The 53,437-nt window shown below is 63.3% G+C and carries 66 protein-coding genes and 2 tRNA genes (1 of these 68 cut by a window edge); 36 read left to right on the top strand and 32 right to left on the bottom strand.

The annotated features are described in order from the left end of the window. The 9 genes in view from CJO11_RS12670 to CJO11_RS12710 are tightly spaced (at most 11 nt apart) and all read left to right on the top strand, a layout consistent with a single transcriptional unit that may run on beyond the window. Positions 1 to 212, top strand: partial view of a 4Fe-4S dicluster domain-containing protein gene (locus CJO11_RS12670; protein ID WP_205651079.1) — the final stretch only. Its footprint begins 550 nt before the window's first position; 212 of the gene's 762 nt are visible here — the last part of the coding sequence; its start codon lies off the left edge, out of view; it ends in the stop codon at positions 210 to 212. Between the two features lie 11 nt (positions 213 to 223). After that, positions 224 to 1,612, top strand: coding sequence for a heterodisulfide reductase-related iron-sulfur binding cluster (locus tag CJO11_RS12675; protein WP_095013033.1), 1,389 nt, complete (start codon positions 224 to 226; stop codon positions 1,610 to 1,612). Continuing rightward, positions 1,609 to 2,655: an FAD-dependent oxidoreductase gene (locus CJO11_RS12680; RefSeq protein WP_095013034.1), complete on the top strand. Its 1,047-nt coding sequence runs from the start codon at positions 1,609 to 1,611 to the stop codon at positions 2,653 to 2,655. The genes CJO11_RS12675 and CJO11_RS12680 overlap by 4 nt, the downstream gene beginning before the upstream one ends. A gap of 4 nt (positions 2,656 to 2,659) precedes the next feature. Then, positions 2,660 to 3,526, top strand: a complete 867-nt coding sequence (locus CJO11_RS12685; protein ID WP_095013035.1) for a hypothetical protein — start codon at positions 2,660 to 2,662, stop codon at positions 3,524 to 3,526. A 1-nt stretch (position 3,527) separates the two neighbouring features. Continuing rightward, on the top strand, positions 3,528 to 4,268 hold the full coding sequence (locus tag CJO11_RS12690; RefSeq protein ID WP_095013036.1) for a 4Fe-4S dicluster domain-containing protein: 741 nt from the start codon (positions 3,528 to 3,530) through the stop codon (positions 4,266 to 4,268). A 9-nt stretch (positions 4,269 to 4,277) separates the two neighbouring features. Next, entirely contained in the window at positions 4,278 to 5,216 is a 939-nt protein-coding gene (locus tag CJO11_RS12695) for a CoB--CoM heterodisulfide reductase iron-sulfur subunit B family protein (protein ID WP_095013037.1), read from the top strand. A 2-nt stretch (positions 5,217 to 5,218) separates the two neighbouring features. Next, positions 5,219 to 5,668 carry a hypothetical protein gene (locus tag CJO11_RS12700; RefSeq protein ID WP_095013038.1) on the top strand — a complete coding sequence of 150 codons (450 nt, stop codon included), beginning with the start codon at positions 5,219 to 5,221 and terminating at the stop codon, positions 5,666 to 5,668. Continuing rightward, positions 5,661 to 6,101, top strand: a complete 441-nt coding sequence (locus CJO11_RS12705; RefSeq protein WP_095013039.1) for a biotin/lipoyl attachment domain-containing protein — start codon at positions 5,661 to 5,663, stop codon at positions 6,099 to 6,101. Before CJO11_RS12700 ends, CJO11_RS12705 begins: the two co-directional genes overlap by 8 nt. Continuing rightward, positions 6,094 to 6,435, top strand: a complete 342-nt coding sequence (locus CJO11_RS12710; RefSeq protein ID WP_240504499.1) for an ArsR/SmtB family transcription factor — start codon at positions 6,094 to 6,096, stop codon at positions 6,433 to 6,435. Before CJO11_RS12705 ends, CJO11_RS12710 begins: the two co-directional genes overlap by 8 nt. A gap of 10 nt (positions 6,436 to 6,445) precedes the next feature. Here the strand turns inward: CJO11_RS12710 and CJO11_RS12715 are convergent, their stop codons facing one another. From CJO11_RS12715 to CJO11_RS12730, 4 genes are read right to left on the bottom strand one after another with little or no spacing between them, the layout of a single operon-like run. Beyond that, positions 6,446 to 6,826 carry a hypothetical protein gene (locus CJO11_RS12715; RefSeq protein ID WP_150125034.1) on the bottom strand — a complete coding sequence of 127 codons (381 nt, stop codon included), beginning with the start codon at positions 6,824 to 6,826 and terminating at the stop codon, positions 6,446 to 6,448. Then, complete coding sequence (locus tag CJO11_RS12720) at positions 6,823 to 8,097, bottom strand: TolC family protein (protein ID WP_095013041.1); 1,275 nt, start codon at positions 8,095 to 8,097, stop codon at positions 6,823 to 6,825. Before CJO11_RS12720 ends, CJO11_RS12715 begins: the two co-directional genes overlap by 4 nt. Before the next feature lie 7 nt (positions 8,098 to 8,104). Continuing rightward, positions 8,105 to 8,308, bottom strand: coding sequence for a YgaP family membrane protein (locus CJO11_RS12725; protein ID WP_095013042.1), 204 nt, complete (start codon positions 8,306 to 8,308; stop codon positions 8,105 to 8,107). Between the two features lie 16 nt (positions 8,309 to 8,324). Next, on the bottom strand, positions 8,325 to 9,605 hold the full coding sequence (locus CJO11_RS12730) for an NAD(P)/FAD-dependent oxidoreductase (protein WP_095013043.1): 1,281 nt from the start codon (positions 9,603 to 9,605) through the stop codon (positions 8,325 to 8,327). 80 nt (positions 9,606 to 9,685) lie between these two features. Here CJO11_RS12730 and CJO11_RS12735 point away from each other — a divergent pair, with 80 nt between their 5' ends. The 4 genes from CJO11_RS12735 to trxC are packed head-to-tail and all read left to right on the top strand — an operon-like array spanning position 9,686 to position 14,730. Next, positions 9,686 to 10,015, top strand: a complete 330-nt coding sequence (locus CJO11_RS12735) for a rhodanese-like domain-containing protein (protein WP_095013044.1) — start codon at positions 9,686 to 9,688, stop codon at positions 10,013 to 10,015. A 7-nt stretch (positions 10,016 to 10,022) separates the two neighbouring features. Then, positions 10,023 to 11,051, top strand: coding sequence for an efflux RND transporter periplasmic adaptor subunit (locus tag CJO11_RS12740; protein ID WP_095013045.1), 1,029 nt, complete (start codon positions 10,023 to 10,025; stop codon positions 11,049 to 11,051). Next, complete coding sequence (locus CJO11_RS12745; protein ID WP_095013046.1) at positions 11,048 to 14,293, top strand: efflux RND transporter permease subunit; 3,246 nt, start codon at positions 11,048 to 11,050, stop codon at positions 14,291 to 14,293. Before CJO11_RS12740 ends, CJO11_RS12745 begins: the two co-directional genes overlap by 4 nt. Then, positions 14,290 to 14,730, top strand: a complete 441-nt coding sequence (trxC, locus tag CJO11_RS12750) for a thioredoxin TrxC (protein WP_095013047.1) — start codon at positions 14,290 to 14,292, stop codon at positions 14,728 to 14,730. The genes CJO11_RS12745 and trxC overlap by 4 nt, the downstream gene beginning before the upstream one ends. Positions 14,731 to 14,742: 12 nt before the next feature. On the opposite strand, the gene CJO11_RS12755 is transcribed toward trxC, so the two are convergent. Together CJO11_RS12755 and CJO11_RS12760 are read right to left on the bottom strand one after the other, a co-directional pair. Continuing rightward, complete coding sequence (locus tag CJO11_RS12755) at positions 14,743 to 15,120, bottom strand: ArsR/SmtB family transcription factor (protein ID WP_095013048.1); 378 nt, start codon at positions 15,118 to 15,120, stop codon at positions 14,743 to 14,745. Beyond that, complete coding sequence (locus tag CJO11_RS12760) at positions 15,113 to 15,772, bottom strand: peroxiredoxin (RefSeq protein WP_095013049.1); 660 nt, start codon at positions 15,770 to 15,772, stop codon at positions 15,113 to 15,115. Before CJO11_RS12760 ends, CJO11_RS12755 begins: the two co-directional genes overlap by 8 nt. An 89-nt stretch (positions 15,773 to 15,861) precedes the next feature. Between CJO11_RS12760 and CJO11_RS12765 the strand changes: the two genes are divergently transcribed. Then, positions 15,862 to 16,800 (top strand): MBL fold metallo-hydrolase, encoded by a 939-nt coding sequence (locus CJO11_RS12765; protein ID WP_095013409.1) that lies wholly within the window; start codon positions 15,862 to 15,864, stop codon positions 16,798 to 16,800. Between the two features lie 83 nt (positions 16,801 to 16,883). On the opposite strand, the gene CJO11_RS12770 is transcribed toward CJO11_RS12765, so the two are convergent. From CJO11_RS12770 to CJO11_RS12785, 4 genes are all read right to left on the bottom strand, one after another. Then, positions 16,884 to 16,960, bottom strand: a tRNA-Pro gene (locus tag CJO11_RS12770). A gap of 21 nt (positions 16,961 to 16,981) precedes the next feature. Continuing rightward, positions 16,982 to 17,057, bottom strand: a tRNA-Ile gene (locus tag CJO11_RS12775). A gap of 40 nt (positions 17,058 to 17,097) precedes the next feature. After that, complete coding sequence (locus CJO11_RS12780; RefSeq protein WP_240504500.1) at positions 17,098 to 18,117, bottom strand: polysaccharide deacetylase family protein; 1,020 nt, start codon at positions 18,115 to 18,117, stop codon at positions 17,098 to 17,100. Between the two features lie 28 nt (positions 18,118 to 18,145). Next, the gene (locus CJO11_RS12785; RefSeq protein ID WP_095013050.1) at positions 18,146 to 19,828 is read right to left on the bottom strand and encodes a histidine kinase dimerization/phospho-acceptor domain-containing protein; all 1,683 of its coding nucleotides are present in this window, start codon (positions 19,826 to 19,828) and stop codon (positions 18,146 to 18,148) included. Between the two features lie 253 nt (positions 19,829 to 20,081). On the opposite strand from CJO11_RS12785, the gene CJO11_RS12790 reads away from it, so the two are divergent. Next, positions 20,082 to 20,546, top strand: a complete 465-nt coding sequence (locus tag CJO11_RS12790; RefSeq protein WP_095013051.1) for an Lrp/AsnC family transcriptional regulator — start codon at positions 20,082 to 20,084, stop codon at positions 20,544 to 20,546. A gap of 39 nt (positions 20,547 to 20,585) precedes the next feature. Here CJO11_RS12790 and CJO11_RS12795 read toward each other — a convergent pair whose 3' ends face one another. The 4 genes from CJO11_RS12795 to CJO11_RS12810 form a co-directional block, all read right to left on the bottom strand. Next, entirely contained in the window at positions 20,586 to 20,831 is a 246-nt protein-coding gene (locus CJO11_RS12795) for a hypothetical protein (protein ID WP_169829200.1), read from the bottom strand. A 74-nt stretch (positions 20,832 to 20,905) separates the two neighbouring features. Beyond that, positions 20,906 to 22,252 (bottom strand): acetyl-CoA carboxylase biotin carboxylase subunit, encoded by a 1,347-nt coding sequence (accC, locus tag CJO11_RS12800; RefSeq protein ID WP_095013053.1) that lies wholly within the window; start codon positions 22,250 to 22,252, stop codon positions 20,906 to 20,908. A gap of 16 nt (positions 22,253 to 22,268) precedes the next feature. Beyond that, positions 22,269 to 22,766 carry an acetyl-CoA carboxylase biotin carboxyl carrier protein gene (accB, locus tag CJO11_RS12805; RefSeq protein WP_095013054.1) on the bottom strand — a complete coding sequence of 166 codons (498 nt, stop codon included), beginning with the start codon at positions 22,764 to 22,766 and terminating at the stop codon, positions 22,269 to 22,271. A gap of 96 nt (positions 22,767 to 22,862) precedes the next feature. Continuing rightward, positions 22,863 to 23,297: a type II 3-dehydroquinate dehydratase gene (locus tag CJO11_RS12810; RefSeq protein ID WP_095013055.1), complete on the bottom strand. Its 435-nt coding sequence runs from the start codon at positions 23,295 to 23,297 to the stop codon at positions 22,863 to 22,865. Positions 23,298 to 23,445: 148 nt separating this feature from the next. Between CJO11_RS12810 and CJO11_RS12815 the strand changes: the two genes are divergently transcribed. Further along, on the top strand, positions 23,446 to 23,730 hold the full coding sequence (locus tag CJO11_RS12815) for a GIY-YIG nuclease family protein (protein WP_095013056.1): 285 nt from the start codon (positions 23,446 to 23,448) through the stop codon (positions 23,728 to 23,730). A 143-nt stretch (positions 23,731 to 23,873) separates the two neighbouring features. Here CJO11_RS12815 and truA read toward each other — a convergent pair whose 3' ends face one another. Then, on the bottom strand, positions 23,874 to 24,614 hold the full coding sequence (truA, locus tag CJO11_RS12820) for a tRNA pseudouridine(38-40) synthase TruA (RefSeq protein ID WP_095013057.1): 741 nt from the start codon (positions 24,612 to 24,614) through the stop codon (positions 23,874 to 23,876). A gap of 82 nt (positions 24,615 to 24,696) precedes the next feature. Further along, on the bottom strand, positions 24,697 to 25,602 hold the full coding sequence (gene fmt, locus CJO11_RS12825) for a methionyl-tRNA formyltransferase (protein WP_095013058.1): 906 nt from the start codon (positions 25,600 to 25,602) through the stop codon (positions 24,697 to 24,699). Between the two features lie 63 nt (positions 25,603 to 25,665). Here fmt and recR point away from each other — a divergent pair, with 63 nt between their 5' ends. The 4 genes from recR to CJO11_RS12845 all read left to right on the top strand — a co-directional run bounded on the left by recR (position 25,666) and on the right by CJO11_RS12845 (position 29,080). After that, positions 25,666 to 26,262 carry a recombination mediator RecR gene (gene recR, locus CJO11_RS12830; protein WP_095013059.1) on the top strand — a complete coding sequence of 199 codons (597 nt, stop codon included), beginning with the start codon at positions 25,666 to 25,668 and terminating at the stop codon, positions 26,260 to 26,262. 75 nt (positions 26,263 to 26,337) lie between these two features. Next, positions 26,338 to 26,904, top strand: a complete 567-nt coding sequence (gene def / locus CJO11_RS12835; protein ID WP_095013060.1) for a peptide deformylase — start codon at positions 26,338 to 26,340, stop codon at positions 26,902 to 26,904. Positions 26,905 to 26,973: 69 nt separating this feature from the next. Continuing rightward, on the top strand, positions 26,974 to 28,308 hold the full coding sequence (locus CJO11_RS12840; protein ID WP_095013061.1) for a DNA recombination protein RmuC: 1,335 nt from the start codon (positions 26,974 to 26,976) through the stop codon (positions 28,306 to 28,308). 16 nt (positions 28,309 to 28,324) lie between these two features. Beyond that, on the top strand, positions 28,325 to 29,080 hold the full coding sequence (locus CJO11_RS12845; RefSeq protein WP_095013062.1) for a hypothetical protein: 756 nt from the start codon (positions 28,325 to 28,327) through the stop codon (positions 29,078 to 29,080). Between the two features lie 86 nt (positions 29,081 to 29,166). On the opposite strand, the gene CJO11_RS12850 is transcribed toward CJO11_RS12845, so the two are convergent. The 9 genes from CJO11_RS12850 to CJO11_RS13310 all read right to left on the bottom strand — a co-directional run bounded on the left by CJO11_RS12850 (position 29,167) and on the right by CJO11_RS13310 (position 36,024). Beyond that, on the bottom strand, positions 29,167 to 30,264 hold the full coding sequence (locus CJO11_RS12850; protein WP_150125035.1) for an NMCC_0638 family (lipo)protein: 1,098 nt from the start codon (positions 30,262 to 30,264) through the stop codon (positions 29,167 to 29,169). Between the two features lie 154 nt (positions 30,265 to 30,418). Continuing rightward, positions 30,419 to 31,240 carry a TrmH family RNA methyltransferase gene (locus tag CJO11_RS12855; RefSeq protein WP_095013064.1) on the bottom strand — a complete coding sequence of 274 codons (822 nt, stop codon included), beginning with the start codon at positions 31,238 to 31,240 and terminating at the stop codon, positions 30,419 to 30,421. Then, positions 31,240 to 31,518 (bottom strand): HPr family phosphocarrier protein, encoded by a 279-nt coding sequence (locus tag CJO11_RS12860; protein ID WP_095013065.1) that lies wholly within the window; start codon positions 31,516 to 31,518, stop codon positions 31,240 to 31,242. Before CJO11_RS12860 ends, CJO11_RS12855 begins: the two co-directional genes overlap by 1 nt. Further along, positions 31,515 to 31,946 (bottom strand): PTS sugar transporter subunit IIA, encoded by a 432-nt coding sequence (locus CJO11_RS12865; protein WP_095013066.1) that lies wholly within the window; start codon positions 31,944 to 31,946, stop codon positions 31,515 to 31,517. The genes CJO11_RS12860 and CJO11_RS12865 overlap by 4 nt, the downstream gene beginning before the upstream one ends. Positions 31,947 to 32,022: 76 nt before the next feature. Beyond that, positions 32,023 to 32,946, bottom strand: a complete 924-nt coding sequence (gene rapZ, locus CJO11_RS12870; RefSeq protein WP_095013067.1) for an RNase adapter RapZ — start codon at positions 32,944 to 32,946, stop codon at positions 32,023 to 32,025. Positions 32,947 to 32,995: 49 nt separating this feature from the next. Continuing rightward, positions 32,996 to 33,433: an HPr kinase/phosphorylase gene (locus CJO11_RS12875; RefSeq protein WP_095013068.1), complete on the bottom strand. Its 438-nt coding sequence runs from the start codon at positions 33,431 to 33,433 to the stop codon at positions 32,996 to 32,998. Beyond that, positions 33,430 to 35,010: a sensor histidine kinase gene (locus CJO11_RS12880; RefSeq protein WP_095013069.1), complete on the bottom strand. Its 1,581-nt coding sequence runs from the start codon at positions 35,008 to 35,010 to the stop codon at positions 33,430 to 33,432. Before CJO11_RS12880 ends, CJO11_RS12875 begins: the two co-directional genes overlap by 4 nt. Further along, complete coding sequence (locus CJO11_RS12885; protein WP_095013070.1) at positions 35,003 to 35,761, bottom strand: response regulator transcription factor; 759 nt, start codon at positions 35,759 to 35,761, stop codon at positions 35,003 to 35,005. Before CJO11_RS12885 ends, CJO11_RS12880 begins: the two co-directional genes overlap by 8 nt. 107 nt (positions 35,762 to 35,868) lie before the next feature. Further along, entirely contained in the window at positions 35,869 to 36,024 is a 156-nt protein-coding gene (locus CJO11_RS13310; protein ID WP_169829201.1) for a hypothetical protein, read from the bottom strand. Here CJO11_RS13310 and CJO11_RS12890 point away from each other — a divergent pair. From CJO11_RS12890 to CJO11_RS12900, 3 genes are all read left to right on the top strand, one after another. Continuing rightward, the gene (locus CJO11_RS12890) at positions 36,023 to 37,609 is read left to right on the top strand and encodes a phosphoenolpyruvate carboxykinase (RefSeq protein WP_095013071.1); all 1,587 of its coding nucleotides are present in this window, start codon (positions 36,023 to 36,025) and stop codon (positions 37,607 to 37,609) included. The two genes, CJO11_RS13310 and CJO11_RS12890, sit on opposite strands and share 2 nt — an antisense overlap. 133 nt (positions 37,610 to 37,742) lie before the next feature. Beyond that, positions 37,743 to 38,063, top strand: a complete 321-nt coding sequence (locus CJO11_RS12895) for a hypothetical protein (RefSeq protein ID WP_095013072.1) — start codon at positions 37,743 to 37,745, stop codon at positions 38,061 to 38,063. A gap of 58 nt (positions 38,064 to 38,121) precedes the next feature. Beyond that, positions 38,122 to 38,325, top strand: coding sequence for a hypothetical protein (locus CJO11_RS12900; protein WP_420823141.1), 204 nt, complete (start codon positions 38,122 to 38,124; stop codon positions 38,323 to 38,325). Between the two features lie 37 nt (positions 38,326 to 38,362). Here the strand turns inward: CJO11_RS12900 and CJO11_RS12905 are convergent, their stop codons facing one another. Then, the gene (locus tag CJO11_RS12905; protein ID WP_169829202.1) at positions 38,363 to 39,025 is read right to left on the bottom strand and encodes an energy transducer TonB; all 663 of its coding nucleotides are present in this window, start codon (positions 39,023 to 39,025) and stop codon (positions 38,363 to 38,365) included. A gap of 174 nt (positions 39,026 to 39,199) precedes the next feature. Further along, positions 39,200 to 39,856: an alpha/beta hydrolase gene (locus CJO11_RS12910; RefSeq protein ID WP_095013074.1), complete on the bottom strand. Its 657-nt coding sequence runs from the start codon at positions 39,854 to 39,856 to the stop codon at positions 39,200 to 39,202. 93 nt (positions 39,857 to 39,949) lie between these two features. Here CJO11_RS12910 and CJO11_RS12915 point away from each other — a divergent pair, with 93 nt between their 5' ends. The 5 genes from CJO11_RS12915 to CJO11_RS12935 all read left to right on the top strand — a co-directional run bounded on the left by CJO11_RS12915 (position 39,950) and on the right by CJO11_RS12935 (position 44,102). Further along, the gene (locus CJO11_RS12915; RefSeq protein WP_095013075.1) at positions 39,950 to 41,008 is read left to right on the top strand and encodes a cysteine desulfurase family protein; all 1,059 of its coding nucleotides are present in this window, start codon (positions 39,950 to 39,952) and stop codon (positions 41,006 to 41,008) included. 110 nt (positions 41,009 to 41,118) lie between these two features. Further along, positions 41,119 to 42,195: a cysteine desulfurase family protein gene (locus tag CJO11_RS12920; RefSeq protein ID WP_095013076.1), complete on the top strand. Its 1,077-nt coding sequence runs from the start codon at positions 41,119 to 41,121 to the stop codon at positions 42,193 to 42,195. Between the two features lies 1 nt (position 42,196). After that, a complete protein-coding gene (locus CJO11_RS12925; RefSeq protein WP_095013077.1) occupies positions 42,197 to 42,529 on the top strand; it encodes a 2Fe-2S iron-sulfur cluster-binding protein in 333 nt (110 codons plus the stop codon). A 45-nt stretch (positions 42,530 to 42,574) separates the two neighbouring features. Next, a complete protein-coding gene (locus CJO11_RS12930; protein WP_095013078.1) occupies positions 42,575 to 42,961 on the top strand; it encodes a hypothetical protein in 387 nt (128 codons plus the stop codon). 55 nt (positions 42,962 to 43,016) lie between these two features. Beyond that, a complete protein-coding gene (locus tag CJO11_RS12935) occupies positions 43,017 to 44,102 on the top strand; it encodes an alpha-amylase (protein ID WP_095013079.1) in 1,086 nt (361 codons plus the stop codon). Here the strand turns inward: CJO11_RS12935 and CJO11_RS12940 are convergent. After that, entirely contained in the window at positions 44,074 to 45,108 is a 1,035-nt protein-coding gene (locus tag CJO11_RS12940; protein WP_169829203.1) for an MlaA family lipoprotein, read from the bottom strand. The two genes, CJO11_RS12935 and CJO11_RS12940, sit on opposite strands and share 29 nt — an antisense overlap. A gap of 206 nt (positions 45,109 to 45,314) precedes the next feature. Between CJO11_RS12940 and parC the strand changes: the two genes are divergently transcribed. Next, positions 45,315 to 47,603, top strand: a complete 2,289-nt coding sequence (gene parC, locus CJO11_RS12945; protein WP_095013081.1) for a DNA topoisomerase IV subunit A — start codon at positions 45,315 to 45,317, stop codon at positions 47,601 to 47,603. Between the two features lie 84 nt (positions 47,604 to 47,687). On the opposite strand, the gene CJO11_RS12950 is transcribed toward parC, so the two are convergent. Next, positions 47,688 to 48,224: a hypothetical protein gene (locus CJO11_RS12950; RefSeq protein ID WP_095013082.1), complete on the bottom strand. Its 537-nt coding sequence runs from the start codon at positions 48,222 to 48,224 to the stop codon at positions 47,688 to 47,690. A 563-nt stretch (positions 48,225 to 48,787) separates the two neighbouring features. Here CJO11_RS12950 and infA point away from each other — a divergent pair. The 6 genes from infA (at position 48,788) to CJO11_RS12985 (ending at position 51,299) form a co-directional block, all read left to right on the top strand. Next, a complete protein-coding gene (gene infA / locus CJO11_RS12955; RefSeq protein WP_095013083.1) occupies positions 48,788 to 49,054 on the top strand; it encodes a translation initiation factor IF-1 in 267 nt (88 codons plus the stop codon). A gap of 253 nt (positions 49,055 to 49,307) precedes the next feature. After that, positions 49,308 to 49,532 carry a hypothetical protein gene (locus CJO11_RS12965; RefSeq protein WP_095013085.1) on the top strand — a complete coding sequence of 75 codons (225 nt, stop codon included), beginning with the start codon at positions 49,308 to 49,310 and terminating at the stop codon, positions 49,530 to 49,532. A gap of 191 nt (positions 49,533 to 49,723) precedes the next feature. Continuing rightward, positions 49,724 to 49,933: a cold-shock protein gene (locus CJO11_RS12970; RefSeq protein WP_095013086.1), complete on the top strand. Its 210-nt coding sequence runs from the start codon at positions 49,724 to 49,726 to the stop codon at positions 49,931 to 49,933. Between the two features lie 94 nt (positions 49,934 to 50,027). Next, entirely contained in the window at positions 50,028 to 50,249 is a 222-nt protein-coding gene (locus tag CJO11_RS12975; RefSeq protein WP_095013087.1) for a hypothetical protein, read from the top strand. 285 nt (positions 50,250 to 50,534) lie between these two features. Then, positions 50,535 to 50,786 carry a hypothetical protein gene (locus CJO11_RS12980; RefSeq protein ID WP_095013088.1) on the top strand — a complete coding sequence of 84 codons (252 nt, stop codon included), beginning with the start codon at positions 50,535 to 50,537 and terminating at the stop codon, positions 50,784 to 50,786. 240 nt (positions 50,787 to 51,026) lie between these two features. Further along, positions 51,027 to 51,299: an antitoxin Xre/MbcA/ParS toxin-binding domain-containing protein gene (locus CJO11_RS12985; RefSeq protein WP_095013089.1), complete on the top strand. Its 273-nt coding sequence runs from the start codon at positions 51,027 to 51,029 to the stop codon at positions 51,297 to 51,299. A 13-nt stretch (positions 51,300 to 51,312) separates the two neighbouring features. Here the strand turns inward: CJO11_RS12985 and CJO11_RS13315 are convergent, their stop codons facing one another. Further along, the gene (locus CJO11_RS13315; protein WP_169829204.1) at positions 51,313 to 51,459 is read right to left on the bottom strand and encodes a hypothetical protein; all 147 of its coding nucleotides are present in this window, start codon (positions 51,457 to 51,459) and stop codon (positions 51,313 to 51,315) included. Between the two features lie 140 nt (positions 51,460 to 51,599). On the opposite strand from CJO11_RS13315, the gene CJO11_RS12990 reads away from it, so the two are divergent. After that, on the top strand, positions 51,600 to 52,082 hold the full coding sequence (locus CJO11_RS12990; protein WP_150125036.1) for a hypothetical protein: 483 nt from the start codon (positions 51,600 to 51,602) through the stop codon (positions 52,080 to 52,082). A gap of 69 nt (positions 52,083 to 52,151) precedes the next feature. Here the strand turns inward: CJO11_RS12990 and CJO11_RS12995 are convergent, their stop codons facing one another. Continuing rightward, on the bottom strand, positions 52,152 to 52,895 hold the full coding sequence (locus CJO11_RS12995) for a hypothetical protein (RefSeq protein ID WP_095013091.1): 744 nt from the start codon (positions 52,893 to 52,895) through the stop codon (positions 52,152 to 52,154). Between the two features lie 91 nt (positions 52,896 to 52,986). Then, positions 52,987 to 53,400, bottom strand: a complete 414-nt coding sequence (locus CJO11_RS13000) for a holin family protein (RefSeq protein ID WP_095013092.1) — start codon at positions 53,398 to 53,400, stop codon at positions 52,987 to 52,989. Positions 53,401 to 53,437: the final 37 nt, after the last annotated feature.

Consider the following 53,437-nt stretch of genomic DNA (forward strand, 5'->3'; position numbering starts at 1 on the left):
TGCCCACGCTCAACACCATCAAGACGGCGTGGGAAACCAACCTCAAGACCTCGGTCGAACTCTATACCATCTGGGAAGAATCGGGCGTGCTCGACCAGCTGGAGACGATCGACGAGAACCTGTTCGACGTGATCGAAGACATCATGGACGAGAAACGGGACGAATGGGACGACTTCCTCGAAGACCAGGAAGATGAGGACGACGAGGATTAAGGAGACAGGTGATGTCCACCCCCACGGGAAATGACGGAGAGCGCTTCACCGGCCACGGGTCGGAATGGCGCGATTCGAACCTCTCCGCCGCCGATGCGGCGCAGGCGACAAGCTGGGTCGAAGCGAAGATCGACAAGCGCTCGATGCTGACCAACAAGGATCGCGTCCACGATATCCGCGACGTGATGTGGCAGCTGGAGAAAGAGGGCGAGATCAAGGTCCACCGGATCGAGGACCAGCACGCGCCGCGCATCGCCAAGACGCTGTATGGATGGGACAAGAAGATCCCTACCCGCCAGCTGTGGCATCACAAATCGTGCGGCCAGTGCGGTAACATCCCGGGCTATCCCACGGCGCTGCTGTGGATGATGAACGAGATGGACATCCCCTATCTCGACGAGACCGACCAGACCAGCTGCACCGCGTGGAACTATCACGGTTCGGGCATCGGCAACGTCGTCAGCCTCGCGGCGGTGTTCCTGCGCAATTTCCACCAGGCCTATGTCTCGGCCAAGGCGGAAGGGCTGCCCGAAGGATACTACTATCCGCTGGTCCACTGCGGCACGTCGTTCGGCAACTACAAGGAAATCCGCGAGTACCTGCTGCTGAGCGCGACCTTGCGCGAGAAGGTGACCGAGATCCTCGGCAAGCTCGACCGGCTGGTTGACGGCAAGTTGCTGATTCCCGAAGAGATCGTCCACTATTCGGAGTGGGTCCACGCGATGCGCAAGGACATCGCGGCACGGCAGGTGTTCGACGTGTCGAACGTGCGCGCAACGATCCACCCGGCGTGCCACGTCTACAAGATGATCCCGCAGGACGTGATCTACGATGACGAAGTGCTCGACGGCAATCGTGTCGCCGTTTCCACTGGCATCGTGCAGGACCTTGGTGCGCAGGTGATCGACTATTCGACGTGGTACGATTGCTGCGGCTTCGGCTTCCGCCACATCATTTCGGAGCGCGAGTTCACCCGCAGCTTCGCGATCGACCGCAAGATCAAGGTGGCGGTCGACGAGGCGCATTCCGACGTAATGATCGGCCACGACACCGGCTGCATCACCACGCTCGACAAGAACCAGTGGATCGCCAAGGCCGACGAACGCAATGCCGGTAGGGACTATTCGCTGCCGGTTATCGCAGACATCCAGTTCGCGGCGCTCGCCTGCGGCGCGCACCCCTACAAGATCGTCCAATCGCATTGGCACGCATCGCCGATGGAGCGGCTGTTCGAGAAGATGGGGATCGACTGGCAGGCCCGGAAGGCCGAGTTCGAGGACTACCTCAAGCTCGTCGAGAAGGGCCAGCAGGACAACCTTTACGATCCGCGCCGCCGCATCACCGGTGGCCCGGGCTACATTCCGCCAGAAAAACGCACAGCAATTGAGGCGCAGCCGTGAGCAAATCCATTCTCGTTGTCGGCGGCGGTCCCGCCGGCCTGGCCGCCGCGCATTCGCTGGCGATCGCCGGGCAACAAGTAACCCTGGTCGACAAGGCCGACCGGCTGGGCGGCGCGCCGATCCTCTCGGGCTATGCCAAGCTGGCCCCGAGCTTCGAGTGGGCAAAGGACGCGATCGGGCCGATGGTCGACCGCGTCGTGAATAGCCCCAACGTCAAGGTCGTGACCGAAGCGACCGTGACCGAATTTTCCGGCGAACCGGGCAATTTCACCGCCAAGCTTTCGACCGGCGACACGGTGGAAGCCGCGGCGGCGATCCTTGCCACCGGTTTCACCCACTTCGACAGCGTCAATAAGCCCGAATGGGGTTTCGGCCTCTTCCCCGATGTCGTCACCACGACCCAGGTCGAGCAGATGATCTCGAGCGGCAAGGGCATCCGCCGTCCCTCGAACGGCGAGCCGCCAAAGCGCGTCGCTATCCTGCTGTGCGTGGGTAGCCGCGATCGCCAGATCGGGCGCGAATGGTGCTCCAAGATTTGCTGCACCGTTTCGGCCAAGATGGGCATGGAAATCCGCGAGGAACTGCCGGATTGCCACGTCTACATCTACTACATGGATATCCGCACCTTCGGGCTCTACGAAGAAATCTACTGGCGCAGCCAGGAAGAACACAAGGTCAAGTACATCAAGGCGCGTATCGCCGAAGTGACCAGCGACGGTGACAAGGTGATCGTCAAGGGCGAGGACACCCTCGTCAAGCGCCCGATCACGATCCCGTTCGATATGGTGGTGCACGCGATCGGGATGGACCCGAACGTCGACAACATGCTGCTGTCGAGCGTGTTCGGGGTCGACCTCCACCATTGGGGCTTCATCAAGCGCGAGAACACCTACGGCGTGATGGGCGCGACCAACCGCGAAGGCGTGTTCGTTGCCGGCGCTGCGACGGGCCCGGAAACGATCGACGATTCGATCGCGCAGGGCACCGCAGCGGCAATGTCGGTGCTTGGCTCGCTCGCTCCGCCGGCCGTAGCGGCCGAATAGGATCGTGGCGGCGCGCGCACATCTGTCGGGCTACCATCCGGGGGAAGAAGACCTCGCGATCCGGCTCGACCTCGATGGCGAGGCGCTGTCGGGTGCGCTTTCGGGGCTGCTTGCCGCGTCGGAGCGGCACGGCGGGATCGAGAAGATCGTCGAGGCGATCAACCTCAAGGTCTCGCTGTTCGGCGACGCGCTTGAAAATGGCGGCAAGGACCTGACCCCCGAGCGGTTTATCAAGCTGCTGATGTTCCTGCCGACCGTTCGTCGCCGCGCGGCCAACTACACCGAAGGTTCGGACTTCCTCGCGCTGAAGGCGGCGGTTTGCGAGCTGCTCGAAGAAGGCGATGCCGATGCACGCATTGCACGCTTCCAGACCCATTTCCCGAGCGGCAAACGCTATCGCTGGGTCCGCGACCTGGCGTGCGAAATCCTCCACAACACCAACCGCGAACTCTACCCGCTGATGACCCGCTGGCTGTGGGACCACAAGGCGAACTCGGGCGTGCTGCGTGAGATCTGGTTTGCCGAAGACGTCGACAACATGATGATCGACGTGCCCGACACTTACGCAACCTTCCTCAAGCTGCGCGAGGAGCTGTCGGGCTACCTGACCGACAACGGCGTGTTCCGCGACGTGCCGTGCTACGTCGACCTGCTCTGCGCGCAGGTCTACGCCGGCTACATCGCTTCGCAGGGCGGTGCTTTCCTCAAGGCCGACTTCGCTTCCGAGCAGGACAGTTTCCTGTTCGTGCTGCGGCTGCTCGGGCTCGACGGCGGCAAGCCCAAGACCGCCTCCGATGACGAAGATCGCGACAGCGACGATATCGACCTGTCCGACATCATGACCACCTCGCGCCTGCTCGGGAACGCATAACATGCCCATTCACGAAAAGAGCCTGATCCGCCCGGAAAACCTCGAGACGCACGAAAACCTCGTGATCGACGGGATCGACGTTTCAGGTGACTGGTCGACCTTCATCCGCAGCCGCGTGGTGACCGACTACAACGAAGACCTGCAGGACGAAATCGCGGCGCTGCCCGGCGGGGAGTACATCCACCGTTGCTGGCAATGCGGATCGTGCACCAACAGCTGCACGGTCAACGCCGAAAACCCCGACTTCAACCCGCGTTACTGGATCTACCTGATCCGCATGGGGATGGAGAGCGAGTTGGTCCGCGACAAGGACATCATCTGGCAGTGCGTCAGCTGCAACAAGTGCACCAGCGCCTGTCCGCGCGACGTCGTGCCCGAAGGGGTGATGAAGGCGACCGCGCACTGGCTGGAAATGAAGGGTTATACCGAGAAGACGAACTCTACCGTGTTCGACGAGATCTTCACCGGCCAGGTGGTCGAGCGCGGCAAGATCGAAGACGGCGAAGTGCTGATGGAGTTCCTCAAGGAAACCAAGCAGCCGCTGATGCAGGATTGGCTGGTTCAGCTGGTCAAGCAGATGGTTGCCGGCTTCCCGGTGTTTGCGCTCCTCAAGATGGGGATGGCCACGGTGTTCAAGCCCAAGACCAGCGACTGGTCGAAAGCGCGCGACGCTATCAAGAGCCATATCGAAGAAGAAAAGGCCGATGCGCGCAAGGCGCTGGGCCTCGAACCGGCAGAGTAAGGACGGGCGATGCACGATACCCGCAAGGAACGGTACAAGAAGGTCGCCTACTACCCCGGCTGCGCGCTGGAGGGGTCGGGCCAGCCGTACGATATTTCCACCCGCGCGGTGGGCAAGAAGCTCGGCCTCGAACTGGTCGACGTGAAGGACTGGAACTGTTGCGGTGCGATGGAGGTCAAGAACATCGATCCCGAAGTGCAGACCTATCTCTCTTCGCGGGTGATGAGCCAGGCCAAGCACAAGAACAAGGCCGACGTGGTGATGGCACCGTGCAACGGCTGCTACCACAACCTCAAGAAGGCCGAACACGACATCGCGCAGAAGCCGAAGTCGAAGGAAGTGGTGGAGAAAATCTCCGCCAAGGCCGGGCACGAAGCCTACCAGCCGGGCGAGATCGAGACGATCCACGCGCTTGACTGGATCAAGTGGGGCTTTGGCGAGGAAGAGCTCAAGGCCAAGATCAAGGGCGGGCTCAAGGGCCTGAAGATCGCCAACTACTACGGCTGCATGTACACCCGGCCGCGCCACATCTTTCCGGAGAAGGGCAAGGGCGGCGACAGCGAGAGCCTGACGAAGCCGCACTACATGGACGACCTGCTGGCGGTTGCCGGGGCGGAGAACGTCGATTTCCCGCTCAAGACCGCGTGCTGCGGCGGGGCGCACACGCTGTCGGATTCGGACATGTCGACCAAGCTGGTGCTCAATATCCTCGAGGCGGCGGAAGCGGCGGGTGCGGAAGTGATTGCAACCGAATGCCCGACTTGCCACTCGGGGCTGGAGATGCACCAGATCCGTGCGCTCAAGCGGCTGTCGAAGGATACCAACGTCAAGGTGATCTACTTCACCCAGCTGCTCGGCCTCGCGATGGGGCTTTCACCGCGAAAGGTCGGGCTCAACGCCAACGTTTCGCAGTCGATCCCGCTGTTGAAAGCGAAGGGGATCGTCTGACGATGCGCAGCATCACCGAAATCGAGCAGTGGCTCAATTCGGGTGAACGCGTGCCGACAGCGCTCGGTCATGCCGAGCAGCTGCTCGTCGCGGGCGAGGAAGTGCTGGAGAACTGGATCTTGGCGCACGGCGGGAAGCCGACCCGCGACACGCGCGAAGGGTTCCGCCTGCTCGCGCTGCATCGACAGGGCGCAAAGGGCGATCCCAGTTTCAATGCCTGCCGCGAAACCTGCCGCGAACTGGCGTATCATTACAATCTCATTCGCTACGCCGAAAATGCGGACAACGATGCCACCACGATCGCGATGATGCGCCTCGTGACAAAGCATCTCGTGCTGTTTATCGGCGGAAAGCTGCAGGAAGCGGGGTTGGGGGATTTTTGCTGTTCGTCCCGCCCGCGCCGAATGACACCTGACGACACCGTCGAACCCTTGGGAGCCGATCATGCCTAACGTACGCGGATGCAACCTGCCCGACGACCTGCTCTACGATGTGGAAAACCACATCTGGATCAAGGAAGAAGGCGACGGCAACATCAAGCTCGGGATGACCGCGGTCGCGACCGCGCTGGCGGGCGAACTCGTCGCATTCACGCCCAAGAAAGTCGGTAAGGAAATCAAACCGGGCAAGTCCTGCGCGATCGTCGAAAGCGGCAAGTGGGTCGGCCCTGCGAAGACAATGGCAGGTGGTGAGATCGTGGCGGTAAACGAGGCATTGGTCGCCCAGCCGAACCTTGCCAACGCCGATCCTTACGCAAACTGGATGGTGATCCTTGCGCCGGACGACTGGGATGGCGTAAAGGGCCAGCTCACTCCCGGCAGCGAGGTTGCCGGGCCATACGAGGCAAAGATGGCCGCCGACGGTTTCGAAGGCTGCGGTGGCTGACGGACGGGACAAGTCGAAAGTGGAACTACCGCTCGAGCGGATGCAGGAGAATGCCACGCAGGCTACCGGCCTGCTCAAGTCGATGGCCAACGAGTCGCGGCTGATGATCCTGTGCCTGCTGTCACAGCAGGAAATGTCGGTCGGTGAGCTAGCGCAGCGGATCGAGCTCTCGCAGTCGGCGCTGTCGCAGCATCTCAGCATCCTGCGACGTGAGAAGCTGGTGAAGACCCGGCGCGAATCGCAGTTCGTGTGGTACTCGCTCGCCAGTGAAGAGGCCGAGCGCGTGGTCCACACGCTCTACGACATTTACTGCGCGGACTGCGAAATCGACTGACGCGCGCCTCCTAGAGGCAATGGATCAGCACCTTGATCCGCGCTTCGTGAAACACCTTCCACGCATCGAGCAGCGCAGCATCGGCTGACTCGGCTTCACTCGCCTGCGCGCGGACCGCTGCGTGCATCGCTGCGATCAGCGGCAACAATTGCTCTTTCAGCTCCCCGGTGCGCAGGTCTCCGGGTGTCCACCCGATGTAGAGTGCATCGTGCTGCAATTGGGCGAGATCGTCGCTTTCGATCGCCATGCCTTTCAGGCGTTGGACTTTGGCGAGATCTTCCTTTGCCAGGTGGCTCTGAAAATAGCTCTCCGCATTGTCGGCGATCGCTTCGAGATAGGTCTCGAGCGCGAGCGTGCGGTCCATTTCGGCCGATTGGCGATCCTGCGTCACGAGCCTGCCTTGCTGTCCATCCCGGTCACGCTACGCAGCGTGTAGGCGGCGGACAACAGGTTTCCTTCCGCACGGATGCGGGCGGTTTGTGCAGACAATGCCTCGCGCGATGCGTCGAGCAGGGCGAGCTGCGGCTTGGCCCCGGCCTTTACTTCGAACTGCGTGCTGCGCAGTGCGTTCTGGGTCGCGGCGGCGCGCTTCTCGGTGGCGACGACCATTGCCCGCGCAGCCTGCACGGCTTCGTAGCTTTGCACTGCTTGCACTTTCACGTTTTGCTCGGCGAGCCGGGCATCGGCAGCTGCGGCGCGGGCATCGGCTTCGGCCTTGGACACTTTCGCGCCAACCCGGCCACCGGTGAAGAATTTCCATTGCCCGCGCAGGCCAACACTGGCGCTGTCGGCCTTGTACCCGGGGAAGAACTGGTCGCGTACGGTCGATGCCTCGGCATAGGCGCCGATCGTCGGCATGCGGTCCGCCTTGGCCGAGCGGACCCCCGCGTCGGCCATTTCCGCTGCCTTGCGGGCCTGCGCCAGCTGTGGGTTGCTCGCGACCGCCATCTGCGCGGCCTGGTCGGACGAGGCCGGAACCGGCGGGGCAGGGGGCAAGGCATCGTCAGGGGAGACTGGCTGCCCTGCCAGCCCCTCCAGCTGCGTTTCTGCCGCCTTGAGGTTGCCGCTCGCTCCGGCGAGGCCCGCCTGTGCCTCTGCCAACCGCGCTTCGGCCTGGGCTACATCGGTCGAAGTGGCCGAGCCGACCTTGTACATCAACCTGGCGTTGCGGAGCACTTCCTGCAGCATCTCGGCCATCGCGCTGTAGCTGGCGACTTCGCGCTTCGCGGCAACGGCCTGCGTATAGGCAGCGATCACTTGCAGCCGCAGGTCTAGCATTGCGGCATCGACCCCGATGGCGGCGATCTGCTGGCCGACCTTTGCCTGGTCGATCGCCGCGTTCACGCGTCCGCCGGTATAGAGCGGTAGCTCGATCCCGACCTGTGCCGCGCGCGGCTCGACGTTGTCGGCGGGCAAGGCAAAAAAGCCCTGCGGATCGATCCGCCCCCACCCGATCTGTCCTTGCACGCTGGCGGAAGGGGCGCGTTCCGCGCGCGCCTGGGCGACGGTGGCGTCGGCAGCGTCCTCCCGCGCACGCGCGGCCTCAAGTGCCGGTGAATGCGCGATGGCGGCTGCCAGCGTCTCGTCGAGCGACTGCGCGGACGCGGGTTGCGCGAGTGCAATCGCCGAGAGCGCGGCAAGGGAAATCAGCGGTCTGTGCATCGAATTCTCAGCGGAAAGCGCAGCCTTCCTTCACGCCAAACTTTGCGAAGATCATCGCCGCCGGGCAAAACCCGGTGAAGCTTGCCTGGAGCATATTGAGCCCGGCGAAGATCGTCAGCGCGATCCACCACGGATTGACGGTAACCGACAGCACGGCACCCACGAGCACCACGATACCGGCAAAGGCGAGTACGGCACGATCGAGATTCATTTCCTGGTCTCCTTTTTCAGTTCATTTCCAGCTTCTTGATGCCCATTGCGTGCATCGCGAGCTTTTCGAAGAACGGTTCGCTCTGGCCTTTGCGCACCTTGCGCAGGAAGTACTTTTCGAAGCCGATCTTAGCCAAGTGGACCCACTTGCCTTCAGACGCCCAGTTGGTGTTGCGCGGGGGAATTTGCGGCTTGGCAATGAAGGCCACGCCGCCGTCACCGAAGTCGGCGAGGCACACCGCATTCCACGTCGCTTCGTGGGTCGTCTCCTGTCCTGCGTGGAGCTCTTTCAGGTTTTCCGCGACCGCAGTGACCATGCTTTCGATCATGAACCCGGTCTTGGGTACGCCCACCGGCAGCGGGGTCGGCCCGGTCGGCGGGATCGCGATGCACACGCCGAGCCCGAACACGTTCTGGTACTTGGGATTGCGCTGGTGCTTGTCGACGATCACGAAGCCGCGCGGGTTGACGAGTCCTTCGAGCCCCATCAGTGCGGGCACGCCGCGGAACGGCGGCATCAGCATGCACCAGCCGAAATCGAGGTCGTGGGTCTTTTTCTCACTACCGTCTTCGTTGACCTCGACCATGTGGATCGTGCCTTCATCGACGCTGGCGACCTTGGCGTTGGTGATCCACTTGATGTGGCGATCACGCATTTCGCTTTCGAGCATGCCTTTGGTGTCGCCCACCCCGTCCAGGCCGAGGTGGCCGATATAGGGTTCGGGCGTGACGAAGGTCATCGGCACCTTGTGGCGGATGCCGCGCCGCTTGAGCGCGGTGTCGAGCGTCATCGCCATCTCGTATGCCGGACCGTAGCAACTGGCACCTTGCGCCGCACCGACCACGATCGGGCGCGGATTGGCGCATAGTTCTTCGAACTTGGCGTGGGCTTGTGCGGCGCTGGCGGTCTCGCAGATCGAGACGGTGTTGCGTTCGGGGCCGAAGCCTTCGATCTCATCCCATGCGAGGTCGGGACCCGTTGCAATTACAAGATAATCGTAATCGATCGAGGTGCCGTCGCCGAGGTCCATGCGGTTCTCGTCCGGGTGGACTCGCGTCGCGCCAGAGCCATTGAAGCCGATACCCTGCTTGGCCATGATCGGGGGCAGGTTGACCCGGATCGCCTCGGGCTCGCGCCAGCCGACCGCGACCCACGGGTTCGAAGGGACGAACCAGTAGTCATCCCCCTTGTTGACCACGGTAACGCGCGCCTTCCCCTTCAGTGCAGCGCGAATTTCGTAAGCGGCGATGGTCCCCCCAAGGCCTGCTCCGAGCACGACGACGTGCGACTCAGCCATGACATCTCTCCTCGCGATTTGAAGCTTGACTGCTAAAACATATACACGATATGGGCAAGTAAATAATCGAAAGGTTCAAAATGTTCGGATTCGGAAAGTCCAAGGCCATCCGCGATATCGCCCCGGGCGTGCTCCACGACATGGTGCTCGACAAGCGGGCGGTGGTCGTGGACGTGCGCGAACCGGGCGAATACGCCGCTGGCCATATTCCCGGAGCGATCAACCTGCCGCTCTCACGGTTCGACCCTTCCCAGTTGCCCGATGCGAAGGGCAGGACCATAGTGCTCAACTGTGCGGGGGGAGTCCGCTCGGCCAAAGCCCTTAAGATGTGCCCCGACGAGGTCGCAGATGCGCACCTGCAAGGGGGGATGGGTGCGTGGAACCGCGCAGGTCTCCCGATCGAGCGATAGGTTCGCGATGCACAAGTCTTTTACCCTGATTGCACTGGCTGCCGGACTTGCGCTGGCATCGTGCGGCGGCGCGGACGAGAGAGCCACGCCAATTGGAAATGCGACCCAGCGCCCGTCGCTGGTCCTGCGCCAGCTCGATGTGCCGAACTGGACCTCGGTGAGTGCGGAAGTCTCGACTGTCGACCAGGCCAAGGCGCTGGCGCGCATTCAGGGCGTTTTGACCTCGCTTTCGGTGACCGACGGCGACTACGTCAAGAAGGGTCAGGTGATCGGCCGCATCGTCGATAGCCAGCTGGGCTACCAGGCCGGAGCCTACGGCGCGCAAGCCGCGGCCGCACAGGCACAAGCGGCGCAGGCGCAGGCGGAGCTCGAACGCTCCAAGTATCTCTACGACAACGAGGTTTATGCCAAGGCGCGGCTCGAACAGGCGCAGGCCGCTGCCAGCGCTGCGCAGGCGCAAGTCAACGCTGCGCGCCAGCAGCAAAAGGCTGTCGGTGCAGTTGCGGGGCAGGGCGCAGTGCTTGCCCCGGCGACCGGCCGGGTGCTGGCTGCAGATATTCCGGCAGGCTCCCCGGTCGCGCCGGGGATGGTGATCGCCATCGTCACTTCGGGCCCGGTCGTGTTGCGGCTCGATATTCCCGAATCGCTTGCGACCAAGATCCATCCGGGCAGCGCGGTGCGCGTGACCGGCGAGGATGGGCAAGTGCTTACCGGCGCAATTGCCAAGGTCTATCCTGCCGTCAGCGGCGGGCAGGTTCGGGCCGATGCCAATGTGGCGGGCATTGATGCGAAGCTAATCGGACGGCGGCTTGCGGCGGAGGTCGACAGCGGCGCACAGAAGGCGCTGGTCGTACCCGCCGACTACATCGCGACGCGCTTCGGGGTCGACTACGTAACCGTGAAGCCCAAGAGCGGCGAGCCCGCGACCGTGCCAGTGCAGACCGCGCCTTCGGGCGAGGCCGGCAAGGTCGAAATCCTGTCCGGGGTCGCCGCAGGCGAAACGTTGCTCAAGCCGCTCCCCGGGGACGCCGGGTGAGCGATCTGGGCATCTCCGGCCGGCTGACCCGGGCGACGATCAATTCCCCGCTGACACCGCTGTTCCTGCTCACGGCGATCCTCGTCGGGATCATCGCAACGATGACGATCCCACGCGAGGAAGAACCGCAGATTAGCGTGCCGATGGTCGACATTCGTGTCGCTGCGCCGGGCCTTTCGGCGAGCGACGCGGTCGAACTGGTGGCCAAGCCGCTGGAAACGATCGTCAAGTCGATCGACGGGGTCGAACACGTATACACCCAGGCCGAGGACAACGGCGTGATGGTCACCGCGCGGTTCAAGGTCGGCTCCGATGCCGACGATGCTTCGACCCGTGTCCAGGAGAAGATCCAGGCCAATATCGACCGGATTCCGGTCGGCATACCGCCACCGCAAGTGACCGTCCGCGGGATCAACGACGTGCCGATCGTGGTGCTCACGCTCAGCCCCAAGCCCGGCGCTCCGGGCAAGTGGAACGACCAGGCGCTCTATGAACTCGCCGAGCGGTTGAAGACCGAAGTCGCCAAAGTCGAAAATGTCGGGCTGACGTTCATTGTCGGCGGGCAGCAGCAAGCGATCCGCATCGTTCCCGATCCGGCGAAACTTGCCGCCAACCGCGTGCCGCTCGGTAGCGTGATCGAGGCGGCGAGCCAGGCCAATCGCAGCTTCCCTGTCGGCACCGTGCGGGAGAATGGGGAAGCGGCTACGGTGATGGCGGGGCAAACGCTCAAAACCGCGAAAGAAGTCGGCGACCTGCAGGTCCGCTCGATCACCGGCGCGCCGGTATACCTGAAAGACGTGGCGACAGTCGTCGAAGGGCAGACGCAGTACCAGCACCGCGTGTGGCAATGGGCGCGCGACGGCAAGGACGACGCGTGGAATTCCGCCCCGGCGGTGAGCCTCGCGATCGCCAAGCGCACCGGCTCGAACGCGGTCAACGTGTCTGATGCAGTGGTTGAGCGGATCCACGAGCTCGAAGGGCCGCTGATCCCGAGCAGCGTGAAGGTCAGCATCACCCGCAACTACGGCGAGACTGCGAACGAGAAGGCCAACGAGCTTCTGTTCCACCTCGCGCTGGCGACGATCTCGATCGTCATCCTGATCGGGTTTGCCATCGGCTGGCGCGAAGCGGGTGTGACCGCGATCGTCATCCCCACCACGATCCTGCTGACGATGTTCGCCAGCAACGTGATGGGCTTCACGATCAACCGCGTCAGCCTGTTCGCGCTGATCTTCTCGATCGGCATCCTCGTGGACGATGCGATCGTGATGATCGAGAACATCGCGCGGCACTGGGCGATGAATGATGGCCGTGACCGCAGGCAGGCGGCGATCGAAGCGGTGGCCGAAGTCGGGAACCCGACGATCATCGCTACGTTGACGGTGGTCGCCGCGCTTGTGCCGATGCTGTTCGTGTCTGGCCTGATGGGCCCCTACATGGCACCGATACCGATCAACGCCAGCGCGGCGATGGTGTTCAGCTTCTTTGTCGCGGTGATCATCGCGCCGTGGCTGATGATCCGTTTTGCGCGCACCGCGCTTTCGAGCCACGAGCACGAGGATTCGCATGGCGGCAAGATTGGCGCGCTCTACGGGCGGGTCGCTGCCAAGGTCATCCGCGACCGCAATACCGCTCGCCGGTTCCTGATCGGGGTAGGGGTGGCGACGCTTGTCGCGTGCTCGATGTTCTACTTCAAGGCGGTGACGGTGAAGCTGCTGCCGTTCGACAACAAGTCCGAAGTCCAACTCGTGGTCGACATGCCCGAAGGGACCAGCCTCGAGACGACCAGCGGCGTGCTTGAGCGCGCGGGATCGGTCACCCGTAGCTTCCCCGAGGTTGAATCGCTCGAAGCCTATGCCGGGACCAGCGCGCCGTTCAATTTTAACGGGCTGGTGCGGCACTATTTCCTGCGCGACAAGCCGTGGATGGGTGATCTGATGGTGACGCTCTATCCCAAGGGCGACCGGTCGCAGTCGAGCCACGAGATCGCGGTCGCGCTGCGCAAGAAGCTTGCCGAAGCGATCCCGCTGCCGCCGGGTGCCTCGATCAAGGTCGTCGAAACGCCGCCCGGTCCACCGGTGCTGGCGACGCTGCTGGCGGAAATCTATGGCCCCAACGAAGCGGTGCGCAGGGCGACCGCGCTGCAAGTCGAGAAGATTTTCAAGTCGATCCCGTTCATCGTCGATGTCGACAACAGTTTCGGGCAGGCGGTGCCCCAACTCAGGATCAATCCCGACCGCAGCAAGCTCGACTACTACGGCCTGTCGCAGCGGCAGGTGTATGACAGCATCGGCGCGCTGATGGGCAACCAGACGGTCGGATACGCGCCGCAAGGGATGGGCCGGATGCCGCTGCCGATCCAGATCGGGCTAGACCAGTCACAGCGTAGCTGGAGCCAGGGCTTGGGCGCGACCCCGGTGGCGGCGATGCAGGGGCCGGGCGGACCGCAACTGATCCGCCTCGACCAGGTGGTGGACGTGACCAACGCCAAGGGCGGTGAGTCGATCTATCGCCGAGACGGGCGCGGCGCGACGATGGTCATGGCTGACCTTGCCGGACGCTACGAAGCGCCGATTTACGGAATGCTCGCGGTCGACAAGGCGATCGACAATTTCGACTGGACGAAGCACGGCCTGGAAAAGCCGGAAATCAGCTTGCATGGCCAGCCGACCAACGAGCAGCACACCACGCTGCTGTGGGACGGTGAATGGGAGATCACCTGGGTCACTTTCCGCGACATGGGCGCGGCGTTCATGGTCGCGCTGCTGGCGATCTACGTGCTGGTCGTCGGCCAGTTCAAGAACTTCAAGATCCCGCTGGTGATCCTCACGCCGATCCCGCTCACACTGGTCGGGATCGTGCTCGGCCATATGCTGTTCGGGGCACCGTTCACCGCTACCAGCATGATCGGCTTCATTGCGCTTGCGGGGATTATCGTGCGCAATTCGATCCTGCTGGTCGATTTCATTCGCCACGCGCGAACGCCTGAGAAATCACTGCGCGACACGCTGCTCGAAGCCGGCATGATCCGCTTCAAGCCGATCGTGCTGACCGCGGCGGCGGCGATGATCGGCGCGGCGGTAATCCTGACGGACCCGATTTTCCAGGGGCTGGCGATCTCGCTATTGTTCGGCCTTGCCAGTTCGACCATCCTGACGGTGCTGGTGATCCCGGCGATCTACGTCGTCCTGCGCGACGATGGCCGCCCGCTGACGCTGTTCCCCGAGGAGGCGAGCGAATGAGCGCGAAAATCCTGATTTGCCCTTCGTGTGGTGCAGCAAACCGCGTGCCATCCACGCGGCTGGGCGAAGGCCCGGTTTGCGGAAAGTGCAAGGCGGCCTTGACGCCGCGCGATCCGCCGTCGGTCGGCGGAGCGGTCCTGGCGAAGATGATCGCCCGGTCGGACGTGCCGGTCGTGGTCGACTTCTGGGCTCCGTGGTGCGGGCCGTGCCGTGCGATGGCACCTGCCTATGCCGCTGCGGCCGCGCAATTGGGTGGGCAAGCGGTCTGCGTCAAATGCGATACCGAGGCCGAACAGGCGGCAGGGGCGCAGCATGCGATCCGCTCGATCCCGACGCTGGCCGTGTTTTCCGGGGGCAGGGAGGTCGCGCGGCAAGCGGGCGCGATGCCGCAAAACGTGATCGTGCAGTGGATCCGGCAGGCCCTGCCCGCCGGTTGACCGAAATCGCTTTCAGTTCCGGCTGAGGATGCGGGCGAAAGTCGCGGCGCTGCCGCTGCTCGCCGGGCGTCCCGACGGACGCTCGCGGTGGGCGTCGAACGCAGTACCGGCCAGCGCATCGAGCAGGTCGCTCGCGCCGAGCATCTGGTCGCGGTCGACCCGGTAGTAGATCTTCTTCCCGTCGCGCCGGGTAATCACCAGCGAGGCCTTGCGCAGGATTGCCAGCTGTTGCGAAAGCCCGGGCTGGGCGATCCCGGTGGCTTCCTCGATTTCGCTGACCGAGTGCGGCTCGTCCTTGATCGCACACAGGATCTGCAGGCGCACCGGGTGGGCCACCGCGCGCAGCACTTCGGCGCTGCCGTCGAAATCGCGATCGATCGGTTCAGCCATTGGCGTTTCCCGGCTTTGCTGGCTTGTAAAACCATTCGCTCGCGGTCGAACTCGCGAACAAACCATCGGTGGTCTCACCGGGCACTTGCAAAAGATTGCCGCCGGGCTGCCAGTCCGCCGGGACCAGCGCGTCGTCGCGATCGGCCAGCTGCAGCGCTTTCAGCAATCGCAGCATTTCGGGAATCGAGCGTCCGACGTTCGAAGGATAACAGATCGAAGCCCGCAGGACCCCGCCCGGGGAAATGAAGTAGGTTGTTCTCACGCCGGTCGCATCGGCCGCATCGCCGCCGACCATCCCGTAGGCGCGGGCGATCTCGACCGTCGGGTCTTCCACGATCGGGAAAGTCACTTCGAATCCGGTCATGTCGTAGATCGAGCGAACCCACGCCAAGTGGGAAAACAGGCTGTCGACCGACAGCCCTATCAGGGTGCAGCCAAGCGCCTCGAACTCCGCCTGGGCCTTCGCAAGCGCGACGAATTCACTGGTGCATACCGGAGTAAAATCGGCCGGGTGGGCGAACAGCACGACCCACCGGTCGTCGTAGTCGCCAAGGTCGATCGGACCTTGCGTGCTGCGCGCGGTGAAGCGCGGTACGACATCGCCGATCCGAAGGGGTGGCGCAGGAGTAGTCTGGCTGGCAAATTCGTTCATGATCGTCCGCAGGTTAAGCCAGCCGTTCGCTTGACGCAAGACATATACATTATTACTTACAATTTTTAATTAGGAATGGGAATGCGATGATGGCCGACAAGGCTCGAGATACTGCTCTCGAACGGGCTTCCGAGGTAACCCGCAGCGCACTTGCAGGCGCTGCGGCAGCACCCGTTGTCGCAACCTTCTTCGACGAAGCGACGTTTACTGCCACCCACGTCGTGCACGATCCCGCGACCTTCACGGCGGCGATAATCGACTCCGTGCTCGACTACGATCCCGCGGCGGGCGCGGTTTCCCACGCTTCGGCTGATCAAGTGATCGCCTATGTGCGGGAAAACGGCCTGACTGTCGCATGGTTGCTCGAAACGCACGCCCATGCCGATCACTTGTCTGCTGCACCTTACCTGCAAGACCAGCTCGGCGGCACGATTGCGATCGGCCAGGACATCACCGAGGTCCAGCGCACCTTCGGCGTCACTTTCAACGAGGGCCAAGCATTTGCGCGCGATGGATCGCAGTTCGACCGGCTGTTTGGTGATGGCGACACCTTCCGTATCGGCGAGCTCGAGGCGGTGGTGCTGCACGTCCCCGGCCATACCCCGGCGGATGTCGCATATGTGATCGGCGATGCAGTGTTCACCGGCGACACGATGTTCATGCCCGATTATGGCACCGCGCGGGCGGATTTCCCGGGCGGCGATGCGCGCGAGCTCTATCGTTCGATCCGGCGTCTGTTGTCGCTTCCCGGCGAGAGCCGGCTGTTTCTCTGCCACGACTACAAGGCACCCGGCCGCGACCACTATGCGTGGGAGACTACCGTCGCAGGGGAGCGCAAGGGCAATGTCCACGCGGCCGACGGAGTGAGCGAGGACGATTTTGTCGAGATGCGCGAGACGCGCGACAAGGGATTGGGGATGCCGCGACTGATCCTGCCTTCGATCCAGGTCAATATGCGTGCGGGGCATTTCCCGGAGCCGGAAGACAACGGCACGCGCTACCTCAAGATCCCGCTCACAGGCGCCTGAACGCCGTAGCCGCGCTATCCGGCGCTCCGTCGATAGATCGGAGTCCCGGCAGATTGAGAAATGGGTTGCAAACCACGGCGGATTGGTCGGGGAGACAGGATTCGAACCTGCGACATCCTGCTCCCAAAGCAGGCGCGCTACCAGACTGCGCTACTCCCCGACCGTGTGCCGTCCGGCCCGATGGTGGGCCCGGCAGGATTCGAACCCGCGACCTAGCCGTTATGAGCGGCCAGCTCTAACCGCTGAGCTACAGGCCCTTCGCCGGTGCCGGAGCGCGCGCGGTAGCCTGCGCGGGTGCTACTGGCAAGCGTCTCTGAGGCCCGCCGCTGCGGCAATCTCGGCGACGGTCGTCGGTGCGACCGCGCGCATCTCCAGGTAGGTGTAGATCCGCTCGAACCAGTCGTAGAATCGTTCAAGGTCGGCTTCGCTCCGCACGTAGGGGGTGTGGCCGACCGCGAGCGAGGGCGAATGGAAGCTCAGCACCAGCAACGGCAGCCCGTCGTCGAGCGCCATGTCGATCCCGCGCAGCGCCTCTTCGGCGGTCACCCCTTCGGGCGTCAGAGCAATCCGCTCGAGCAGCCCGAGCCGCGAGAACACGCCGCGTCCGCGCGGGATTCGGTCTAACAGCGGGTTGAGCAACCGCCCTTGTCGCCGCAGCAGGCCCCAGTAAACCGTCGTCAGCGGCAGCTCGAGCAGGTCTCGCTCTCCACCTTCGACCCAGTAAGGGACCAGCGGGTGATCGGCGTAGTTCGGCCCGTACCCGCCGCGATAGTCAAAGTTGGCGCGCACCGAGCTGTCGACCGACACCCCCGCATCGCGCATCAGCCGCGCGGTTTCGGGGCCGAGGCCATAGCGGCCCGCGCGGTAGATCAGCGGCTGAGTACCGAAGTTCTCGGCAATCGCGTCGCGCAGGCGCAGGAACTTGTCGCGTTCGAGCGCGGGCGGCAGGTTGCCGACATATGAATTGCGCTCGTTGACCTCTTCTTCGAACGGCGGGTTGACCCACGGGTGCAGCTGGATGCCGACTTCAGCCTTCCCGGCCTTTACCGCTCCGCCGAGCAGCTCAATCGCTGCCGGTGCTTGCACGATCGGCCAGTCGACGAGGTAGGTGGGGACCACGCCCATCGCTTCGCACATCTGCTGGAACCGGGCGATATGCGGGACATGTTCGACACCGTGCCGATCGCGCGTGAACGGGCCGTTCCAGTCGAATTCTTCCTCCGTATCGACCGTCAGCAGCGAGCGTTGGCCGAAGTCCTTGCCGAGATCGGCTTTGCGCCCTGCGCCGGGCGGTTGTGTGATCGGACGCTCGCTCAAGCGCTGGCCCCGCTGCCGCGATTGCCCTTCAGCCGGACACCGCTTCGTCGGCAATGTCGCTAGGGGCGGGCTTGGTCTTGGTCAAGCACGGGAGCCGGAGCAGTAGCTGGCCGCGCTCGCTCACAAGATCGCCACCAGCCGCGCGCGCTTCGGCCCGCGCCAAACGCAACGCAAAGCCGACACCGAACATACCGGCGCTGACTGCGCCCGATGCCCGGGTCCCGTCGGCGAACACGTCGTCGCGCGCGGCAAGTGCTGCGGGCAGGGCGCAATCGAGCGTGGCGGTGCCGTTGGAGCATTCGAGCGACAGCGCGATCTGTTCGCCTGCGCCGATCGATCCGGTGAGTGTCGCCAGCAGCCGCCATGCGAGCGCTTCTGCCTCGGTGGGTGCAATCGGCACCTTCACGCCGCCGGTTTCGGGCAGGGTCAGCACGAAGCCTGCGTTGCGGGCCCTCAGCACTTCCTGCAGCTGCGCGGCGAGGCGCGAGAGGATCGCCGCGAAGTCGCTCTCACCATCTTCGAGCGCAAGCGCACCGCTCTCGAGTTTGGCCAGCCGGTCGAGTTCGTCGAACCCGGCAAGCATCCGTGCGGCATCGCCGGCAATCGCTGCCGCCAGCGCGCGGTATTCGTGCGGAGTCGGCCCGAACAGCTGTTGCTGGATCACTTCGGCAAATCCCTGGATCGCATTGACCGGGGTCTTCAGCTCGTGGAGGAGCTGGCGCATCAGGTCCGCGCTGCGATCTCCCTGTCGAGGGTGCGATACCGTCGGTGTTTCGGGCGGGCGGCGGAAGCGCCCCGCGTAACCGTAGAAATGGCCGCCCGGATCGGTGAATCGCGGCGTCGCATCGACGATCCATTGGCCCGCGACTTGCGGCGCGCCGTCCCAGCTCAGCGCGAAGTGGCGCAGCGGTTGGCGATCTCGGCGGGCGGCGTCGCGTGCCGGCGGCAGGGTCGCCCCGACGACCATCGGCGCAACACCGGCTTCCGCCCAATCGATCCGCCCTTCGGCATCGGTGGTGAAGGCGAATCCGGCGAGCGGGGCGCGGATCGGTTCGCTCCGATCGCCGAGCGGCAAGCGCGGCGAGTCCCCGCTCGGCTGGCGGGTCGGGCGGCTCTTGCGGAAGCTCTCGATGCGGCGGACCAGTGCGCCGATCTCGCTGTCCTCTGCCTCTGCTTCGGGTTCCGCAGCACGTTCGTCGATTAGGTCGTTCGCTGCGATCGGGCGCGCGGGGCCATGATCGAGTTCGACCTCGGGTTCGACCGGCAGGTCGGGGCTCGGCAGGCCACGGTCGCGCACCCCGAGCCGTTCGAGCAGCTCCATCGTCGGCGCGGGCAAATCGCGGCGCAGGCGCAGGAAGCCGCGGGCACGAACCGGAAGGCGGGGGATCACCGCCTCCCAGTCGTCTGCTGAAAGTTGGGCCACGCCGAGCGCGGCAGCGGCAATCTCCGGCTCGTCGTCGGCCAGGTGCATCACCAGTTCGGGATTGCGGAAGCGCAGGCCCGGTTCGCGGATCATCGTCGCGCGGTCGGACACTGCGATCGTTTCACCGAGTGCCGCCAGCCGCAGCCAGGCGGCGGCCAGCAGGCTCTCGTCTCCGGTCGTGCGACGCGCGCCGAGCAAGTCGAGCAGCTGGCGATACTGTGTTCGCGCCGCACGCTCGCCCGCGGCGCGGTGGCGCAACACGGTGGCAAGGCGGTCGTCGATCTGCATCGGCTTGCTTAAAACTCTCCAAATGGGCCCACGGGCCCTGCGCTGAATCGGCGGCGGCGCTCGCGCGCCTTCGCACGGGTGCTTCTAACAGGCCCACGAACCTGCGGAATCGGCAGTGCGGGCTGCGTTGCAAAGCGGGACAATTGCTGGCAGAAACAATAATATTAGCCGCAAGGGCGATTCTGCGCGGCAATCGTTGCTTTGCTGGGTGCAGGCCGCAAAGCTGGATAGGGTTTCCTGCGGGGGCACGGCAATGGCCAACCTGGACGATATCGACCGCAAATTGCTCTCCGAACTGCAGAGCGAAGGGCGGGTGACCAATGTCGAGCTCGCTACCCGCGTCGGCCTGACTGCTCCGCCATGCCTGCGCCGAGTGCGCGCGCTGGAGGAAGACGGGGTCATCCGCGGGTATCACGCCGATCTCGACGCGTCGAAGCTGGGTTTTGCGATCACGGTGTTCGCGATGGTCAGCCTCAAGAGCCAGGCAGAAAATTCACTGCGCGAATTCGAGGCCGCGATGCGCGACTTGCCCGAAGTGCGTGAAGTGCACATGCTCAACGGCGAAATCGACTTCATCCTCAAGGTCGTCAGCCGCGACCTGCAGAGCTTCCAGGAATTCCTCACCAGCAAGCTGACGCCCGCGCCCAACGTGGAAAGCGTCAAAACTTCGCTGACGATCCGCACGGCGAAGCACGAACCGGGCGTGCCGCTGGAATAGGTAATCGCGCGGGAATCCGCGGCCGAAGCGATCCCCAAATCAGCCGAATAGCCGCTTCAGCATTCCGCGATCTCCGCGATCGGGTCGGCTCTCGCCGGACAATCCGAGCAGGAAATCGCCGAGCACTGCTGCCTGCTTCTTGGTCATCAGGACGCGGGTGACGTCGGGCGAGTGGTTCTTCGCGTCTTCGGGTGTCCGCACGCTTTCGACGCACAGCAGCACCCTGTTGCCGAGGTCCTGGTGCGTCCAGCCGACCAGCGCTCCGTGGTTTTCCATGATTCGCATCCCCCTCAAGCGGGGAATTGTGCGCCGAGTATGACAAGAGTGCAATTGGAGCGTCAGGGGTACCCCTTAACCGATCAACCCCGCTCCTTGAGCCACTCTTCGAGCCACTTGATCGAATAGTCGCCGCTCAACACATCAGGCTGCCGGAGCAGTTCCTGGTGCAAAGGAATCGAGGTCTTCACCCCTTGTACCACCATCTCCTCCAGCGCGCGCTTGAGGCGCATGATGCACCCTTCGCGCGTGCGGCCGTAAACGATCAGCTTGGCGATCATCGAATCGTAATAGGGAGGTATGCGGTAGCCTGCGTAAAGCCCTGAATCGACGCGCACATGCATCCCGCCCGGGGCATGGTAGTAATCCACCAGGCCGGGGCTAGGGGCGAAGGTGAACGGGTCTTCGGCGTTGATCCGGCACTCGATCGCGTGGCCGGTGAAGCGCAGTTCGTCCTGTTCGACCGACAGCGGCTTGCCGTCGGCGACGCGGATCTGCTCGCGCACCAGGTCGACCCCGGTGATCGCTTCGGTCACCGGGTGTTCCACCTGCAGGCGGGTGTTCATTTCGATGAAGTAGAACCCGCCGTCTTCCCACAGGAACTCGATCGTGCCTGCCCCGCGATAACCCATGTCGGCCATCGCCTTGGCGCAGATGCCCCCCATCCGCGCGCGCTCTTCGGGTGTGATGACGGGGGAGGGGGCTTCCTCGAGCACCTTCTGGTGGCGGCGCTGGAGCGAACAGTCGCGCTCGCCCAGATGAATCGCGTTGCCTTCGCCGTCGCCGAACACCTGGAATTCGATGTGGCGCGGGTTGCCAAGGTACTTTTCGATATAGACCGTGGCATCGCCGAACGCGGCCTTGGCCTCGCTGCCCGCCTGCTTCATCAGCGTTTCGAGCGTATCCTCGCTCTCGCATACCTTCATCCCTCGGCCACCGCCACCGCTGGCAGCCTTGATGATCACCGGATAGCCGATTTCGGCGGCGATTTTCTTCGCTTCCTCGACATCAGATACAGCGCCATCGCTGCCAGGCACGAGCGGCAGGCCCAGCGCGCCAGCGGTGCGCTTGGCTTCCACCTTGTCGCCCATCGTGCGGATGTGTTCGGGCTTGGGTCCGATCCACTTGAGCCCGTGCGCCTCGACGATTTCGGCGAACTTGGCGTTTTCGGACAGGAAACCGTAGCCCGGGTGGACCGCATCGGCATCGGAGATTTCCGCAGCTGATATGATCGCCGCGACGTTGAGATAGCTGTCGGCGGCGGGCGGCGGGCCGATGCACACCGCGTGGTCTGCCAGCCGCACGTGCATCGCATCGGCATCGGCGGTGGAATGGACCGCGACCGTCTCGATCCCCATTTCGTGCGCCGCGCGGTGGATGCGCAGCGCAATTTCGCCGCGATTGGCAATCAGGATACGCGAAATAGCCATGTGAGCGCCTGGCCCCTCAGCCGATGACGACGAGCGGCTGGTCGAATTCGACCGGCTGCGCGTTCTCGACCAGGATCGCCTGGATCGTGCCGGCCTTGTCGGCGGTGATCGGATTCATCACTTTCATCGCTTCGACGATCAGCACGGTATCGCCTTGCTTAACGCTGTCACCGACCGTCACGAACGGTGCGGCGCCCGGTTCGGCCGAGAGATAGACCGTGCCGACCATCGGCGACTTGAGCGCGCCAACCACTTCGGCCGGTGCCGCCGCAGCCGGTTCGGGCGCGGCGGGAGCGGTAGTCGCCGGGGCGGGAGCCGCTGCCGGTGCCGGCATTGCGACAGGGGCAGCCATAGCCGCCACGCCGCCGCGCGCCACACGCACCTTGCGGTCGCCGTCTTCGACTTCGATTTCGGTGAGTCCGGTCTCGGCGAGCAGCTCTGCCAGCTCGCGCACCAGCTTGGTATCGACGTTCATGCCCCGCGTACGCGAAGGCGAGCCCTTGGTTTCGGCCATTGTGTGCCTCTTGTTGCGTCCGCCGCCCGCCTATTCGCAAGCGCGCGGGCTGGCAAGGGGTGGCCGTCGATTGCGGCCAGAGTGGGGCAGGCCCCTCTAGAGCGCGGCTGCCTTCTCGAGAGCGACGATATAGCTCCGCGCGCCGAGACCCTTCACCTCATCGACTGCCGCCATTCCGACATAGGAAATATGCCGGAATTTCTCGCGCGTCGCCGGATCCGACAGGTGGACCTCGATCACCGGGGTCTTGATCGATCGGATCGCATCGAGCAGTGCGATCGAGGTGTGGGTATAGGCCCCGGCGTTGAGCAGCACTGCCTTCGCGCCTTCTGCCTGCGCTTCATGCAGCCAGTCGACCAGGTGCCCTTCGTGGTTGGACTGGCGCACGTCGACCTCCAGCCCCAGCTCGCGCGCCCGGTCCTCGAGCATCCCGGCGATATCGTCGAACGTATCGGAACCATAGATTTCCGGCTCGCGCAGCCCGAGCAGGTTGAGGTTGGGCCCGTTGAGGACATAGACAGTGTCGGTCATACGGCGGGATTAGCGGGAAGGGCGGGATGGGGGAAGTGGCTGGGCAGCTGACGGTCAGCTTACGGCCCGATTGCGGACTTTGTGCTGCTAACGTCCGTCATCCCAGCGAAAGCTGGGATCACTATCGTCCCCGTGCTAGCTGGCTGGAATGGGTGGCTGGGTTTACATTATGACAAACAGACGCGGCGGGGTGCTCTATATCGGCGTGACGGCAGATTTGCCTGCCCGCGTAATGCAGCATCGGACAGGTAAGGGGTCTGCTTTCTGCCGCCGTTATGGGCTGGATCGACTGGTCTGCGCCGAATCCCACACCAACATCGTTGAGGCGATCAGCCGGGAAAAGGCCATGAAGGCGTGGAAGCGAGCATGGAAGATCGAACTCATCGAAAAAGCCAATCCGGGCTGGGGTGATCTCTTCGGGCATCTGCTCTAACGGACAGCGATCCCAGCTTTCGCTGGGATGACGGGTGGGGCTAGCGTCCGCTTTCCACCCCATTCCAGACATTCGACCAAAAATCTCTTTAGGACCAACATCAGACCTCCCAAACCAGGTGACGGCCCCGCGATTCTCAATCCTTACGGATAGCGCGCCGCCATGAAGTAGAGCCCGTGCGGCGGGGCGTTGAGGCCGAGGGCTTGCCGGTTCTTGGCTGCGAGCGCTTCGGCCACGCGTTCGACTTTCCACCGGCCGAGCCCGACCAGCACGAGGCAACCGACCATCGAGCGGACCTGGTGGTGGAGGAAGCTGCGCGCGGCGGCCTCGACGATCACCTGCTCGCCTTCGCGCCGCACGGTGAGCCGGTCGAGCGTCTTGACCGGGCTTTTCGCCTGGCACTGGACCGAACGGAAAGTCGTGAAATCGTGCTGGCCGACGAGCGCCTGTGCAGCATCGTGCATGGCGTCTGCATCGAGCGGGCGCGCCACTTGCCACGCCCGGTTCAGATCAAGCGTCAGCGGCGCGCGGCGGTTGGCGATGCGGTATTCGTACTCCCGCCCGATACACGAAAACCGCGCATGCCAGTCGTCCGGAACCACGTCGCACGCGAGCACTGCGATCGGGTCGGGCCGCAAGTGTGCGTTCAGTGCCTCCATCAGGCGGAAAGCGTCGATCTCCTTGGCGATATCGACATGGGCACGCATCGCCCGCGCGTGGACCCCGGTGTCGGTTCGCCCTGCCGCGGCGAGCGTCGCCTCCTCGCTTGTCACCGCCTGCACCGCGCGCTCGACAGATTCCTGCACGCTCGGCCCGTGCGGCTGGCGCTGCAGCCCCATGAACGGCGTGCCGTCGAATTCGAGGGTCAGAGCGAAACGGGTCACGCCACGCCCCCAACCGTTCGTGTCGAGCGTAGTCGAGACACCTCGCTCGACGGTTCTCGACTGCGCTCGAACCGAACGGGGATCATCCGACGACAACTCCGGCAGGGACCGGCTTGCCGCGCAGGAAAGCCTCGGTATCCATCGCCGGCTTGCCCGCGCGCTGGATGCGGACCGGGCGCAGCGCGGCGTTGCCGCACGCGATCGTGATTTGGTCGTCGAGCGTGGTGCCGCGCTTGCCCTCGCGCGCGATGACCTGCGCCTTCAGCACCTTGATCCGCTCGCCATCCAATTCGAACCACGCACCGGGGAACGGGGCGAAGGCGCGCACCTGACGCTCGATCGCTTCGGCGCTGGCGGTCCAGTCGATCTTCGCTTCGGCTTTGTCGATCTTGGGCGCGTAGCTCGCTTCGGCGTCATCCTGCGGAACCGCATGGAGCATGGCTAGGTCTTCGAGCGTGCCGACCATCAGCTGCGCGCCGATCTCGGCCAGTTCTTCGGTCAGTTCGCCGGCGGTCTTGTCTTCCACCGGGGTGCGGGCGGTGGCGAGCATCGGCCCGGTATCGAGCCCGGCCTCCATCTGCATGATCGTCACCCCGGTCACCGTGTCACCTGCAAGGATCGAACGCTGGATCGGTGCCGCGCCGCGCCAGTGCGGCAACAGGCTGGCGTGGACATTGAGGCAGCCGTGCCTGGGTGCATCGAGCACCGCTTGCGGCAGGATCAGGCCGTAAGCGGCCACTACTGCCACGTCTGCCTCGTGCGACGCGAATTCCGCCTGCGCTTCGGCAGACTTGAGCGAGGCGGGCGAGAACACCGGGATATGGCGGATCTCCGCCGCGCGCTGGACGGGGCTGGGTTGCAGCTTCTTGCCGCGCCCGGCGCGCCGCGGCGGCTGGGTATAGACGGCCACCAGCGTATGCCCCGCCTCGTGCAGCGCGGCGAGCGTCGGCACCGCGAAGTCCGGCGTTCCCATGAAGACTATTCGCATTTTGGGCGCATAAGCCGTGCGGCTACCTTTCGTTCAAGCGGGGCAGGCCCTATCTCCGCGCTTATGGCATCGCAAGAGATCGAGACGCTGGCATCCGCATTGGCGCGCCTGCCCGGCCTCGGCCCGCGTTCGGCACGGCGGGCGGTGCTGTGGCTGGTCAAACGGCGCGAGACCGCGCTGCGCCAGATCGTCAGCGCCTTGCTGGAGGTGCAGGACAAGCTCGTCGAATGCGGAACCTGCGGCAATGTCGATACGCAGGACCCGTGTGGCGTATGCGCCGATCCGCGCCGCGACCAGCGCAGCCTGTGCGTGGTGGAGGACGTGGCCGACCTTTGGGCGCTCGACCGTGCGAAGCTGTTCACCGGGCGCTACCACGTGCTCGGCGGCAAGCTCTCCGCGCTCGACGGGGTGCGGCCCGAGGATCTCAACATCGCCTCGCTGCTCGCGCGGGTCGAGGGGGGCGGGATCGACGAGGTGGTGCTGGCGATGAACGCCACGCTGGAAGGGCAGACCACCGCGCACTACATCGCCGAGCGGCTGGAGGCCTTCCCGGTGCGCATCACCCAGCTGGCGCACGGGCTGCCGGTGGGCGGCGAGCTCGACTACCTCGACGAAGGCACTTTGGCCCAGGCGCTCAGGGCGCGTCGGCCGGTGGGGTGAGCCGATCACGCGTATCCGAATGGGCATAGCGCCAATCGCGTTGAACATTCTCCCTGCTGCGACTATCTGACAAGCATGGCTATCCGCGAAATCCTCGAAGTGCCGGACCCCCGGCTCAAGACTGTATCGACCCCCGTCACCGCGTTCGACGACGAGTTGCGCGAGCTCGTGTCCGACATGTTCGAGACGATGTACGATGCGCCCGGCATCGGCCTTGCCGCGATCCAGGTCGGCGTACCCAAGCGGGTGCTGGTGATCGACCTCCAGCCCGAAGACCCCGATGCCGAACCCGAAGTGTGCAACCACGGCGGGCACCAGCACACCCACCAGCCGACCAAGCGCGAGCCGCGGGTGTTCGTGAATCCCGAAATCCTCGATCCGGCGGAAGAGCTGGCGACCTACCAGGAAGGCTGCCTCTCGGTCCCCGAGATCTATGCCGACGTCGATCGCCCGGCGACTTGCCGCGTGCGCTATCAGGACCTCGAAGGGGAAACCCACGAAGAGGACATGGAAGGCCTGATGGCCACCTGCATCCAGCACGAGATGGACCACCTCGAGGGCATCCTGTTCATCGACCACTTGAGCCGCCTCAAACGCAACATGGCGCTCAAGAAGCTCAAGAAACTGCGTGAAGCGGCGTAATTTTTGCTGACGGTTGAAATCGCGCCTGCGAGGCTGGCGTTCCCTCTCCGTTCCGCCTAGGGTGGCCAAATGGACACTACGGCAATTTTCCTGATCTTCCTCGTTCTGATTGCCGGACTGGCACTCGGCTGGTTCGTTGGCTCGCGGCCCGCTGCTGCCCTCAAGGCTTCGCTCACCGAGCGCGAGGGCGAGTTCAAGGCTGCGATCAAGGATCTGGGCGATGCGCAGATCGAGCTCGCGACACTCAAGGCCAACGCCGAGAATTTCGACAAGCAGATCGCGGCGATGAAGGAAGCGCGCGAGGAGATGCTGGCGCAGTTCAAGCTCGCGGGCGACGAAGTGCTGACCAAAGCGCAGGAGCGGCTCGCGCGCGAAGCGAACGAGCGGCTGGGCCACGCCGAGAAGACCAACAAGGAAGCGATCAAGGCGCTGCTCGAGCCGGTCGGTGCGCGGCTCAAGGCGTACGAGGAGCAGGTCGGCGCGCTGGAAGCGAAACGCGTCGATGCGTTCGGCCAGCTCTCCGGCGTGATCGAACAGATGCGGCAGGGGCAGGAAGCCGTGCGGCGCGAGGCGCAGCGGCTGGGCAATTCGCTCACCAACGCACCCAAGGCGCGCGGACGGTGGGGCGAGCGGGCGCTGCAGAACCTGCTCGAGCAATGCGGTCTCGCCGAACATACCGACTTCATGATGGAGCACTCGATCGAAACCGAGGACGGCCGTTTGCGCCCCGATGCGATCGTGCGCATTCCCGGCGGCAAGATGCTGGTGATCGATTCCAAGGTTTCGCTCAATGCCTACCAGGAAGCCTTCGAAGCCGACAACGAAGAGACGCGGGCGCGGGCGATGAGCGATCACGTGCGTTCGATGCGCAACCATGTGCAGACGCTGGGTGCCAAGAGCTACCAAAGCCAGTTCGAGGAAGCGCCGGACTACGTAGTGATGTTTGTTCCGGGCGAACATTTCGTCGCTGCCGCGCTCGAACACGATCCCGAGTTGTGGAACTTTGCCTTTGACAAGAGGGTGTTGCTGGCGACTCCTACCAACCTGGTAGCGATCGCGCGCACCGTCGCGCAGGTCTGGCGGCAGGATGGGTTGGCGCGCGAAGCGCAGGAGATCGGCAAGATGGGAGCTGAGCTTTACGACCGGCTGCGGGTGGCTGCGGATCACCTGAAGCGCGTTGGAGGAGGGCTGGAAACCGCGGTCAACAATTACAACAAGTTCGTCGGCAGCTTCGAGCGCAACGTGCTGTCATCGGGCAAGCGGTTGGCGGAAAAGGGTATCGAGATCGGCAAGGCAGAGATCGACGAAGTGCCGCTCGTCGAAGCCGCGCCGCGCTATACCGCAAGCGACGATGCCGTAGCGGAACCGGACGGCGAAGAATTGGTTGAATCGCGGGGCGATTGAACGCTAGGGACCGCGCATGAGGATTGCACTCGACAAGGTCGCCACCATCGTTGCCGCATCCGCCCTTGCCGCGGCGCTTGCAGGGTGCAGCCAGCAGAATGCCCCTTCGGACAAGATCAAGCAGGCCGCCGACAGCATCGTCAGCAAGGTCGACGGATCGAGCCCGACCCCGGCGCCCAAGCTGGCCGAAGGCGCCTATGCTCCGCGCGACGAGTGCCAGAACACGCCCGGTGCAGAGGCCTTCCTGACCCAGCTGCGCGCAGCGGTGAAGGCGCGCAACACCGATATGCTGGCCGCGCTGGCAGCGTCCGACGTGCAGCTCAACTTCGGCGGCGGCAGCGGGACAGGCCAACTGCGCGCCGAGCTTTCCAAGCACGACTGGAGCCTGTGGGACGAGTTCGACAAGCTGATGGCGCTCGGCTGCGGGGTCAACGCGCAGGGCGGTATCACGTTGCCGTGGTTCGAAACGCAGGACCTGTCATCGGTTGATGCGACCACCGCGATGATGGTGGTGGGCGAAAAGGTGCCGATCCATTCCGACGCGGAGGCGAAGTCCAAGGATACCGAGGATATTTCGTGGGATATCGTCACGCTCGACGGTAGCCTGCAGCCCGAGGACAAGTACCAGAAGATCACCACCAGCGACGGCACCACTGGGTTCATCGCTACCGACAAGCTGCGCAGCCTCAACGACTACCGGCTGGTCGCTTCGAGCCGCAACGGCAAGTGGAGCTTCACCAGCCTGAGCGCGGGCAACGATCCGAATTCGTGACGGCGCTTGCCCGATTTGGGGTGTTCGGTTCTGGTAGATTTACCTCCGCAAAGGGAGGGCGGACGCTCGACTAAGATCGGCCTCAGTTACTCCACTCCGCGATCTGGAGGAGCGAACTGGTGGACGAAACGAAGTGAGAAGCCGGTCTCTCCCGCGGCACGTCGCTTCTCATTGTGGATACTCTGCGCGAAGAAGAGCAGGCTTTCCGAACCTTTATCGGCAAGTGTCCGCTGCTCGCCAACGGCGTGAATGTGAATGTCACCTTGGTCGGCATCCAGCGGGTCAGTCGGATAGAATCCGCCGAGCGCATCTTCGTAATTTGAAGCGATAGTTCGGTATGAGCTAAGATCCCCGATCTGCGGCGCATTCCAGCGGACGGAACATGCATGATAGGGAGGAAATTCAAGCCAGACAGTCGTCGTTCCGTCTTGCAGCTTCCAACCACGGGCTGGATCGTCGCGCATCGTGATTTTCACCTGTTCCGGGGTGAGTTCCTGTGCATTCTTCGTTGACAAGAGGGCTTCGACCGCTTTGTCATCCGGAAAGGCACCAAGGCAGAGCTCCTTATACAGGGCTGCCATGCGCGATAATTTCTCATCCGCACTATTCGAGCTCGCGGCGGTTCCCTGTGATCTTATCGTGAGATCGGTGAACAGGAATTCTCCGGTCGAACACACAATCCGCACAACCGGTTCAACAGCTTTCAAGCGGAAGCTCTTTGTGTCCTTGCCGAGGCTCACGGTTACATTTTTGCTGTCATAGGAAAGTGTGAAAGGCTGAACGGTGCCCGGCTTTGTCATCATCGAAAGCGGGATTATCTCGTCGTCCTTGCCGTTGACGTTGTAGCTGAGCATTTGAATTGCCGGCAATCCAGACGGCGTTTTCTTTGGATCTGCGGGCAGTGCCGAGATCGAAAACCCTGCAAAAACGTCTGGAGAATGCCCCGGCGCAGCGGATGAAGTGATTTGAAGGCGAGCCACTGCCGCATATTTCTTGCTTCCAGCGAGCGCGTTTAGCTGGACGTTCCCGGAGACAGTGAACGGAACGCCGACAGTGGGCAGGTTCAGTTCAGAAAAATGATCCGCAGCTGTGTCGCAATCGTAAGTTATACCTGCCGCTGTTGCTGCCGAATGAAATACGAAGAGGCCAAGTATCGTAACGCATACACCGACAAATGCCTTCATTCTCCCCTCCAATCAGCCCAGTCATCTCGTAGGTCCACCTGGGTATTCTGGCAATCCCATTTGGTCTGGATCGGATGGTCGCCTGAACACCCACAACCGGTTCGTCAGCAGACTGGCAGTTTCTTGCCCTCGCATTGCGGCCGGCGACAATCGATCAACCCGGGTATCGCTCCAGACACGCCAGCACTTCATATGCCAGCACTGCGCTCGCGACGGCTGCGTTGAGGCTGTCCGCCCGACCGCGCATCGGCATCGTTACCCGCAGGTCGCAGGCAGCTTCGTATTCCTCGGGCAGACCACGCGATTCGTTGCCGACGAGAATGAAGCACGGCGCGGCGTAGGGTGCGCCGCGATAGGGCACCGCGTCGCGCAGGGAAGCGGCGACGAGCTGGCCTTTGCCGCGCCGTAACCATGCGATGAAATCGTCCCACCGGGCTTGCGCGATCGCTTGGGTGAACACCGCCCCCATGCTCGCGCGCACCGCCTCGACCGAGAACGGGTCGGCGCAATCGTCGATCAGGATCAGCCCGCCGGCACCCACCGCGTCGCCGGTGCGCAGCATCGTGCCGAGGTTTCCGGGATCGCGCAGCGCCTGCGCCACCAGCCAGATCGGCGATACCGAGCGGTCGAGCGCGTCGAGCGAAGTATCGAATTCGGCGAATACCCCGGCCACCGCTTGCGGATTGTCCTTCCCGGTAATCTTGGCGAGGATCTCGCTGCCGGTCTCGATCACTTCACCTCCCGCGGACAGCACGTCCGCCTCCAGCGCATCGAGCAACGGGTGCGGTTCGCGCCCGGTCGCCATTACCAGCGTTTCGGGCAGGCGGCCGCATTCGCGCGCGTCGGTCAGCAAGCGCAAGCCTTCAGTCAGGAACCTGCCTTCGCGCTTGCGGTGCTTCTTGTCGCGCAGGCTACGCAGCGCTTTGACGGTGGGATTGGAAAAGCCGGTGATCGTGCGGCGCGTGCCGGGGGCCATCAGTCCTCGCCGAACCCGCTGCAGACCAGCTCGCACAGCTGCTCCAGCACGGCCTCCGATTGATCGCCAGCTACGATCAGTTCGATCGTGTCGCCCTTGGCCGCGCCGAGCATCATCAAACCGAGGATCGATCCTCCGGCGGTCTCGTTGCCGTCCTTCGCTACTTTCACAATGCAGCCTTCGGGCACTTCGCTCACCGCATTGACGAACTTGGCACTCGCACGGGCGTGGAGGCCCCGCTGGTTGATGATCGTGCAGCTACGCCGCACCTCGCTCATCGAGACGCCTTCCGGGCAGCGCCCTTGCAATTGTCGCCCAGAAACTCGGAAGCGATAGTGATGTAGCTCTTGCCCGCATCGCGCGCGGCGGAGACGGCATCGATCACGCCCATTTCCTTGCGTGCACCGGCGAGCCGAATCAGCATCGGCAGGTTGATCCCCGCGACGACTTCCACACGGCCCGCGTCGAGCAGCGAGATGGCGAGGTTCGACGGCGTGCCGCCGAACAAATCGGTGAGGATGATCGCCCCCTGGCCGCTGTCGACCTGTTTGATCGCGTCGGCGATCTCGCGGCGGCGTTGCTCCATATCGTCGTGCGGTCCGATGCAGATCGTCGCGACCGCTTCCTGCGGGCCGACGACGTGCTCCATTGCACTGACGAACTCCTCGGCCAGGTGGCCATGGGTTACCAGGATCATTCCGATCATGCGTGTGGCCTGGGTTGCTTCGGTGCTGTCCGTTGGGGCTCACCGAAGTGCGCCCGGTTGGTGCCGATGGGGACCGTCACGGTTGCGGCGTGCCTTCGAGCATGTCGGCCGCGCGCGATCCCAGGTTGCGGTGGATGACAGTGGGCGAAAATCCGTTTTCGCGCAAGGCCTGCGCGATGGCCTCTGCAGTATGGACCGATCGGTGCCGTCCGCCGGTGCAGCCGAACGCGAGGTTGACGTAGGCCTTGCCCTGCGCGGCGTAGAGCGGGAGCAACAGCAGTACGAGATCGCGAATCTTCGTAAATGCCTCTCCCCACGCGGGATCGGCGGCGATGTGCGCGGAAACCTCGGGATCGAGCCCGGTCTTCTCGCGCAGTTCGTCGATCCAGTGCGGATTGTCGAGGAACCGCATATCGAACACCAGGTCCGACAATGGTGGCATCCCGCGGGCGAAACCGAAGCTCGAAATCGTAACCGACAGGTCGGCCGTCGGAGCCTTGGCGAACCGATCGCGCACTGCCTGTTGCAGGTCGTTGCTGGTCAGCGCCGAGGTATCGATCACCATGTCGGCCCAGCGCCTGAGCGGCGCGAGCAACTCGCGTTCGGCCCGGATCGCTTCGATTACCGGGCGGCCCTGCGCCATCGGGTGCCGCCGCCGGGTCTCGTTGTACCGTCGCTCGAGCTCCGCTCCGCTGCAATCGAGGAACAGCGTGCTGAGCGCGAGGTCGCTGCGTGCATCGAGCTCCTTCACCCGCTCGATGATGTCGGATGGGACGAACCCTCGCGTACGCGAATCGAACCCGATCGCCAGTTTCGCGTGGCCCTGCTCCTCCGATTCCCCGCCGATCAGGCGGTCGAGCATTCGGATCGGGAAGTTGTCGATCGCTTCCCATCCCAAGTCCTCGAGCACGCGCAGTGCGGTCGTCTTGCCGGCCCCGGACAGGCCGGTGACCAGCATGACCTCCTGGCGAGGTGCTTCGAGTGTCGAATCGGTTCCCATCCCAGGCGGCATTCTGATCCAACCCGCTCGGCTTGGGAAGTCGCGCCGCTCAGGCCCGTATACTTAAGGGCAGGCCGTGGAGCGCGAGGGCGTATTCGGCGCGGGCCGCACTGGCGGGGCCGCGCGGATCGAACGCGAGGCAGGGGATCGCAAGTCCTGCCCGGTCGACCAGATCGGCCTGTTCGACATAGCGCGGTGCATCTTCGGTGAGGTCCAACACCAGCGAGACCTGGCCCGATGTCGCGGGCAAGGTCACGATCCCGACATTGCGCAGTTCGATCAGTCCGGCGGTGTTCTGTGGAGGGGATGCGATCAGCGCCGCACCGTCTCGCGACAATGCCACCCCGTCGTCACCCACCAGCTTCGCCCCGCGATCGATCAGCGCGAGCGCGAGGCTCGACTTGCCCGCACCGGGCGGGCCCTCGATCAGCAGCACTCGGCCGTCGATTGCGACGCCGGTAGCTTGATGAAGGATCGGCGTGCTCATCGCTTGCGTGGGGCCGACGGCAAGTCGAGCACAAGGCATGCGCCTTCGGCCCCGTCCGCGCGTCCGTGCGCAGAAAGCGTGCCGTCGTGCGCTTCGGCTATGGTCCGCGCGATTGCCAGTCCAAGCCCCGAATGCTGGCCGAAATCTTCCGCTTCGGGCCGCACCGAATGGAAGCGCCGGAATACTTTCTCGCGCGCTTCCTGGGAGATCCCGGGGCCATGATCGCACACCGTCAGGCGCACCCCGCCTTCGTCGAAGCGGGTGATCGCCAACTCGATCGGGCTGCCGGGCGGCGAGAACGAGACTGCGTTGTCGAGCAGGTTTTCGATGACCCGTTCGAGGCGCACCGGCTCGCCCATCACCGAGGCAGGCGATGCGGGCGCTGTGAAGTCGATCGGCCTCCCGGCATTCTGGTCGCGCGCTTCGCGGCTGCCGATGATGTTGCGGGTCAGATCGACAAGGTCGATCGGGACGAAAGTCGCACGGCTCAGTTCGGCATCGATCCGGCTCGCTTCGGAGATGTCGGTCACCAGGCGGTCGATCCGACGCACGTCATGCGCGGCAACCTCCTGGAGCTGCTTGCGCAGTGCAGGGTCTTCGACGGACGGAAGCGATTCCATGGCGCTGCGCAGCGACGCGAGCGGGTTCTTGATCTCATGCGCGACGTCGGCGGCGAAATGCTCGACCGCGTCGATCCGCTGCCGCAACGTCCCGGTCATGTCGGCGATCGAGCGCGCAAGTTCGCCGATTTCGTCGTGGCGCGTGGGCATCCGGGGCACATCGACATCGCGTTCGCGGCCTTGCCGCACGCGCCGGGTTGCGCGTGCGAGCAACCGCAATGGAGTCACGATAGTTCGTGCGAGGTAGAGCGAGAGAAGGATGGAGATAATGAGCGCCATTCCCACCGCACTGCTGAGCGTCGAGCGCGCTTCACGCACTTCCTGGGTAATGTCGACCGCGTTGCGGGTTGTAAGCAGGGTCGCGCCGAGCAGGCCGACCGGGGCTGCTGTGTTGATTACCGGGGTTCCGTCGGGCGCTTCGCGCAGCTCGATCTGGGTGAGGTTTTCCTCTCGTGCCCGCTTCAGCTCGGGCCACGAATCGGCGTTAGGCGTGTCGGGCTCGACATATTCGGGCACCGCCGGGGCACCGACGATGGTATCGACCACGCGGTCGAGCCAGCGGGCGAAGCGTTCCTGCCAGGTCTCGTCGGTGGTTTTTTCGAACGCGAACGAAGGCACGTCGAGCGCGAAGCTGTCGGCCCACAATCGTCCGCGTGCATTGTAAAGCCGCAGCCGCATATGCTGTTCCTTGCCGATCTGGATCAGCAGCGCTTCCTGCCGCTCCCGCGAAGCGCCGGCGAGCGCTTCGGCGGTGATCTGCGCTTCGATGCGGGCGAGCTTGTAGCGTTCGGCCAGCAGCTGCTTGCGGTACGAATCGAGATAGAAGACCCCGCCACCAAGCAGCAGCAGCGGCAACAGGTTGATGATCAGGATGCGCGGAGTAAGCGACAGCCGCCGCCCCGGCGTGAACCGGGCGAGGCGCGGTTCGGCCGGGGCATTGGTGTTGTCGTCAGCCATCGGTGAAGCTGTAGCCCGCGCCGTAAAGCGTCTCGATCCCGGCGAATTGCGGGTCGACGACACGGAACTTGCGCCGCATGCGCTTGATGTGGCTGTCGACCGTGCGGTCGTCGACGAACACGTCGTCGGGGTAGGCGGCATCCATCAACTGGTTGCGGCTCTTGATGACTCCGGGGCGCGCAGCGAGCGCCTCCAGGATCAGGAACTCCGTGACAGTGAGCGAGACCACCTGGCCATCCCACTTCACCCGGTGCCGCGCCGGATCCATCGACAACCTGCCGCGCTCGATTACCGGACCGGGCTCGTCCAGTTCGCCGGTCGTGCCGCCATCGCTCGCGCCGTCACCGCGCCGCCGCAGGATCGCGCGGATGCGGGCGACCAGTAGCCGCAGGCTGAACGGCTTGGCGATATAGTCGTCCGCGCCCATTTCGAGCCCGGCTTCCTCGTCTTCTTCGTCGTCCTTGCTGGTCAGGAAGATCACCGGAAGCTCGGAGGATTCGCGCACCCTGCGCAGCAGCTCCATGCCGTCCATGCGCGGCATCTTGATGTCGAAAACCGCGAGGTCGGGCGGGTTCTCGATCAGTGCGTGCAGCGCGGCCTCGCCGTCCGAATAGACGCGGGTGGCGAACCCTTCGGCCTGGAGCGCGATCGACACGGTGGTGAGGATATTGCGATCGTCGTCGACCAGCGCGATCGTCTGGCGACCGTCGGTACGGGCCGCTTGCTCTTCAGGCAGTTGATCAGCGTGCATCGTGGCGGTCCTTCGAAAGCGGCTGGCCTTCCAGCGGAACGGGTTAGCCAAATCCCGCACCCGAGACAACGCGCCGAGTGTCGCGGCAAAGTCTCGCTTGGGGACTATCAAGCCGCATCGGTTTGACGGGAATCACTTGCACGACTAATGGGCCGGTCGAACGGCTTGTGCATTCGTATGCACAGGCGTAAGTTGGGCGCGCCGCGAGCGCCGCCCTTTTGGTTGAGACCTTCGGAGAAGAAATTGACGACTTCGCTTGCCATGCCGCTTGCCGCCCAGGGCATCGAGACGACCGCCACGATCAAGGCGAACCTGGGAACCGACGCACTGATCGACCAGGCGCTCGCCAATGGCGAGGGACGACTCGCGAAACACGGCGCATTGGTGGTCGAGACCGGCCAGCACACTGGACGAAGCGCGAAGGACAAGTTCATCGTGCGCGATGCGACGACCGAGGACACGGTCCACTGGGGCAAGGTCAACGTCGAAATGTCGCCCGAGCATTTCGCCAACCTGAAGGCGGACTTCTTCGCCGCGCTGGCCGACAAGGACGAACTCTATGTCGCCGACCTGTTCGGCGGTTCGCAGCCCGAATACCGGGTCAACGTGCGGGTGATCAACGAACTGGCGTGGCATAACCTGTTCGTCCGCACGCTGCTGGTTCGCCCGACAGTGGCCGAACTGGCCGATTTCGTGCCCGAATACACGATCATCGACCTGCCGAGCTTCCGCGCCGATCCCGCGCGCCATGGCTGCCGCAGCGAGACGGTGATCGCGGTCAATTTCAGCGAGAAGCTGATCCTGATCGGCGGCACCAAGTATGCCGGCGAGATGAAAAAGAGCGTGTTCGGCATTCTCAATTACCTGTTGCCGCCGCAGGGCGTGATGCCGATGCACTGCAGCGCCAATATCGGCGCGGACGGAAAGACCGCAGTGTTCTTCGGATTGTCCGGCACCGGCAAGACCACGCTCTCGGCCGATGCCAGCCGCACGCTGATCGGCGACGACGAGCACGGCTGGTCGGATACCGCGGTGTTCAACTTCGAGGGCGGTTGCTACGCCAAGATGATCCGCTTGTCGGAAGAAGCCGAGCCGGAAATCTACGCCACGAGCCGGATGCGCGGCACAGTGCTCGAGAACGTAGTGATGGACAAGAACGGCGAACTCGATTTCGATGACGCCTCGCTGGCGGAGAACTCGCGCGGCGCTTACCCGATCGAATTCATCCCCAATTCGAGCGCGGACAACCTCGGTCCGGTCCCGTCGAACGTCATCATGCTCACCGCGGACGCGTTCGGCGTGCTGCCGCCCGTCTCGCGGCTGACGCCGGACCAGGCGATGTATCACTTCCTGTCGGGCTACACCGCGAAGGTTGCCGGCACCGAGATCGGCGTGACCGAGCCCGAAGCGACCTTCAGCACTTGCTTCGGCGCGCCGTTCATGCCGCGCCACCCGAGCGTCTACGGGAACCTGCTCAAGGAACGCATCGCCAAGGGCGGTGTGCAGTGCTGGTTGCTCAACACCGGCTGGACCGGCGGCAAATATGGCGTCGGCAGCCGTATGCCGATCAAGGCGACCCGCGCGCTGCTCAACGCCGCGCTCGACGGCAGCCTCAACGATGTCGAATTCCGCAAGGATCCCAATTTCGGGTTCGAAGTGCCGGTCAGCGTTCCCGGTGTCGACAGCGCGATCCTCGATCCGCGTTCGACCTGGGCCGATGCCGAAGAATACGATCGCACTGCGCAGAAGCTGGTGCAGCTGTTCGTGGACAACTTCCGGCAGTTTGCCGACCATGTCGACCAGGGCGTCCGCGACGCCGCCCCGACGGGAGCCGTTGAAACAGCGTGATAGACGCTTGGGTTTCCCGGGCGTAGAGTTGGAGAGGAGGTCCCCGCCCGGGAAACCGGAGCGGGGACTTTAGTTTGGTGGGAATGAAGGGGCGGCAAGCCTGTCGCGCCACTTGCAGCTGGAGAAACATGCAATGGATATTTTCGAATCGATCCTGGGCCAGGTGACCGATCATCCCACAGTAACCAACATGGCCACCAAGCTCGGCATCGATCCGGCGCTGGCGGCCAAGGCTGTCGCAGCTCTGGGCGAAGCGCACCAAATGGAAGGCGATACAGTCGAGCTGGCATCGGCCAAGACCGGCCTCGACGCCAACATTGTGAACCAGATCGTGCAAGCGATCGGTGGCGAAGGGTCGCTCAGCCAGTTTGCCTCGATGCTGGACCAGGACGGCGACGGCAACCCGCTCAACGATATCGCCGGTTTTGCGAGCAAGCTGTTCGGCAAGAGCTGACCGATCGCGCGCCTCGACCCGGTTTCGCGGGTCTGGCGGCCAAGCTGGTAACGCGTCAATGATGGCAACCGCACTCTCGCTGGCGATGCTGGCCGCGATCGCGCTGGTCGGCGGAGCGATCTTCCTGTGGAACCGGCCCGGTTATCGCAAGCAGGCGATCCTGATGCTGGTCGCGGCGGCGGTCGCGCTGGTCAATGTCGCAATCTGGACGCTGCCCGACAGGGAGGGACACTCGCCTGTCGGGCAGCTTGCCGACCGGTAGCTTTCGGGCGCCACCGGGCGGCAGTTTCGGGATTCTATCAGTCGGGCAATTGCCACAGCACCGCGCTGGAATAGGTGCCGCTTACTGGCTTGCCATCGCTATCCCTGGCCGGATCGAACCGCGCGCGGCGGGTGACCAGCCCGCAGGTTGCCGCATCGAGTTCAGCGTATCCGCTCGAGCGGGTGATCGTGCAGTCGGTCACCGAACCGTCGGCCGCAATGTCGAGGCGGAAGCGGGCGACGCCGCTCATGTCGCGGCGGATCCAGTTGCCGCGATAGTCGGCATTGGTGACCCATTTGGTGGAATCGTTGCGCGGTCGGGCGGCGACCGGTTCGAACGGCGATTGCTTTGGCCCGATCACCGGCCCCAAACCGTCGAGCGGTATCGGCGGCAAAGTTACATTGGTTGAATCGATCGGCGATGTTTTCGCTCCGAGATCGAGCGGCGGGATCGGCGGTTGCGGCACCGGCGTTTCGATCAGCTGCTCGATCGGGTGTTCCACCTTGGGGCTGGGGGTCGGCTTGGGCGGATCGGTCGGCAAGTCGATGACCGTCTCGCCCTCAAGCCTGGGGGGCACGGTGAATGTCGTCACGAACGAAAGACCGGTGATCAGCGCATATCCGATCGCTGCGTGCACTGCGACCACGGCGATTGCCACGCCGGGGCGATCCTTCCAGTTCGCCTGGTTGAGATAGGCCATGTCCTGCTCCTCTCCTTGCTGCCTCCCGGTGCGAGGCATCCCGGCGAGCGAGGCGGGCCGGGACGCCAGTCAGGGCGGCTCCCAACGAAGAATGTTACATCATAACATTGTCGGTGCAAGCACAATCGCGTTGCGCCGTGCAACGTAAGTCGTTGCCGACGTAACGTTATCCGATCAGCGAATCGGGCAGTCGGGCGAAAGGCGGAAGTCGAGGTAGTTGTCGACTGCGGCCATCAGCTCTTCGTTTTCGTTCTCGAAGAAGTGGTTCGCCCGGGGGATCTCGTCGTGGTGGATCGTGATGTGCTTCTGCGTGCGCAGCTTCTCGACCAGCTTGGTGACGGCAACCGGCTGGACCACGGTGTCGGCTGCGCCGTGCACGAAGATCCCGCTCGCCGGGCAGGGCGCGAGAAACGAGAAGTCATACATGCTCGCCGGAGCAGAGACCGAGATGAACCCGCGCACTTCGGGGCGGCGCATCAGCAGCTGCATGCCGATCAGCGCGCCGAAGCTGACACCCGCAACCCACGTCACTTGCGCTTCGGGGTGGATCGACTGGACCCAGTCGAGTGCGCTGGCAGCGTCGCTCAGCTCGCCGATACCGTTGTCGAAGCTGCCCTGGCTGCGCCCGACGCCGCGGAAATTGAACCGCAGCGTGGCGAACCCGCGGTCGACGAAAGTCTTGTAGAGCCGCTGGACGATCCGGTCGTTCATCGTGCCGCCGCCCTGCGGATGCGGGTGGAGGATCATCGCGACGGGCGCGCGCGGGCGCGGACCGGGGCTGAAGCGACCTTCGAGGCGGCCTTCGGGGCCGGGGAAAATGACTGTAGGCATGGCTGGACCTGCTCGAATTGGATACGCGCGGCCACGCGGGTGGCGCGGCGCGGGGTTGCGGCTATATAGTGTGCCACAGCGAAATCGCAATTGATGTCCACGCCCCGTATCTATCTGGATCATGCTGCCACCACACCGCTGCGCCCCGAGGCCCGCGAAGTGATGCTGCGTGGCTTCGACATATGGGCCAATCCGAGCAGCCCTCACGCCGAGGGCCGCAAGGCGAGGGCCGCGCTGGAAGATGCTCGCGAACGGGTGAAGGCGGCGCTCGGGTGGGACGGCGAGGTGATCTTCACCAGCGGCGCGAGCGAGGCTCTGGCGATCGCCTTGCAGCGCGCCAGGGTGGAACGCCGTATCGTGAGCGCGGTGGAGCACGACGCGGTATTCCGGGCAGCGCCCGATGCGGAGGTCGCTGCAATGGACGGCTCGCTGGTTTCCGCGGACAGCCTACAAGAACTGCTATCGACTGGCAGGCCTGCCGTCGTCGCAATTCAGCACGTCAATTCGGAGACGGGAATAATCCAATTGCCCGGCCGTTATGCGCAAATGGTCCACGATGCCGGAGGTTTGTTGCTGTCCGATTGTTCGCAATCTGCAGGAAAGCATCATCTGCCAGCTTGCGACTTGGCTGTTGTCTCGGCGCACAAACTTGGCGGGCCGATAGGGATCGGGGCCTTGCTGGTGCGCGATTTCGCGATGCTGCAACCATCCGGTGGACATGAACGCGGATACCGGCAGGGGACGGAGAACCTGCCCGCTGCGCTCGGCTTTGCCGCTGCATTGGAAAATTGTGAAACGGGATATGTCAGGGACAATGCCGCGATATCCGACATTCTTTGTGAGTTTGCCGAGGCAGTATGGGATGCAGGCGGCGCAATAGTTGACGGTGATGGAACGACTTCGATGTTCATTCGCGCAATCGCACACCCGGAAATGAGCGCACAGGCCCAGCTTATCCGTTTGGACGCGATGGGGTTTGCCGTCTCGGCCGGCAGCGCATGTTCATCCGGTACGTTAAAAAGGAGCCGCGCTCTCGATGCTTTTGGCGTTGCCGATGATGTAGCATCTCGCACGATCCGGGTAAGCGTCGGATGGAATACGACACCTGCCGAACTCAATTCGTTTGCTGAAGCCTGGCGCAGTCTTTCCTGATCCGTTCGCCCTGAGCTTGTCGAAGGGCCGTCTTAACTTCGGCCGTCGTCTCAAAAAGTGAAAGGCAGGGCTTCGACAAGCTCAGCCCAAACGGGTAGGTGGCAAGCGGCATGAACTACCTCGACTACCAGGCGACCACTCCGCTCGCGCCCGAGGCGCGCGAGGCGATGTTACGGTGGCTCGGCGGGCCGGACAGCGACAGCTTCGGCAATCCGCACAGCGCGCACCGGATGGGTCGCATGGCGAAAGCGGCGATCGAATTGGCGCGCGAGCAGGTCGCTGCGCTGATGCCGCAGGGCGGGCGGGTGATCTTTACCGGCGGGGCGACCGAGGCGCTCAATCTCGCGATCCGCGGGAGGGGCTCGGGCGGTAGCGTCGCGGTTTCCGCCATCGAACACGCCGCAGTGCTCGATACCGCGCAGGATGCGGGAACGTGCCACGTGCTGGGCGTATCGGCGGACGGGCTGTGCAACGCCGATCAGGAGCTTCCCGCCGACACCCGGCTGGTCGCGATAATGCAGGTCAACAACGAGATCGGGACGATCCAGCCGACCGTCGATTGGCAGCGCAAAGCAAGGGAGGCGGGCGCGCTCTACCTGTGCGACGCGGTGCAGGCCTACGGCAAGATCGCCGTCACCGATGCCGACATGATTGCGATCAGCGCGCACAAGTTCCACGGCCCCAAGGGCGTCGGTGCGCTATGGGTGCGCGACGGGGTCGATCTGCGGGAGGTCCAGACCGGCGGCGGGCAAGAGTTCGGGCTTCGTTCGGGCACGCTGAGCCCCGCATTGGTCGCCGGGATGGGCGCTGCTGCACAGGTCGCCGCCGAACGAATCGAGCAGGACGCCGCGCACGTCGAGGCCCTCTGGACCCGCGCACGCGAACGCTTCGCGGATTGGACACACAACGGCAGTGCCTCCGAGCGGTGGCACGGCAACCTCAATATCCGCCGCGATGGCCTCGACGTCGCCCGCCTGATGAGCGAATGCCGCGAAGTGATGTTCAGCGCGGGATCGGCTTGCGCCAGCGGATCGGGCCGTCCGAGCCATGTGCTCAAGGCGATCGGACTTTCCGACGCCCAAGCAAAAAGCTCGATCCGGCTGGGATTTGGGCGTTATACGACGCTGGAGGAAATCGACGCAGCCGCCAGCATCCTCAACGCCGCAGCACAGGATCAGGGTCTCTAGGATGGTCAAAGTCACCTTCGTTACGTCGCAGGGAGACAGGGTCGAAGCCGAAGGCGAGCCGGGCGACGAGTTGCTGCGCGTGGGGCAAGCAGTCGGAATGCCGCTGGAGGGGACCTGCGAAGGGCAGATGGCGTGCTCCACCTGCCATGTGATCGTCAGCCCCGAATGGTTCGATCGCTTGCCGCCCGCTGTCGAGGAAGAGGAAGACATGCTCGACCTCGCCGCCGGGGCGGTGCGCACCAGCCGCCTGTCATGCCAGATTGTCCTCAGCGAAGCGCTCGACGGCCTCGAAGTGCGGATTCCCTCCGACAGCCACGATATGCGGCGAATGTAGCCGCCTCGCGCTTGCAAGGCTGGGCGCTTGCGATATGGGAGCCGCGTGACGCGGGTCGCTCCTTTCCTCGCCTGGCTGGCAATCGTAACGACACTGGCGTTCCCCGTCGGCTTCATGCCGATGCGCGCGCCCGACGGCGGCCTTGTGCTGGCGATCTGCCCCGGAGTGCAGCCCGCTTCGTCGACCACCGACAGCGCGATGATGGGGATGCACGCCGATCGGGGGCATCAGATGCCTGCCAAGGACGGACACAAGGCGGCAGAGCGGCCGTGCGACTTTTCTTTCGCTGCAGTGGCGCACTTGCCCGATGCAGTGATCGTCCCGCCCGCGCAGGATGTGCCCGAGACGGTCGTTGCGGCAACGCCCGACGTCCTGACCGGGATATTCCCTTCCGGGCTCCCTCCAGCGACGGGTCCGCCAGCTATTTCCTGACCCGATAGCCGGACCGTCCGGTCCTTGCTCGACAAGACAATCAGGAAATAATTGAATGAAAACCGCATTTTTGTGTGCGGGCGCCGCGTGCGCGCTCGCCTGTTCGACTTCGGCCGCCGCCCATAATTCGGGTGCCGACGACCATGCACCAATCGGCGTGATGGCCGATCATACGCATCACAAGGGAGAGTTCATGCTCTCGTTCCGGGTGATGCACATGGCGATGGCCGGCAACCAGATCGGCACCGATGGGGTGAGCGACGATACCATCGCGACGACCATATCCAACCGGTTCGCCGGTATGCCGATGCAGCCGCCGACCTTGCGGATCGTGCCACAGGCGATGCGCAGCGACATGTACATGTTTGGCGGGATGTATGCTCCATCCGACGCGGTCACGCTGATGGTGATGGGCAGCTACGTCGAAAAGGAGATGGACCTGCTCACCTACCAGGGCGGCATGGGAACCACACAACTGGGAACCTTCCGCACCAACCCCAAGGCACTTGGCGATACCAAGGTCTCCGCGTTGTTCCCGTTGGTCAGCCGCTCGGTAGACGATGGCGCGCGGCGCGACCAGGTCACGCTCAAGGCCGGGTTCAGCCTGCCGACCGGCTCGACCACAGAAGCCGCGACGGTACTAACACCGATGAACACGACCTCTACGATGCGCGCGCCCTATGCCATGCAAGCAGGGACGGGCACTTGGGATCTCGAACCCGCGCTGACCTACAAGGGATGGCGCGGGAGGATCGGATTTGGCGCGCAAGCGAGCGCGGCGATCCGGCTCGATCGCAACAAGTGGGGCTACGCCTTCGGCGATGTCTACCAGGGCACCGCGTGGGTCAGCTATCGACCGGCGCGCTGGGTAAGCGTTTCAGGCCGGGTGCTCGGCCGGTCGACCGGCAACGTGCGCGGGATCGACCCGGCGATCATGGGCCCGGTGCAGACCGCCAACCCCGATTGGCAGGGCGGCCAACGGGTGGACCTGATTGCCGGGGTCAACCTGCTCGCCACTCGCGGCGCGCTCGCCGGGCACCGGCTCGGGTTAGAGCTGGGCGCGCCGATTTATCAGGACCTCAAAGGCCCGCAGATGGCGGGCGACTGGCACCTCACGGTTGGCTGGCAGAAGGCGTATTAGGTTGGGTCGGTGCCTCGCTGCCGGAAGGCAGCGGGGCGTCGGATTGCGGCTCAGGCACGGATTTGCCGAGGTTCGCCCCGTCTTCGGCCTTCTTCGCTTTCTTCTTCGACTTCGAATGGAGACCGTCGATCTCGGCCTGACGCTGCTCGAGATAGTACTGCCGCATCGCGATATAGGGATCGGACGACTGCCGTATCTCGTTCAGCGTTTTGTCGAACGCCACGCGGTCGTCGATCGAACTGATGACACCGGTCGTTATCGCATAAGCCGGTTTGTTGAACGGCGAGCCAGCCGCGAGCGGCAGTGCCGCCTTGTCGAGGATATATCCGGCGAGGTCGCGCACCGTAGTCGAGCCGATCAATGGCAGGTAGAAGTATGCACCCGGCTTGACGCCGTAGAACCCCATCGTGTCGGCAAACCCGTTGTTGCGATGGGGCAGGTGGAACGGCTTGCGCTTGGCGACATCGACCAGCCCGACCAAGCCGACGGTCGAGTTGATCGCAAACCGCGCAACGGTACCTAGCGCCTTGCCGATCCGGTGCTGGAGCAGGAAATTGACCGCGACGACGGGTTCGCGCAGGTTGACCAGCGCATTGTGCAGCCCGTCGCGCATCGGGCCGGGTATGTCGTGGGCATAGACATGGGCGATTGGAGCGACGACCGCACCGTCGACCGCCTGAACCGCCTGGAATGACTTGATGTTGACCGCCTCGAGCGGATCGCCCGGGCTATGGCGGCTCACGGTCACGATGATCAGGCCGTTGTCGTCGTCGGATGTTGCCTGGGAGTTCTGAGCAGGTTGACCGGATTGGTCGGCAGGCTTTTCAGTGGCCTGCGTCGCTGCCTGGTCGCCAACACCGGTTGATGTGGTACCTGCGGCTTCGGCTGGCGGCGCGCTGTCCGCTTGCTGGGTCGGCTGTCCGGCCACGGCTTGCGCAACGGCTGGCTGAGCGATGCGGGGCGCACTCTGGACATCGGCCAGCATCATTGCAACGGGCAGGGGCACGAGCATCCGTATTCCTCCAGGCAACGGACCGATCGGCGCTGCATGTGTCGATATCAATAAACCGAACGCAGTACGCCTATCGGAGGTTCCTGCACGACGAAAGTTACAGATTGGTAGGGTGATGGGTGCGTTGTTCGTTCATGCCGTGGGAAAAAGCCGATCATGCGCGTTGAGCCGCGTGCGTTCGCGGTGATAGGGCGATTGCGATGACCGATACCCTCAATGCCGACAAAGACCCGTTCGACGCAATCGTCGACGCCCCGTTCGATAGCGCGCTGTCCGAACGCTACCTCGTCTATGCGCTGTCCACGATCACCGCCCGGTCGCTGCCCGATCTGCGCGACGGGCTGAAGCCGGTCCACCGCCGCTTGCTCTGGACCATGCGGCAGTTGAAGCTCGATCCCAGCAATACCTTCAAGAAATCCGCCCGCGTGGTCGGTGAAGTGATCGGCAAGTACCACCCGCACGGCGATACCGCCGCCTACGACGCAATGGTGCGCCTCGCGCAGGATTTCTCGCTCCGTTACCCGTTGGTCGAAGGGCAGGGCAATTTCGGTAATATCGACGGCGATAACGCCGCCGCCTACCGCTACACCGAAGCGCGGCTGACCAAGACCGCGATGCAGCTGATGGCGGGTCTCGACGAAGGCACCGTCGACTTCATCCCGACCTACAACGGCGAAGAGGAAGAGCCCGAGCTGATGCCCGGGCTGTTCCCGAACCTGCTCGCCAACGGCGCGAGCGGGATCGCGGTGGGCATGGCGACCAACATCCCCAGCCACAACGTCGCTGAGATCGTCGATGCCACGCTCGAATTGATCGACAACCCGCATGTCGAACATGCGCGACTGATGGAGCTGTTCCACGGACCGGACCTGCCGACCGGTGGGCTGATCGTCGACAGCTCCGAAACGATCTCCAACGCCTACGAGACCGGGCGCGGCAGTTTCCGCATTCGCGGGCGGTTCCACGCGGCCGAGGCCGACAAGGCGGAAGACGCGCAAGCGGGGATCGAGCGGCTCGGCGGCGGGCAATACCAGCTCGTCATCAGCGAGATCCCGTTCCAGGTCGCCAAGGGCAAGCTGATCGAACAGATCGCCCAGCTGATCGCCGACAAGAAGCTGCCGATCCTCGAAGATGTGCGCGACGAGAGCGACGAGCATATCCGCATCGTGCTGGTGCCGAAAAACCGCAACGTCGATCCCGAACTGCTCAAGGAATCGCTCTACAAGCTGACCGATCTCGAAACGCGCTTCGGCCTCAACCTCAATGTGCTCGACGCCAGTCGCACGCCGATGGTGATGGGGCTCAAGGAACTGCTCGGCCACTGGGTCGCGAGCCAGATCGACATCCTCCAGCGACGCACCCGGCACCGGCTGGAGCAGATCGCCAAGCGGCTCGAACTGGTCGAAGGCTACATCGTCGCGTTCCTCAACCTTGATCGGGTGATCGAAATCATCCGCACCGAGGACGAGCCCAAACCGGTGATGATCGCCGAGTTCGCACTGACAGACCGGCAGGCCGAGGCAATCCTCAACATGCGGCTGCGCAGTTTGCGCAAGCTGGAAGAAATGCAGCTGCGGCAGGAACGCGACGACCTGCTGCAGGAACAGGAAGAGCTGGACAAGCTGCTCGGCTCGCCCGCCCGCCAGCGCACCCGGCTGAAACGCGACCTTGCGGCGCTACGCAAGGATTACGCCGAGGATACCGCGCTCGGTAAACGGCGCACAACGATTGCCGAGGCATCGCCGACGGTTGAATTCAACCCCGACGCGATGATCGAGAAAGCGCCGGTAACGGTGATCCTGTCGCAGCGCGGCTGGATCCGCGGGGCAAGCGGGCACCTGCCGCTCGACCAGGAATGGAAATACAAGGAGGGCGACGGACCGGCCTTCGTCCTCCACGCGCAAACGACCGACAAGCTGCTGATCGCGGCCGACAACGGCCGGTTCTTTACCCTCGGCGCGGACAAGTTGCCGGGCGCGCGCGGTTTCGGCGAGCCGGTTCGCGGGATGGTCGACATCGATCCCGAAGCGAACATAGTCGCCGCGCTGGTCCACAAGCCGAAGGGCCAGCTGCTGCTCGCGGCGACCAACGGCAAGGGCTTTGCGGCGGATACCGACGAGCTGCTGGCAGAGACCCGCAAGGGCCGCCAGGTGGTCAATCTCAAGCCCGGCGTAAAGCTGTGCGTCGTGCGCGAGATCGCGGGCGAACACGATCACGTCGCAGTGGTCGGCGAAAACCGCAAGCTGGTGGTGTTCAACCTCGAGGAACTGCCGGTCCTAGCGCGCGGGCAGGGGGTGACGCTGCAGCGCTATCGCGACGGTGGCCTCTCCGATGCGATCAGCTTCAAGCTCGACGATGGCCTCAGCTGGGCAATGGGCGGCGAAAGCGGGCGCACGCGGACCGAGGAAAACGTGTGGGAATGGAAGGTCGCTCGCGGTGCCGCAGGCCGCTTGCCTCCGCGCGGTTTCCCCAAGGACAATCGCTTCTGACCGGGCAAGCGAAAGGCCGGAAGCGGCATCCCGCTCCCGGCCTGTTCGGATTGGTCGCAGGCGCCAGTGGTGCCTGGCCAGTGCTTACTGCGCGGCTTCGCTTCCGCTCGCGTCGCTTCCGCCCGCCGAAGCGGCGGCAACCAGCTGCGCCTTGGTGTAGCGGGCGACCAGCGTGCCGCTGGCATCTACGGCGAAGAACTGGCGCTTGAGCGCGACCGGGCCTTCGGCGGTTTCGAGCACGATGTCGTCGGCGTCGACCGACTTGATGGTGCCGGCATCCTGGCCGTCAGCCGACTTGGCGGCTGCACCGACGACCAGTGCGGCATCGCGCTTGGCGGCGGCCTGGGCTTCGATCTGGGCCATCATGTTGTCGAGCTGTTCCTTGGTGACGGTGATCGTCGGACCCTTGTCGCTCTTGCCGAACGCGCTGGTCGGCAGCGGGGCCTTGTGCGCGCCGGTATCGAGCGTGACGACGCCGCCGGTAACGCTCTCGACCGTTCCGACAGGGTTGCCGTTGGGACCATAGACGGTCGCTCCGGTGGTGACGTCCTGGGCGTAGGCAACGCCTGGCAGGGCGGCGGTGGCGAGGGCGGCGGCGACTGCGATCTTGGCAAATTTCATTGAGACGACTCCGTATGACTTCACTTATGGCTTCAACACAAAACCGGCCATCGCAGGCAAAGCCCGCTCGGACTGGCAAAACTGGGATGCGCACAGAGTACGAGGAACGGAGCCCCACACGGATCTCGCCAGGCGAGAAAGCAATCGCCGGAGCGATCGCACGCACGCAATGTCCGGCCCTGCACGAGGACCGAAAGCGCTTTTTCCATTTTTCGACGGGGAAGGCAACCTGTGGGCGCGATAGCGGTGGCCGCCTGAATTTGCGCTGAAGCCGGGCCACGTGGTCAAGCCGGTGCGATGGGAATGGCGGTTACCCGGGAAAATCGTCCGAAACTTGCCAGTCTGCTAACGACCCGAAAGGAGACGCTCCTGCGCTCGTAACCCGGTCGTTCCGCCGTGGTCCCACTTGCAATTTTTTTACATTCGACTATATGGAAATTGCTATCGTCGCCTGCGACGGAATTCGATTGCCGTTAGAGCGGCCCTTTTTTTCCTTTCATGCAGCATGGCTCCGACACGGGATTCGCCCGTTCGCGGGAAATTTTTGCGCGTGAGGAATTCGGTTGGCAAAAGAAGAACTCATTATGTTGGAAGGTGAGATCGACGAGATCCTGCCTGATGGTCGCTTCGGCGTAACACTCGACAATGAGCATCGCATAATTGCCTACACGGCAGGGAAAATGCGCCGTTATCGTATTCGTTCGGTCGTAGGAGACCGTGTGCACGTCGAAATGACGCCTTACGATCTCACAAAGGGTCGGATTGTCTTCCGCGAGCGTACGCCAGGGCAAGGGCCCTCCGGCGCACGCAGGCGCGGCTTCAGGCGCTAACACTATTGCAAAGGTGGCAGGGGACGCCTGCCGATCTGAAAAATGTATCAGAAGAATATGGGCAACACTGCATGCCCCAGACCATCTTCGAGCTCCGACGCGGTCCAATTACGAAACGAATTGGCCCATATTTCCGTCTCTGCCTCGATCCCGATCACCGAACTTCGACGCCTAGTTGCGACGATGGTCGATTGACCACGTACCTCAATCCCCTGGCCATGCCCCAGCATCTAGCCGACGCAGGAAAACTGACATGGACCTGAACCTCGAATATGCCGCACACCAGCGTGCCCTCTTTGGCGCCGAGTCCGCGACGAGCCACGACGAACGGATCGCGAAACTCGAAAAGGCCTCTCGTATTGCGAATAGAATCAGCGAGTTTCAGCACGGATTGGGCGCTGCAGCGGCCTGCGCCTGGAGCAATGCGCAGTTCGCCAAATCTGCTGCTCTCAGGGTGGAGTCAAGAACGACTATCTAACCCCAGCCGGACCTGCCATACAGATCTTGCTCTCGTTGAATTTCGACGGGTATCGACGCTTGGCGAAAAATTGGACCTTTCCGGTTTTCGCGCCTTCAATACGACGAACTCCTTTCAATTGACGACTTGACGCACGAACCCGGCCCGCAATTTCGCGGTCCGGCTACAAACGTTTCTTGAAAGGAAGCGAAATGACAACCGGTACTGTAAAATTCTTCAATGCTGACAGGGGTTATGGCTTCATCCAGCCTGACGACGGTTCCCCCGACAGCTTCGTGCATGTCACTGCCGTGCAGGCGGCAGGCATGACCACTCTTAACAAGGACCAGCGCCTCAATTTCGAGGTCGAGACCGGCCGAAACGGCAAGGTGAGTGCAGTTAACCTGTCTACCGCCGACTGAACGGCCTGCCAGAGTCCCTCCTGCGTACTTGTGCGACCCGGTGCGTAGGAGGGACACGCAGTCTTGATGAACAAACGTGTTTGGAGGCCAGGACGTGAACCAGACTTTCGAGTTCTACGATGCCCGCGCAAGCGAAGCGGCTCACGAAGCTGAAGTGGCCACGCTTCAGAACGTCAAGGAGCGGCACCTTCGCGCCGAGAAGTCATGGCGAGAATTGGCGAACCAGGCCCGCAAATTAAAATTAGATCGCGCGAAGGCCGAATATGAGCGCGCTGCACGCCGTGAAGCAGAAACAGATTTTGGCAGCGAAAATTGATCGAGCCCCCAGTGGTCAGTCCGCTTCGTGACCGACGGAGGTGTTCAACGCTCACCAATATTGCTTAACATGCAATCCTGTAGGGGCCGGCAGCATAGCGGCTATCGTCTTGCGCGGGAGCTGAGCTTGAAAAGGCCGAGCTATCCTCCTATTTAACCCAAAGCTCTCAGTCGAAATCGACGGTCCCGTGCTTCCCGCATAGTGAAGCCTTTTCCTTCAGTTCCGCCTCTTAGTCGCAGCTCGTTCAATCCTGACGGGCCGCAATTGCACTGGAAGGAACGACCGATGACCTACTATGGCAGGATCAGGGTTTACGAAGCATCGACCGGCACCGGAACTATCGCTCCCGAGCACGGCGGCGCGGTTATCTCATTTCAACAGTTGGCTCGTAGCGGCAGCTCGGGCGCACTGCTGGTGAGCGAGCGATACAGCTACGAGATCAATAATTCACATCCGGATTTGCGGGCAATTAATTTGAGGCGCGCGCCAGACCTTGACCAGATCAGGAAAGAGCAGGCTCGCAATCAGCGCGGCTGATTAGCTGGTGTGACAGCTAGCAGATTTTCGCACGAGTTGGCCGCGCTTCAAATTTCAGATCGGCCAACGCTCGAAGATGTTGTCGCCAATCAACGGCAAATCGGACGCGAAATCTGCACCAACTTGGATCGTGTAATGATGGGAAATCTCTGCCAAGTTTAAAGATCGTATCCAATCTAATCGATGCAAAAACCAGTCATCAGAAATGCGTTGTAAACCTCTAAGGAACTGGAATTTCTCATGAGCAATGACAAGACTAGTGCCCTAAGAGTATATTCGAGTAAGCGCCCAATTAAACATCCTCTTCCACATCATAAGGCAGTTAGACAAGGCGGCATAGTTACGCTGGCCTTCCATGCGCTAGGTAAAGAAGCTGCGATCGCCTTCCTAAACACCGAAAATGCCAAGCTTGGTGGTCGTCCCATCGCTTTGGCGACAGAAAGTGCTTCAGGCATGCATCAAGTGGAAAAGGAGTTGGAGCGCTTGTATTGCCGTCGCACGACCAGAAAATAGGGAAATTGGCGGATCATAGCTTGCCGGTCGGTTTGGAATACCCTTGTGTTCGTTCCTGTTCTTGCTGCTCCTCTTGAATTCTTGAACCATTGACATCGAGGAGCCAGTGTCCGCTTTCCACCCCAAACGTGACCTGGCTGACAGTCAGCTTGTCACCCAAAACCGGACCAGCCGCTAACGACCCGATACGAGACGCCACGTGATCCGCTTGAAGAGACGCATAGGGGAGGATAACCACGCCCCATGAAGCTCGCGCGACCACTCATTGCTAGCGCTCTGATTGTTCTGGCTCCCGGAATAATGGCGAACAAATCCAGTCATGCCTCAACGAGCGCCAAGCATGTGATGGAGCGACTCAAGCTTGCAGACGCAGCGGTCTACGCGGAGAGGCTCTACAATGATCCAGACGAGTGGGGGTTTGTTACTGATCAGATCGCAACCGGGAAGCCCGATTGGCTTCAGGTTGCTTTAGAGCTCAAGCAGTATGCAGACGGCGGATATTCGGAAGAGCTTACCACCGATTTGGGGCTGGCCCTCTTGAATCGACCGTCCAATGTTTTGAGGTCGCTACAAGATCAAAGGGGACCAAAGAAGTTCTTGCTATACATCGTGTGCAGCGCGCCTATCCCTTCACCAGGCAAGAACTGGCTTATGCACTACAAGGTGCGAGCCATTGAGGCTGTCGAGAAAGTTCGTGATGCCGAACTGCAGATTGAAAGAGACGATTGCCTACAGGCACTGCGTAGTATCGACCTATCGCTTCCAGCGGACGCATATGAATAGCCAAATGTCCGCTTTCCACCCCATTCCGGACGTTCAATCACGCAATTTCTAGGAGGCGAATTGCGCCCCCTAGTGTCCGGTCAGTGCGCGCATCCAGCTGAGCCAGAAACCGTCCTGGTAATATAACCACGATGCAAGCCATTCGTTCGCAAAAACCCAGCAGAAGGCGAAGATCCACGCCGGATGCAGCCTTCCGCGCGTCCGCAGGTCGTAGGCCGCCACCGCCAGCATCAACAGCAGGGTTCCGGGGTACGTTTCGAAATAGTAGCGCGCCACACCGTCACCCAGCCACTCGTAGAGCGGATGATGGAGGATCCGGCTGAACCCCGGCTCGGTAATCGCGATCGACCCCATCAGCATCAGCCGCTTGTGCGTCGCGGGATCGCGGCGCAGCAGGTAGCCTGCGAACAGCAGCGGTACGCAGCCCAGTACGTTGGTGAACTGGGTACTCATGAATGTCAGGTTTCCCGGATCCGGGTCGGGCATCGCCTCGCGGGACATGATCGCAACCATCGGCCCGGTAACGAGCATCAGCGGCAGAATCACCAGCGCCAGCCGCCCGAACCGCTTGTGGGTTTCGATGTTGCCGGTGCGCACCATCGTCACTTGCCACACCAGCAACACGAGCCACGAACTGTAGGTTAGTGCATGGACGTGCACGTACCACGGATATTCCAGCGGGTTGAAACTGGCGCGCACCGCCATGTCGTAGATGAAGCCGGACGCGATCGCGCCAAAGACGATTGCGGTGCACACAAGCACCGCCTTGCGATCGAGCCGATGGAACAAAGGAAACCGCGGACGGGTGGCCATGATCGGCTCTCCCTGCTTGTGCGCGGCCCAGATTGTTAGTTCTGCATTTTCCGAGATTTACGTCAAGTGGTAGCTGGTCGATTAGTGTGGGCTATTTGTCGGTCCCCTTTGCCTTCCCCCATTGCCGCGCTGCGGTGTAGCCGAGGTAGCCGGTGCCGAAGAGCGCATAGAGTGGCTCGGGCAGGCCGCCGAGGTAAGCGTTCATTCCGCTGGCGATGTCCTTCGCCGCGGCCGGGTTGAATGCGGCGAGCACGCCCATCGGCAATGCCCACAGGATCATCGCGTACATCACGTAGAGGAAGCTGGGGCGGGCGCGGCTGGTCCACGGGTCGTTCGATTGTGCTTCGGCAACGATCGCAGAAAGCCGGGTCTGGATCGTCTGGAGTTCCTGCGTGCCCTGCAGTTCGATCAGCGCGAGCTTGGCCTTGGCCTGGGCTTCCTTGTCGGGGATGATCTTGTCGATGAGCGAGGAAATCGGGCCGATCAGGGCTTCGAGAATGGGCATGGGGCGCTCCCGCAGAGAGATGATTCGTGCGATTAAT

Origin of the sequence: Tsuneonella mangrovi (genome assembly GCF_002269345.1) — a bacterium.
In the GTDB taxonomy this organism is placed as follows: domain Bacteria; phylum Pseudomonadota; class Alphaproteobacteria; order Sphingomonadales; family Sphingomonadaceae; genus Tsuneonella; species Tsuneonella mangrovi.

Coding starts and splice junctions, on each gene's coding strand:
- CJO11_RS12675 (WP_095013033.1), top strand. CDS start 224: ATGTCCACCCCCACGGGAAATGACGGAGAGCGCTTCACCGGCCACGGG.
- CJO11_RS12690 (WP_095013036.1), top strand. CDS start 3,528: ATGCCCATTCACGAAAAGAGCCTGATCCGCCCGGAAAACCTCGAGACG.
- CJO11_RS12695 (WP_095013037.1), top strand. CDS start 4,278: ATGCACGATACCCGCAAGGAACGGTACAAGAAGGTCGCCTACTACCCC.
- CJO11_RS12700 (WP_095013038.1), top strand. CDS start 5,219: ATGCGCAGCATCACCGAAATCGAGCAGTGGCTCAATTCGGGTGAACGC.
- CJO11_RS12705 (WP_095013039.1), top strand. CDS start 5,661: ATGCCTAACGTACGCGGATGCAACCTGCCCGACGACCTGCTCTACGAT.
- CJO11_RS12720 (WP_095013041.1), bottom strand. CDS start 8,097: ATGCACAGACCGCTGATTTCCCTTGCCGCGCTCTCGGCGATTGCACTC.
- CJO11_RS12725 (WP_095013042.1), bottom strand. CDS start 8,308: ATGAATCTCGATCGTGCCGTACTCGCCTTTGCCGGTATCGTGGTGCTC.
- CJO11_RS12730 (WP_095013043.1), bottom strand. CDS start 9,605: ATGGCTGAGTCGCACGTCGTCGTGCTCGGAGCAGGCCTTGGGGGGACC.
- CJO11_RS12735 (WP_095013044.1), top strand. CDS start 9,686: ATGTTCGGATTCGGAAAGTCCAAGGCCATCCGCGATATCGCCCCGGGC.
- CJO11_RS12740 (WP_095013045.1), top strand. CDS start 10,023: ATGCACAAGTCTTTTACCCTGATTGCACTGGCTGCCGGACTTGCGCTG.
- trxC (WP_095013047.1), top strand. CDS start 14,290: ATGAGCGCGAAAATCCTGATTTGCCCTTCGTGTGGTGCAGCAAACCGC.
- CJO11_RS12755 (WP_095013048.1), bottom strand. CDS start 15,120: ATGGCTGAACCGATCGATCGCGATTTCGACGGCAGCGCCGAAGTGCTG.
- CJO11_RS12760 (WP_095013049.1), bottom strand. CDS start 15,772: ATGAACGAATTTGCCAGCCAGACTACTCCTGCGCCACCCCTTCGGATC.
- CJO11_RS12765 (WP_095013409.1), top strand. CDS start 15,862: ATGGCCGACAAGGCTCGAGATACTGCTCTCGAACGGGCTTCCGAGGTA.
- CJO11_RS12785 (WP_095013050.1), bottom strand. CDS start 19,828: ATGCAGATCGACGACCGCCTTGCCACCGTGTTGCGCCACCGCGCCGCG.
- CJO11_RS12790 (WP_095013051.1), top strand. CDS start 20,082: ATGGCCAACCTGGACGATATCGACCGCAAATTGCTCTCCGAACTGCAG.
- CJO11_RS12795 (WP_169829200.1), bottom strand. CDS start 20,831: ATGCGAATCATGGAAAACCACGGAGCGCTGGTCGGCTGGACGCACCAG.
- accC (WP_095013053.1), bottom strand. CDS start 22,252: ATGGCTATTTCGCGTATCCTGATTGCCAATCGCGGCGAAATTGCGCTG.
- accB (WP_095013054.1), bottom strand. CDS start 22,766: ATGGCCGAAACCAAGGGCTCGCCTTCGCGTACGCGGGGCATGAACGTC.
- CJO11_RS12810 (WP_095013055.1), bottom strand. CDS start 23,297: ATGACCGACACTGTCTATGTCCTCAACGGGCCCAACCTCAACCTGCTC.
- CJO11_RS12815 (WP_095013056.1), top strand. CDS start 23,446: ATGGGTGGCTGGGTTTACATTATGACAAACAGACGCGGCGGGGTGCTC.
- fmt (WP_095013058.1), bottom strand. CDS start 25,602: ATGCGAATAGTCTTCATGGGAACGCCGGACTTCGCGGTGCCGACGCTC.
- recR (WP_095013059.1), top strand. CDS start 25,666: ATGGCATCGCAAGAGATCGAGACGCTGGCATCCGCATTGGCGCGCCTG.
- def (WP_095013060.1), top strand. CDS start 26,338: ATGGCTATCCGCGAAATCCTCGAAGTGCCGGACCCCCGGCTCAAGACT.
- CJO11_RS12840 (WP_095013061.1), top strand. CDS start 26,974: ATGGACACTACGGCAATTTTCCTGATCTTCCTCGTTCTGATTGCCGGA.
- CJO11_RS12845 (WP_095013062.1), top strand. CDS start 28,325: ATGAGGATTGCACTCGACAAGGTCGCCACCATCGTTGCCGCATCCGCC.
- CJO11_RS12850 (WP_150125035.1), bottom strand. CDS start 30,264: ATGAAGGCATTTGTCGGTGTATGCGTTACGATACTTGGCCTCTTCGTA.
- CJO11_RS12855 (WP_095013064.1), bottom strand. CDS start 31,240: ATGGCCCCCGGCACGCGCCGCACGATCACCGGCTTTTCCAATCCCACC.
- CJO11_RS12860 (WP_095013065.1), bottom strand. CDS start 31,518: ATGAGCGAGGTGCGGCGTAGCTGCACGATCATCAACCAGCGGGGCCTC.
- CJO11_RS12865 (WP_095013066.1), bottom strand. CDS start 31,946: ATGATCGGAATGATCCTGGTAACCCATGGCCACCTGGCCGAGGAGTTC.
- rapZ (WP_095013067.1), bottom strand. CDS start 32,946: ATGGGAACCGATTCGACACTCGAAGCACCTCGCCAGGAGGTCATGCTG.
- CJO11_RS12875 (WP_095013068.1), bottom strand. CDS start 33,433: ATGAGCACGCCGATCCTTCATCAAGCTACCGGCGTCGCAATCGACGGC.
- CJO11_RS12880 (WP_095013069.1), bottom strand. CDS start 35,010: ATGGCTGACGACAACACCAATGCCCCGGCCGAACCGCGCCTCGCCCGG.
- CJO11_RS12885 (WP_095013070.1), bottom strand. CDS start 35,761: ATGCACGCTGATCAACTGCCTGAAGAGCAAGCGGCCCGTACCGACGGT.
- CJO11_RS12890 (WP_095013071.1), top strand. CDS start 36,023: ATGCCGCTTGCCGCCCAGGGCATCGAGACGACCGCCACGATCAAGGCG.
- CJO11_RS13310 (WP_169829201.1), bottom strand. CDS start 36,024: ATGGCAAGCGAAGTCGTCAATTTCTTCTCCGAAGGTCTCAACCAAAAG.
- CJO11_RS12895 (WP_095013072.1), top strand. CDS start 37,743: ATGGATATTTTCGAATCGATCCTGGGCCAGGTGACCGATCATCCCACA.
- CJO11_RS12900 (WP_420823141.1), top strand. CDS start 38,122: ATGATGGCAACCGCACTCTCGCTGGCGATGCTGGCCGCGATCGCGCTG.
- CJO11_RS12905 (WP_169829202.1), bottom strand. CDS start 39,025: ATGGCCTATCTCAACCAGGCGAACTGGAAGGATCGCCCCGGCGTGGCA.
- CJO11_RS12910 (WP_095013074.1), bottom strand. CDS start 39,856: ATGCCTACAGTCATTTTCCCCGGCCCCGAAGGCCGCCTCGAAGGTCGC.
- CJO11_RS12915 (WP_095013075.1), top strand. CDS start 39,950: ATGTCCACGCCCCGTATCTATCTGGATCATGCTGCCACCACACCGCTG.
- CJO11_RS12920 (WP_095013076.1), top strand. CDS start 41,119: ATGAACTACCTCGACTACCAGGCGACCACTCCGCTCGCGCCCGAGGCG.
- CJO11_RS12925 (WP_095013077.1), top strand. CDS start 42,197: ATGGTCAAAGTCACCTTCGTTACGTCGCAGGGAGACAGGGTCGAAGCC.
- CJO11_RS12935 (WP_095013079.1), top strand. CDS start 43,017: ATGAAAACCGCATTTTTGTGTGCGGGCGCCGCGTGCGCGCTCGCCTGT.
- parC (WP_095013081.1), top strand. CDS start 45,315: ATGACCGATACCCTCAATGCCGACAAAGACCCGTTCGACGCAATCGTC.
- CJO11_RS12950 (WP_095013082.1), bottom strand. CDS start 48,224: ATGAAATTTGCCAAGATCGCAGTCGCCGCCGCCCTCGCCACCGCCGCC.
- CJO11_RS12965 (WP_095013085.1), top strand. CDS start 49,308: ATGGACCTGAACCTCGAATATGCCGCACACCAGCGTGCCCTCTTTGGC.
- CJO11_RS12970 (WP_095013086.1), top strand. CDS start 49,724: ATGACAACCGGTACTGTAAAATTCTTCAATGCTGACAGGGGTTATGGC.
- CJO11_RS12980 (WP_095013088.1), top strand. CDS start 50,535: ATGACCTACTATGGCAGGATCAGGGTTTACGAAGCATCGACCGGCACC.
- CJO11_RS12985 (WP_095013089.1), top strand. CDS start 51,027: ATGAGCAATGACAAGACTAGTGCCCTAAGAGTATATTCGAGTAAGCGC.
- CJO11_RS12990 (WP_150125036.1), top strand. CDS start 51,600: ATGGCGAACAAATCCAGTCATGCCTCAACGAGCGCCAAGCATGTGATG.
- CJO11_RS12995 (WP_095013091.1), bottom strand. CDS start 52,895: ATGGCCACCCGTCCGCGGTTTCCTTTGTTCCATCGGCTCGATCGCAAG.
- CJO11_RS13000 (WP_095013092.1), bottom strand. CDS start 53,400: ATGCCCATTCTCGAAGCCCTGATCGGCCCGATTTCCTCGCTCATCGAC.